This is a genomic window from Fontimonas thermophila (assembly GCF_900113085.1).
Taxonomy (GTDB): domain Bacteria; phylum Pseudomonadota; class Gammaproteobacteria; order Nevskiales; family Nevskiaceae; genus Solimonas; species Solimonas thermophila.
Genome location: NZ_FOOC01000001.1, coordinates 1 through 55,661, shown reverse-complemented (window position 1 = coordinate 55,661; position 55,661 = coordinate 1). Strand labels below are relative to the sequence as shown.

Here is a 55,661-nt window from a genome sequence, read left to right as displayed (position 1 = left end):
ACCGGGGCTGCGGTTTCTGGCCTGGGTGGCGCGCGTTCCCGCGGCGAGCCGGGCACAGCACGAGCGCGAGGCCCAGCAGCAGGGGCTGGCCGGCTACCGCATCCGTTCCGCCGCCGGTGCGCCCCTGGGTGCGGATCAGGCGTACCTGCCGTTGCGCGATCTGTGGCCTGCGGTTTCCGGAGCGGACCTGCGCGGTGTGGATCTCGGGGCGGAGCCGCAGTACCGCTCTTTGCTGGAAGCGGCCTGGGCTGCGGGACAGTTGCGCGCGAGCGCCAGGCTGGCCCTGATCGGCAAGCTCGGCGATGGCGTCGTCATCGCCGTGCCGGTCAAGGCGCCCCAGGGCGAGGGTTTTGCCGTCGGCGCGATCGTGGTCGAGCAACTCATGGCCCATCTGCTCGAGCGCTACGACCGGCACGGATTGGCGTTCAGCCTCACCGAACCCGCGGCGCCGCCGGATGCGCACCTGCTGTATGAATCGGGCAAAGCGGCGGATTCGACACTGGCGTGGTCGGGGGCACATGCCTTCGGCGGCCGTATCTGGGCCTTCCGCATCGAGGCAACGCCGGCGTATCTGCGTGCGCACCGTTCGACCGAAGCCTGGGCGACCCAGGTCGGCGTGCTGCTGTTCTCGGCGCTGCTCGGCGGATTTTTGCTGGTGCTGACCGGCAAGGCGGCGCGCGTCGAGCAGCTCGTCGCCATGCGCACCGCGCAGTTGCACGAGAAAAACCGCGCGCTCGCCGCCGAGCTCGAGATTCGGGCGCGCAACGAGCAGCGGCTGCGCCTGGCCGCCGCAGTGTTCGATCACATCGGCGAGGCGACGATGATCACCGACGCCGATGATCGCATCGTCTCGGTCAACCGGGCGTTCACCGAGATCACCGGATATCGCGAAGACGAAGTCCGCGGCCGCAATCCGCGGGCGCTGGCCTGCGGCCGCCATGATCCGGCGCTCTACGCCGACATCCGCGAGCAGCTGCGCGAGAAGGGTATCTGGCGGGGCGAGATCTGGGGCCGGCGCAAGAACGGCGAGCATTACCCGCAGTGGCTCAGCATCGCCGCCGTGCGCGACGCAGCGGGCAAGGTGACGCACCATGTCGCGGTGTTTTCCGACATTTCCGAGCGCAAGGCCGCCGAGGAGCGCATGCTGTTCCTCGCCCAGGTCGATGCGCTGACCAATCTGCCCAACCGCTACCTGCTCGCCGACCGCCTGCAGCAGGCGATCGAGCTGGCGCAGCGCAGCGGGCAGGGCTGTGCGCTGATGTTCGTCGACATCGACCGCTTCAAGAACATCAACGACTCGCTCGGACACAGTGTCGGCGATGCGCTGCTGCGCGAGATCGCCGAACGCCTGCGCCGCACGGTGCGCGCCACCGACACCGTGGCGCGTCATGGCGGCGACGAATTCGTCATCGTCATGCCGGCGATGACGCACGCCGAGGAGCTGGCGCACCTCGCCGACAGGATCCTCGTGGCCGTGGCCCAGCCGGTGGCGATCGAACAGCATGTGCTGACGCCGACGGCGAGCATCGGTATCGCCTGCTGTCCGGCGGACGGCACGGACGCCGAGAACCTGATGAAGCACGCCGATGCCGCGATGTACGCGGCCAAGAGCGCCGGCCGCAATGCCTACCGCTTCTTCACGCCGGAAATGAACACGCGCGTGCAGCAATTCCTGCGCATCGAGAACGAGCTGCGTCGCGCGCTCGCGCACGGCGAGCTCGTGCTGCATTACCAGCCGCAGTTCGACGCTTTCACCGGCGCGGTCATCGGTGTCGAGGCACTGGTGCGCTGGCGGCATCCGCAACGCGGCCTGATTCTGCCGGGCGAGTTCATCCCCGTCGCCGAGGAGAGCGGTCTGATCCAGGCCATCGGCGAGTGGGTGGTGGACGAGGCCTGCCGGCAGACCCGCGCCTGGCACGACCGCGGCCTGCGCCGTGTGCCGGTGGCGGTGAATCTCTCGGCGGCCGAGCTGCACCGCGCCGATACCGCCGGGCGGATCGCAGGCGCGCTCCAGCGCAACGGTCTTGCCGCGCGATGGCTCGAACTGGAGATCACCGAATCGGCGTTGATGCGCGACATCGGCCGCGCCCGGTTGACGCTACAGGTCTTGCACGACATGGGCGTGCAGATCGCGCTGGACGATTTTGGGACCGGATACTCGTCGCTGGCCCATCTGCGGCAGTTCTCGCTGTCCGCGCTCAAGCTCGACCGCAGCTTCGTGCGCGATCTCGAAACCGACGTCAACGATGCGGCCATCTGCCGCGCGGTCATCGCGCTCGGGCATACGCTCGGGCTGCGTGTCATTGCCGAAGGGGTCGAGACCACCGGGCAGCTCGTGTTTCTGCGCGGCAACCGCTGCAGTGCCATCCAGGGAGCGTTGTTCAGCCCGGCGCTGCCGCCCGAGCAGGTGGCCGTGCTGCTGCAGCCGGACTACGTGGCGCCGGTTGCCCCCACGCTGCCGGTGCCGCTGTTCTGAAGGGGTCTCGTTTTGCCCTGTGCTTCGTGCGCGCAGCAGGGCCCGGTGCCGGATTCTTATGTGAAGCGTTTCCCGACCAGGTGGCGCGCGCGCTGCGCCGCGCGGGCGTCGAGCACGCGGCCGCCCGGCCACTGCAACTGGTCGATGCGCAGCACCCCGCTGCCGCAGGCGACGTCGAGCGCATCGCCATCGAGCACCGTCCCCGGCGGCGTAGCCGGCGCTGGTCGGTCGAGCGCGCGGGCCAGAAGCAGGCGGATGCGCTCGCCGTCGAGCAGGCTCCAGGCGCCGGGCCAGGGATTGAACGCGCGGATGCGGCGCGCGAGCGTCACCGCATCCTGCGTCCAGTCGATGCGCGCCTCGTCCTTGCTCAGCTTGGCGGCGTAGGTCGCGCCGTGCGCCGGCTGCGGTGTTTCCGGCAGCGCGCCGCGGGCCAGACGCTCGAGCGCCGTGACGATCAGGCGCGCGCCGAGCGTGGCGAGCTGGTCGTGCAGCTCGCCCGCCGTGGTGTGCTCGCCGATCGGCACGGCTTCGCGCAGCAGGATCGGCCCGGTGTCGAGACCGGCGTCCATGCGCATGATCGTGATGCCGGTCTGGGTATCGCCGGCTTCGATCGCGCGCTGGATCGGTGCGGCGCCGCGCCAGCGCGGCAGCAGCGAGGCGTGGATGTTCAGGCAGCCGTGGCGCGGGATGTCCAGCACCGCCTGCGGCAGAATCAGGCCGTAGGCGACGACGACGATGACCTCCGGTGCGCAGGCGCGTAGCACGGCCTGCGCCTCGGCGTGCAGTTTCTCGGGCTTGAACACCGGCAGACCCAGTTCCGCGGCGCGCTGCGCGACTGGCGACGGCGTCAGCCGGCGGCCGCGGCCGGCGGGACGGTCGGGCTGCGTGAACACCCCGGCGAGGGTGTGTCCGGCCGCATGCAGCGCATCGAGCGCCGCGACGGCGAATTCCGGGGTGCCGGCAAAGACGAGCCTCACGCGGCCTGCCGTTTGCGCAGCTTCTTGAGCAGGCGCTCGCGCTTGAGGCTGGACAGCCGGTCGATGAACAGCTTGCCGTCGAGGTGATCGACTTCATGCTGCACGGCCTGGGCGAGCAGGCCCTCGGCCTCGAGTTCGAAAGGCTGGCCGTGGCGGTCGAGGGCGCGCAGTTTCAGCCGCCGGTAGCGTTCGACCTTCTCGCCGACGCCCGGCACCGACAGGCAGCCCTCCTCCATGATTTCCGGATCCGACGGCGAGAGAATCTGCGGATTGATGATGACGATCGGCTGCGGACGGGTCTTGTCCTCGCTGCAGTCCATCACCGCCAGGCGCAGCGGCACGCCGACCTGGGTCGCCGCCAGGCCGACACCCGGGGCGGCGTACATGGTTTCGAACATGTCGTCGATCAGCGTCTGCAGGCGCGCGTCGAACACCTGCACGGGCTCGGCTTTCTGCCGCAGCCGTGGATCGGGGTGATGGAGGATGGTGAGCAGCGCCATGAGTGGATCCGGGCCTGGCTTGAGAAACGACTGCCAAAGTTGACGGCAAGCAATTGAGCCGTCTAGAGTTTGGGCTCTGGCGAAATCCCTGGGGGACTATGCCCGCCATGCCCAAGTATACCGGTTTGAGGCGCTTGTACGGCGCATCTGCCCTGGGGCTGCTGTGCCTTGCGGGCTGCGCGCAGACGCCGGCGCGCACGCAATCGCCGGCGGCCGAGCCCCCGGCGCCGGTTCCGGCACCGGCGCTCCAGCCCGAGCAAGCCGCTGCGCAGCCCGTGCCGTCGGCGGTGCCGCTGCGCGAGGACGCACCGCTGCGCTATGTCGTCAAGAAAGGCGACACGCTCTGGAGTATCGCCGCGCGTTACCTGGAGGAGCCGTGGCAATGGCCGGAGATCTGGTACGTCAACGAGCAGATCGCCAATCCGCACCTGATCTTCCCCGGCGATGTGCTGACGCTGGTGTGGCGCGACGGCCGGCCGCAGCTCGTGCGCACCGAGAACGTCGAGTATCTCGCGCCGCAGATCCGCGAAATTCCGCTCGAGCAGGCGATTCCGACCATTCCGCTTGATGTCATCCGCGATTTCCTGCGCAGCCCGCGCGTGGTTTCCGAAAAGCAGGTGCGCGATGCGCCGTATGTGCTCGGCTTTGCCGATCCGCATCTGATCGAGGGCGCCGGCAGCGAGGTGTACGTCAAGAAGCTGCCGTCCAATCCGCTGTACCGCTACGACGCGGTCCGCATCGGCCAGGCCTACATCGACCCGGAGACACGCGAAGTGCTCGGCTGGGAGGCGATTCCGGTCGCCGATGTCGAGGTGCGCGCGCCAGGCTCGCCGGCGACGGCGCTGATCGTGCGCAGCTACCGTGAAACGCGCGCCGGCGATCGCCTGATCGAGCCGCAGGCGGAGAGCTTCGAGGCCCATTTCTACCCGCGGCCGGCGCCGGCCGGCCTCACCGGGCGCATCATCGCCGTGTTCGACGGGGTCTCACAGGTGGGCCAGTACCAGGTCGTCACCATAAGCCGCGGCGCGCGCGCCGGGCTGGCGCCCGGACACGTGCTCAGCGTATTCCAGACCGGGCGTGATGCGCGGGACCCCTATACCGGCCGCCGCGAAACCCTGCCGGAACGTTTCGCCGGCACGGTGATGGTGTTCAAGGTCGAGGAACGCGTCAGCTACGCGCTGGTGATGGACGCGCAGCGCGAGATCCACCGCTACGACCGCGTGCGCGGACCGGCGGCGCGTTGACCCGCCGGAACGCGCGCGTGGGGGCTTGCGGGCGCGCGCGCCTTCGGGCGAGGCTAGCGCCGTGGATGCACAGTCGCTCAGACCGTGGCTGGTCTTGTGCCGTGCGCCGGGCCTCGGCAGCGCGGCCGTCCGCCGACTCCTTGCGGCTTTCCCGGATCTGGCGCGGGCGCTCGCGGCCGGCGCACCGGCGCTGCGTGACGCTGGCTTGAGCGAGAACCAGATCGAGGCGATCGCTGCGGTCGAGCGCGCGGCCATCGACGCCGACCTGGCCTGGCTCGCCGCTCCGGGCCGGCGTGCGTTGACCCTCACCGATCCGGAATACCCGCCGCTGCTGCACGAGATCGCGCAGCCGCCGCCGCTGCTGTTCGTGCAAGGCGATGCCGACTGGCTTGCGCTGCCGCAGATCGCCATCGTCGGTGCGCGCAATGCCACGCCGCAGGGGATCGAGAACGCACAGGCTTTCGCCGCCGAGCTGGCGCGGCGCGGGCTCGTCGTGACCAGCGGGCTTGCGCTCGGCATCGACGGCGCCGCGCACCGCGGTGCGCTCGCGGCCGGTGGCGGTACGATCGCGGTCTGTGCCACCGGACTCGACCGTGTCTATCCGGCGCGCCACAAGGCATTGGCGCATGAAATCGCCGCACACGGCGCCCTGGTCTCCGAGTTTCCGCCCGGCGTCGGCGCGCTCGCCGAGCATTTCCCGCGGCGTAACCGCATCATCAGCGGCCTGGCGCTGGGTGTGCTCGTCGTTGAGGCGGCGCGCGAATCCGGATCGCTGATCACCGCGCGCTTTGCCCTGGAGCAAGGCCGCGAGGTGTTCGCGATCCCGGGTTCGATCCATAATCCGCTGGCGCGTGGCTGTCATGCCCTGATCCGGCAAGGCGCAAAGCTCGTGGAAACGGTCGACGACGTGCTCGAAGAACTCGGGCCCGTGCTGGGCAGGCGGCACGCGCCAGCGCATCGATCGGACGCGCAGGATGCACCGCCGGCGGTCGTGCAGGCCGACGTGCATCTCGCCGCCGAGGTGCTGCACGCGATCGGCGATGGTGCGCTTGCCGTGGATGAGCTGGCCGCACGCATCCAGCGGCCATTACCGGAGTTGCAGGTCGCGCTCACCCAGCTCGAGCTGGCCGGGGCGGTGGCGCCGGTGGCCGGCGGCCGCTGGCAGCGGCTGCATCGGGCGTGATCGCGACCAGCGCGGGCATGGAGATCAAGACCGACGGGAGCGACCCCATGAAAGAAACGGCACTCGACGTGCTGATGTACCTGTTCGAACACTACCAGGCGGGAGAATTCGCCGATGCCGGCAACCAGGACACACTGCACGAGGAATTGGTCGCGGCCGGTTTTCCCGACGATGCGGTGCGCCAGGCCTTCGTCTGGCTCGATGGCCTTGCCGCGCAGCGCCAGTTGCCGATCGTGTTCGGGCCCAGCGGCGCGACGCGGCTCTATACGCGCGAGGAGATGGCCAAACTCTCCGCCGAATGCCGCGGTTTTTTGCTCTATCTCGAACAGCTCGGCATCCTCGACGCCGCGCTGCGCGAGCTGGTCATCGACCGGCTGATGGCGCTCAAGGAAGAGATCGATCTGGAGCGCGTCAAGTGGGTCTGTCTGCTGGTGCTGATGAACCAGCCCGATGCCGAGGAGGCTTTCGGTCATCTCGAGGAGATGGTGTATTACGAAGGCGAGTTCAAGCACTGACCCCTTGCGCGCGCACGCGTGCGCGTGCAGTTGGCTGGACAGTCACTCCACCTTCCGCTTATAAGGCGCGCACCGCGGCCACCGTCCGGTGGTTCCTGCATGCCGAGTTACATGAGCAAAAACCTGGTCATCGTCGAGTCGCCCGCCAAGGCCAAGACGATCAAAAAATATTTGGGCAAGGATTTCGAGGTCCTGGCCTCCTATGGGCACGTGCGCGACCTTGTCCCGAAAGACGGCGCGGTCGACGTCGAAAACGGCTTCGAGATGAAGTACCAGGTCATCGACCGCAACGAAAAGCACGTCAAGGCCATCATCGCCGCGCTCAAGGACGCCGATGAGCTGTGGCTGGCCACCGACCCGGATCGCGAAGGCGAGGCGATTTCCTGGCACCTGGTCGAGCTGCTGCGCGAGCGAAACGCGCTCAAGAACAAGCCGGTCAAGCGCGTGGTGTTCTACGAAATCACGCAGCGCGAGATCCAGAATGCGATCCGGCATCCGCGCGGGATTTCCGAGGATCTGGTCAACGCGCAGCAGGCGCGGCGCGCGCTCGATTACCTCGTCGGCTTCAACCTCTCGCCGCTGCTGTGGCGCAAGGTGCAGCCCGGCCTGTCCGCCGGGCGCGTGCAGTCCCCCGCGCTGCGCCTGATCTGCGAGCGCGAGGAGGAAATCAAGGCCTTTGTGCCGCGCGAATACTGGACGATCTCGGCGCTTGCCGAAAAAGACGGACAGCGGTTCGACGCGCGGCTGGTAGAGCTACAGGGTCGCAAGGTCGAGCAGTTCTCCCTCGTCAATGCCGCCTCTGCGCTCGCCGCCAAGAGCGCGCTCGAAAAGGCCGCGGCCGGCGAGCTCGTCGTCACCGCGGTCGAGAAGAAACAGCGCCGGCGCAATCCGGCACCGCCGTTCACGACCTCGACACTGCAGCAGGAGGCCAACCGCAAGCTCGGCTTTTCGGCGAGCCGCACGATGCGCGCCGCACAGCAGCTCTACGAGGGTGTCGATCTGGGCGGCGAGACGGTGGGTCTGATCACGTACATGCGCACCGACTCGGTGAGCCTCGCGCAGGACGCCATCGCCGAGATCCGCAAGCTCATCGGCGCGCGCTTCGGTGCCGCCGCGGTGCCACCGGAACCGCGCTTTTACAAGACCAAGTCGAAGAACGCCCAGGAAGCGCACGAGGCGGTGCGTCCGACCTCGGTCGCACGTCTGCCGGAGCAGGTCGCGCCCTATCTGTCGCCGGATCAGGCCAGGCTCTACGAGCTGATCTGGAAGCGCACGATCGCCTGCCAGATGCAGCAGGCGGTGTTCGACACCGTGACCGTGGAATTGCGTGCGGGCGCCGACAATGCGTTCCGTGCCAGCGGCTCGACGCTGGTGGAACCGGGCTTCATCGCCGTCTATACCCAGGGTACCGACACGCCCAGTGGCAAGGATGAGGACGAGGACGAAAAGCGCCTGCCGCCGCTGGCGGTGGGAGAGCGCGTCCGGCTCGTCGAGCTCGTCGCCGACCAGCATTTCACCGAACCGCCGCCGCGCTATACCGAGGCGAGTCTGGTCAAGACGCTGGAGGAATACGACATCGGCCGTCCGTCCACCTATGCGAGCATCATCTCGACGCTGCTCGCGCGCGATTACGTGCGCCTCGATGGCAAGGCCTTCGTGCCCACCGATGTCGGCATGATCGTCAACAAATTCCTGACCGAGCACTTCACCCGCTACGTCGATTACGCCTTCACCGCGCATCTGGAGGACGATCTCGACGCGGTCTCGCGCGGCGAAAAGCAGTGGAAGCCGCTGCTCGCCGATTTCTGGCGCGAGTTCAAACAGCGGCTCGACGAAAAGCAGGATCTGAGCCGCGCCGACATTGCCGAGGCGCGCCTGCTCGGCACCGACCCGGCGTCGGGCAAACCGGTCTTTGCGCGGCTCGGCCGTTTCGGGCCATTCGTGCAAATCGGCAGCAAGGACGATACCGACAAGCCGCGCTTTGCCTCGCTGCGCGCCAACCAGCGCATCGACACGATCACGCTCGAGGAGGCGCTGGCACTGTTCGCGCTGCCGCGCAAACTCGGCCAGTTGCCGAGCGGCGAGGAGGTCGAGGTCAACATCGGCCGTTTCGGCCCTTATGTGCGCTACGGTTCGAATTTCGTGTCGCTGAAGAAGGATGATGATCCCTACACGATCGATCTGGCGCGGGCGATCGAACTGATCGAGCAGAAGGCCGCCGCGCTGGAAGCGGCCACGATCAAACGCTTCGGTGACAGCGGCATCCGCATCGTCAAGGGCCGCTTCGGCCCCTACATCACCGACGGCAAGCGCCGCGCGCCGATCCCCAAAGGGCGCGAGGTGGACAGTCTGACCGTGTTCGAGTGCGAAGCCTATCTCGCCGCCGCGGCGGCGCCGGCGGCGAAGAAGGCAGCGAAGAAAGCCGCGGCGAAGTCAACCGATGCGGCTGGAGATTCGGCGTCTTTGGCAAGGGGAACCCAGCCGGCGCAAGCTAAGGCCAAGGCGGGGCCGGCATCCGCGCGCAAGACCGCCGCTGCGGCGGTGAAGAAAACGGCGCAACAGGCTGCGAAAACGGCGTCGAAAAAGACTTCGAAAAAGACGACGAAGCGCGCGGCGAAGGCTGTGTCCAAGCGCGTATCGAAGCGGGTTTGAACGAGTTTGAACGCAAGTCAAACAAGGTGAGTTGAGCGATCATGGTGATTGCGCCCTGGCATTTGCGCCGCGCCCTCGATGCCCTTTCATCGGGGGGTGTCATTGCCTGTCCGACCGAGGCGGTCTGGGGTTTGTCCTGCGATCCGCTCGATCCGCGCGCGGTGCTGCGCCTGCTCGATCTCAAGCGGCGCGACTGGCGCAAGGGTTTGATCATCGTCGCCGCCGCCTTCGAGGATCTGCCGGGTTTCGTCGAGCGGCCCTCGAACGCGGCGATGAAGCGCGCGCTGGCGACCTGGCCGGGGCCGGCGACCTGGGTCTTTCCGGCATCGCCCGATGCACCGCGCTGGCTCACCGGCGAGCATGACAGCATCGCCGTGCGCGTCACCGCCCATCCTTTGCTGCGTACCCTGTGCGCGCGCTTCGGGCCGCTGGTTTCGACCAGCGCCAATCGCAGCGGCCGCCCGCCGGCGCGCTCGATCACCGAGGTGCGGTTGCAGTTCAACGGTGTGCTCGACGCCATCGTTCCGGGCGCGCTGGGCGGGCTCGCCAAGCCGACCACGATCCGCGACGTGCAGACCGGGCACATCCTGCGGCGCTAGCGCATCCGGTGCACGCAGCATTCGGGCTCCTGGTTCAAGCCACCATGAACAGTGATCTCGTCGAAGCCTATCTGCGCGAATTGCAGAACCGCCTGTGCGCGGCCTTCGAGCAGATCGATGGCGGCGGCCGGTTCCGCTGCGACGTCTGGCAGCGTGCCGAGGGCGGCGGCGGTCAGACGCGGATTCTGCGCGACGGCGGCGTCTTCGAATCGGCCGGCGTGAATTTTTCGCTCATTCATGGCGAACGTCTGCCGCCGAGCGCGACGGCACACCGGCCGGAACTCGCCGGGCGGCGGTTCCGCGCGATGGGGGTGTCGGTCGTGCTGCACCCCCGCAATCCGCATGTGCCGACCTCTCATGCCAATGTGCGCTACTTTGTCGCCGAAAAACCCGGTGAACCGTCGGTGTGGTGGTTCGGCGGCGGTTTCGATCTGACCCCGTATTACGGCTATGAGGACGACGCCCGTCATTTCCACCGGGTGGCCCAGGCGGCCTGTGCGCCGTTCGGCGCGGACGTGTATCCGCGGCTGAAGAAGTGGTGCGACGAGTACTTCTTCCTCAAGCACCGCAACGAGCCGCGCGGGATCGGCGGCCTGTTTTTCGATGACTGGACGGCCGGCGGCTTCGACGCCAGTTTCGCGCTGATGCGAAGCGTCGGCGATCACTATGCACCGGCCTATCTGCCGATCGTCGAGCGGCGCAAGGATACGCCTTACGGCGAACGCGAACGCCAGTGGCAGCTCTACCGGCGCGGGCGTTACGTGGAATTCAATCTGGTCTGGGATCGCGGCACGCTGTTCGGCCTGCAGTCCGGCGGGCGTACGGAGTCCATCCTGATGTCGCTGCCGCCGCTCGCGGCCTGGCGGTATGACCACACGCCGGAGCCGGGCACACCCGAAGCCCGGCTGCTTGAAGATTTCCTCAAGCCGCGCGACTGGGTCTAGCAAAAACCCCAAGCGCTTGCCGCCAGGCCTGTGTGCGGCGCGCGGGCATCATGCGGGCTTTTGTCGGCGGTACCGACCGCGGGGATCAGTCGCGGCGGCCAAAGCCATAGTTGAACTGAAAGCCGATGGCCTGCAGCCGATCGTTGAAGCGGTTGTAGCCCAGCTCCACGCCGCTGCCGGTCTGCGGGTTCCAGCGGTAGCCCACCCCCAGGCCGTAGGCCGAGCCGGTGCGCTTCTCACGCAGGGCATCGGCGTTGTAGTTGAGGTAGCGGTAGCCGACGCGACCCTGGGCGTAGAAGGCGCCTGGCGAACGCAGCACGACGAAGGCGCCGACGCTCTGGCCGCCGAAATCTCCGGCATCGCGCGTCGTGCAGCTTTGCCCGCCGCTGCCGCCGCTCCCGCCCCCCGGCAGGGGCAGGCCACCGCCACCGCCGCCACCGCTCGGTGGGCTGCAGGTGGTTTCGGTGACTTGTCCCGGAATCACCGTGGACGAGATGTTCAACTCGATGCCGAACCACTGGATCGTCGGGATACGAAAACCCAGCGTGGCGTCGAGGTTGATCGGAGTATCGAACTGAAGGCCGGCGGTATCGATCTTCGGATCCACCCGCGACAGCCCGACGCCGCTATAGGTCACGCCTTCCGTGCGGTCTTGCTCCCGCTCCGGCTTTTTCTCGGACTCGTCGGCCACGGCTGGTAATGACAGGGCCAACAGTACGAGAGTGAGAAAACGGTACGACATGGCTGCCCCCTCTTGAGGCCATGGAAAGATGCGCAACCGGCACACTATGCGCAAAATTCCTGAATCGCGCATGAAGCCTGGACGGCCTGCTGCGCATGCGCGCCGGCATTGCACAGCCACGTCCTGGCGTGAGAATCTCGCCATATGACCCTGACCGAGCTGCGTTATCTCGTCAATCTCGACAAAGAGCGGCACTTTGGCCGTGCCGCCGAGCGGTCTTTCGTTTCACAGCCGACGCTGTCGGTTGCGCTCAAGAAGCTCGAGGATGAGCTCGGCGTGATTCTGTTCGAGCGCAATCGCGGCGAGGCGCGGCCGACCCCGGTCGGCGAGCGGATCATCGCGCAGGCGCGGCGCGTGCTCTCGGAGGCGCGCCTGATCGAAGACATCGCGCGCGAAGGGCGCGACGAGCTGACCGGCCCGCTGCGTCTGGGGGCGATTTATACGGTCGGGCCGTATCTGCTGCCGGGTCTGGTGCCCTTGATGCGCAAATCCGCGCCGCAGATGCCGCTGGTGATCGAGGAAAACTTCACCGCCAAGCTGCTCGAGCAACTGCGCGACAACGAACTGGACGTCGCCATCGTCGCGCTGCCAGTGGATCTCCAGGGCTTATGTGCCTGGCCGCTCTACGACGAGGATTTCGTCGTACTGATACCGCACGATCATCACTGGGCGAAGGCCACGCAAATCCCGGCGCGGCAGCTCGCCGGGGAAAAGCTCTTGCTGCTCGGCCCGGGCCACTGTTTCCGCGAGCAGGTGATCGAGGCCTGTCCCAAATGCGTCGATCCCGATGGCGAGGGTCCGCGCCCCCAGACCGGCAGCAGCCTGGAGACGATCCGCCACATGGTGGTCAGCGGCCTGGGGATCACCGTGCTGCCGCGTTCGTCGGTGGAGAACCGCCCCGACGACGGCCTGCTGCTGGCCAAACCGTTCGCGCCGCCGGCGCCGCAGCGGCGCATCGCCCTGGTCTGGCGCAAGACTTTTCCGCGGCGCAAGGCCATCACCGCGTTGCGCGATGCCGTGCTCGCCTCTGGCATCAAAGGGGTGCGTCTGTTGCCCGAGGCCACGACGAGTACGGAGTGAGACTGCGCGCGCCGCACTCAACTGCACAGCATGCGCAGGCCGACGACCAGCAGCAGCAGGGCGAACGCCCGGCGCAGCACCACAGCGGGCAGGGCGTGGGCGAGGCGGGCGCCCAGCGGTGCACACAGCACGCTGGTCGCGGCGAGTGCGGCGAACGCGGAGAGGCTCACGTAACCCAGATGCGGGGCGGGCACGCCGGCGGCATCCCAGCCGACGATGACAAAGCCGGCGGCGCCGGCCCAGGCGATCGGCACGCCGCCGGCGGCCGCGGTTCCCACGGCCTGGTGCACGGGCAGGCCGCGCGCGCTCAAGTACGGCACGGTCAGCGAACCGCCGCCAATACCCACCAGCGCGGACAGCACCCCGATCGCGCCGCCAGCCGCGAACAATTCGAGTGTTCCGGCGCGCAACGTCCCCGAGGCCGTCGGCGCCTCGCGTTTGAGCGCCATCTGCGCGGCGACGAGGATGGTTCCGGTGCCGACGATGCGCTTGAGTGCCGTGCCGCTCAAGGTGTCGGCCACGATGGCGCCGGCGAGCGCGCCCAGGGCCAGCCCCGGCGCAAAGCGCAGCAGGGCGGCCCAGTGCACCCCACCGCGGCGATGATGCGCCAGTGTCGACGACAGCGAGGTCGCCGCGATCACCGCGAGCGAGGTGCCGATGGCCACTTGCATATAGACCGCTTCCGGCACGCCCTGCAGCGGCAGCACCAAGGCCAGCGCCGGAACCATGATCAAGCCGCCGCCGACGCCGAACAGACCGGCGAGCAGGCCGGCCCCGATACCGGTGAGGACGAAGATCGCAAGCTGTTCCATGACCGTGCCGCCGGGATTGTCAGGCCAGAGCCGGTGCGCGATGTCGTATGCCCAAGGCGGTCGAACCTGCCGACCTTCGTGGATGCGCCGCGCCCTGCATAATGAGCCGCGCATCCTACCCGATGGCGATGAGTCTCTGCCGATTCTTTCTGGTCGCAACCGCCGTGGCGGTTGTGCTCGCACGGCCTGCGAAGGCCGCGGATGAGGATTTGCGTGCGCAATTCCGCCTCGCCCTGGAGCAGGCCGAGCAGGGCCTTGTGCCCTCTTCTCCGGATGGCTCCGAGCTGCGCGCTTATGTCCTTTACCCCTATCTCGAAGGCGTGCGCCTGCTCGATGCCGTGCGGCGGACGCCGGGTGAGGACACCGACCGGGCGGTGATGGCGTTTCTGGATGCACAGGCGCAGCTGCCGCTCGCCGCCGAGCTGCGCGGCGCATGGCTGACGAGCCTCGCCGAGCGCCGGCAATGGGCGGTCTTCCTGCGCCATTACACCCCCGATCCGGATCTGCCCGTGTTGGCCTGTCATGCTTACCAGGCGCGCATCGACAGCGGCGATGCCACGGTTGGTGCAGAACTGCAGGCATTCTGGGAACAGGCGCCGCAGATGCCGCAAGCCTGTGCGCCGGTATTCGAATGGCTCGACGCGCAAGGTGGCATCACCCCGACGCAGGTGGTGCGGCGCGCGCGCAAGGCGCTGGCCGACGGCAATCTCGAGCTCGCGCAGTGGTTGCTGCGCAAGCTGCCGCCGGCGCAGGCGGCGCCCCTGCAGCAGTGGGTGCGGTTGCTGCGCGATCCGGCGCGCGAACTCGCCCTCCTCGCCGAGCGGCCGGATGCAGCCTTCGAATGGGACGGCGTGCTCGCCGGTTTCTCTCGTCTGGCGCGGCGCGATTCAGAACGCGCGTACGCCGTGCTGGGCGCGCTGGCCCGCGCGCGCATCGGCGCGCAGCGATATGCGCAGCTCGAACGCTGGGCCGCACTCGGACTGGCCTGGGATCACCGTGCCGAGGCGCTCGCGTTGTTCGCGCGCCTGCCTGCGGCGGTGGTCGATGCGCAGGTCCACGAATGGCGCATCCGCGCCGCCCTGTGGCACGGACGGCAGGATCTGGCATCGGCGTGGATCGCGGCGCTGCCGCCGGCGCAGGCGGCCGAGCCGCGCTGGGCCTACTGGCGCGCGCGCATGCTCGAACGCAGCGGCCATGCCGCCGCGGCGCGATCGATCTACGAAGCCCTGGCCCAGGACAATGGCTACTACGGCCTGCTCGCGGCCTGGCGCCTGCAGCGGCCGCACCGTCCGCGCGTGCGCACGTTCGTTAGCGATCCGGCCATCCAGGCCGAGCTGCTGGCACAGCCGGGCGTGCAGCGCGCGCGTGAGCTCTATTTCATCGAGCGCGATCGCTGGGCCAACGCCGAGTGGCGTGCGGCCGTGCGCGGGCTGGACGCATCGCGCCGGCTGCAGGCGGCGCACCTCGCCGCGCAGTGGGGCTGGCATGTCCAGGCGGTGGGTCTGCTCGCCGGGCTCGATGCCCTCGATATCCTCGAGCTGAGTTATCCGCCGGCCTACGAGGAGGCGATCTTCGCGCACGCCCGCCGTGCCGGCGTGCCGCCCGAGCTGGTCTATGGCGTCATGCGTCAGGAAAGCCTGTTTCATCCGCGTGCGGTGTCGCCGTCGAATGCCTACGGTTTGCTGCAACTGCTGCTGCCGACCGCGCGCGAGGTCGCGCGCCGCCACGACGAGCGGCTGCCGGATCGCGCCGATCTGCTGCGGCCGGAGATCAATATCCCCCTCGGCGTCGCCTATCTGCGCGAGATGCGGGAGCGCTTCGGCGGCCAGGTGGTGGTCGCGCTCGCCGCCTACAACGCCGGCCCGAATGCGGTACGCCGCTGGCTGCCGGCACAGCCGATGGATGCCGACGTGTGGATCGAAAACCTGCCCTACGACCAGACGCGCGGCTATGTGCAGAAAATCCTCTGGCACATGGCCGCATACCACTGGCAGCGCCACGGCGAGCCGCTGGATCTGGTCCCGCTGCTGCAACCGGTGCGAACGCCGCCATGAAGCGCTATCTCGTTGGCGGCGCCGTGCGCGACCGGCTGCTCGGCTTACCCCCTGGCGAACGCGACTGGGTCGTCGTCGGCGCGACCGCGGATGACATGCTGCGCGCCGGGTACAAACCCGTGGGCAAGGATTTTCCGGTGTTCTTGCATCCGGACACCGGCGAGGAGCACGCGCTCGCCCGCACCGAGCGCAAGTCGGGCCATGGGTACCGGGGCTTCACCGTCGATGCCAGCGCCAGCGTGACGCTCGAGGACGACCTGCGCCGCCGCGATCTGACGATCAACGCCATCGCCGAAGACGAACATGGCCGCTTGATCGACCCGTATGGCGGGCGTGCCGATCTGGAGGCGCGACTATTGCGGCACGTCTCGCCGGCGTTCGCCGAGGATCCGGTGCGCATCCTGCGCGTCGCCCGCTTCCATGCACGCCTGGCGCCGCTCGGGTTTCGCGTTGCGCCGGAGACGCTGGCATTGATGCGCGAGATGGTCACAAGCGGCGAGGTCGATCATCTCGTTCCCGAGCGGATCTGGAAGGAAATGAGCCGCGCGCTGATGCTGGAGCGCCCCAGCACGTTTTTCGCGACGCTGCGTGAGTGCGGGGCGCTTGCGCGGATCTTGCCCGAAGTCGACGCATTGTTCGGCGTGCCGCAGCGCGCGGACTATCATCCCGAGGTCGATACCGGTGTGCACACGCTGATGTGCGTGGATGCCGCCGCCCGCGCGGCGGCGCCGCTTGCGGTGCGCTACGCCGCGCTGGTGCACGATCTTGGCAAGGCGTTGACGCCGCGCAACGAATGGCCGGCGCACAAGCTGCACGACGTGCGCGGGGTCGATCTGGTCGCGCGCGTCAGCGCGCGGCTACGCGTGCCATCCGCCTGCCGTGACCTCGCCCTCGTGCATACGCGCGAGCATCTCAACGTGCACCGAGTGCAAACCCTCAAAGCCGCGACGCTGCACGATTTGCTCGAGCGGCTGGGTGGCTTTCGCCAACCGGACCGTTTCGAAGCCGTCCTGATGGCCTGTGAGACCGATGCGCGCGGCCGGCTCGGTTTCGAGCAGTGCGCGTATCCGCAGACCGATTACCTGCGCGCGGCGCTGCGCGTGGCGGCAGCGGTGACCGCACACGAAATCGTCGCCGCCGGCCATCGCGGTGCGGTCGTGGGCGAGATGCTGCGGCGCCGGCGCATCGATGCGCTCAAGCGCTGGCGCGATGCCCAGCAGGCGCAGGCGTGAAAGGATGCCCGGCGTGCGGCCGTCGCTTCGGGGTTCACAGCCACACGAGCAGACTCACGCCGAGGGCGATGCGATACCAGCCAAACGGCACGAAGCTGTGCCCGGCGACATAGCGCAGCAGCCATTTGACGGTGGCAAAGCCGACCACCGCGGCGGTGGCAAACGCTGCGATCAGCTCGTGCCAGGGTTCGGCGGCGCGCGCGGTGGCATCGCTCAGCGTCTTGTACAGCTCATAGCCGGTTGCTGCGAACATCGTCGGGATGCCGACGAGAAAGGCAAACTCCGCGGCGCGCGCGCGATGGGTCAGGCCGAGCAGCAGCGCCGCGAAAATGGCCGCCGCCGAGCGTGACGTGCCCGGAAACACGCCGGCGATCACCTGGGCTACGCCAACGCCCACGGCCACCCCCCAGCCGATCGACGTGCGCGGCGCTTGCGTCTTGAGCCAGTGCTCGACGGCGAAGATGACCACGCCGCCGACGATCAGCGCGATGGCCACTGGCGTGGCCGTCTCCGGCAACGACGCGCCCAGCTTTTTGGCGAGCAGGCCCAGCAGCGCGGTGATGCCGAAGGCCGTGCCGAGCTTGAGCAGATCGTCGCGGATCGCGGCATCATCGACCCAGCCGGTGGCGAGTCGGACCAACCGGGCACGGTAGACGAGGGTGACCGCAAGGATCGCGCCGGACTGGATCGCGATGTTGAACAAATCCGAGCGGCGGTCGAGCCAGACCTGCGCGATCAGCAGATGGCCGGTGCTCGAGATCGGCAGAAACTCGGTGAGACCCTCGATGACACCGAGCAGAATCGCTTGCAACAGGCTGTCCACGGATCGATCGATGATGCAAATGACGGGCAAGGATAAAGGAGTGGATGCATCGGTGCGCGTGGCGCTGGTCACCGGCGCGGCACGCCGGATCGGCGCGGCGATCGTGCGCACGCTGCACGCCGAGGGCTGGAACGTCGTCGTGCATGCACAGAGTTCGATCGCCGCAGCGCGCGCGCTCACCGATACGCTCAACGCCGCGCGTGCGGATTCGGCCGTGGCAGTGCGCGCCGATCTGCGCGACGCCGCGCAGATCGAGCGGCTCGCCGACGAGGCGTATGCGCGCTGGCAGCGGCTCGATGCACTGGTCAACAATGCCTCCACGTATTACCGCACGCCGTTCGGCTCGATCACTCCGGCGCAGGTCGACGATTTGCTGGCGACCAATCTGCGCGCGCCGCTGCTGCTGATCCAGGCGTGCATGACGCGTCTGGCCGACGGCGGCAGCATCGTCAACATCGTCGATACCCAGGCGCGGCGCGGTGTTCCGGGCTTTGCGCCATACATCGCCGCCAAGGCCGGGTTGTGGACGCTGACGCAGACGCTGGCGCTGGAGCTCGCGCCGCGCTTGCGCGTCAACGGTGTCGCGCCGGGACACATGATCTGGGCGGCGACGCCGACGCTCAGCGCGGCCGAACAGGCGCGCGAGCTGGCCCGCGTGCCGCTGCGCCGGCTGGGCGGTGCCGACGAGGTGGCCCGCGCGGTGCGCTGGCTGTTGTCGGCGGAGGCGGGCTATGTGACCGGCGTCGTACTGCCGGTGGACGGCGGCTTGCGGCTCACTTGAGCGGTGGGTGGCCGCGTTCGAGCGCGAGCAGCCACTTTTTGCGCCAGATCCCGCCGCCATAGCCGCCGAGCCGGCCGTCTTGATTCACGACGCGGTGGCAGGGGATGAGGATGGCGATGCGGTTCTGGCGATTGGCGTTGCCGACCGCGCGGCAGGCGCGGGGGTGGCCGACCGCCGCCGCCAACGCGGCATACGAGCAGGTTTCGCCGTAAGGAATGTCCCGCAACGCGCGCCACACCCGGCGCTGGAAATCCGACCCCGGATCGACCAGCGGCAGCGTGAAGCTGCGCCGCGTGCCCGCGAAGTACTCGGCCAGCTCGTGCGCCAGCCGCCGCAGCAGCGGGTGATCCCCCGCACCGAGCGGTGCACCGACGAGGCGGCACAGGGCGGCGAGCTGGGCATCGGCGCGGTCCGGCTCGCCGAATTCGAGTAGCACAATGCCCTCGTCGCAGGCGGCCGCGAGCAGCGGGCCGAGCGGGCTGTCCAGCCAGGCGGTGTGGATCGGTCCCGGCGCCGTGGCGCTGGCAACCGTCGCCGGGGGCTGGCCGGCGCGGCGCGCGCCGGTGGTGCGGGGACCGCCGTCCACCGCGGCCGCCTGCAGGCGTGATCCGTCGCGGGCCGATGTTGCCCGGCGCAAGGTGCCCCATGTCTCGTCCATGCCCATGTCCCCGGCGGCCAGAAAGCCGCTTTTGCGATCCAGTATCGCGCAAATCGGTGCGATGCGCCGGGGCGGAATTTCACGCGCTGTTTGCGCAGCCTGGGGTGTCCGGTGGCGATCAGGTTCCGGCGGCGAGACACAATTCGCACTGCGTTTCTCCGGATGCGCGACCCAAGGGGCCGAAACGGCGTTCCCAGAAACGCACGCGGCCGTCGGCGCGCATCGCCAGCACGGTGCTGGCACGCGTGCCATAGCGGTCGCCGCGGATGAACGGGGGGGACAGAAAGCGTTCCGTCTCCAGACCGACGCCGGTATCCGGCAAGGCCTCATCCGGAGCCGGGCGCGAATCCGCCAGGGCGGCGAACAGGGGGGTGAAATCGTCGCAGCGTTCCGCACACCAGCGCTGCAGCGCCGCGCGCAGCCGCACCAGCTTGGGCCAGGGCGTATCGAGACTGGCATTGCTGACGGCGTGGATGCCGGCGCTGAGCGCAGCCGTGCGATAGCGCGGATGGTTGGTGGCGTAATGGGCGCGGCTGCCGACGCCGACGAGCAGATTGAAGCCGGGATGGGCGGTGGCCGACGCACCCAGGCGTGCGACGTAATCCGCAGGGTCGTCCTCGCGGCTCACATAGTCGGCGACCAGCGCGCCGCGCGAGGGCGCCTTCGGATCGGGGGGTATCATGCGGCGGACATTGGTGACCACGGCCCAGCGGCGATCGCGCGCGAGCGCAAGCCAGCTGCCGCCTTTGAGCAGGTCGCGGCCGCCGAACACCGATGCGGTGCCGGGCCACCAGTCGGCGGGGGCGGCCGGACGGTCGTGGAATTCGTCGCGGTTGGCGGCGATCACCAGCGGATAACGGGGGTGCGCATCGAGGGCGACGGCGATCAGGCACATGCCGGCAGCATCCGCGCGTGCCGTCCGCCCGTCAACCCGCTACGCTGGAAGGATCATGATCGTACCGACCGGACAGGCCAGCGCCAAGCCAGAAGCGATCGATGCGCCCGACGCCTATGCGCGGGCGCGGCGCGCCGACATCCAGCGCTGGCTCGAGGCGCCGCCGGATTGGGGCACCCGCCTGCTGGCCAAACCCAGCCATGTCGCCGCGCGGCTGACGCAGCAGCTGGTTCCGGTCGGGGTGCTGCGGGCAAGCCTGCAGGCGCTCGACGGAGTCGCCGGACGGATCGCCGGTGGGCGCGACATCCTGCGCTGGGCAGGTGTCGACACGCTCGAGGCGCTCGCGCAACGCTCCCTGCGTGAGGCCGATGCGCTGGCCCGCCGCGTCGAGCGGCGCGCGATCCTGCTCGCCGGCGGCAGCGGTGCGGCGCTCGGCATCGGCGGCGCCGCCGGCATGGTCGCCGACATCCCGACGCTGCTGACGCTGGCGCTGCGCACGATCCACCGCACCGCATACTGCTATGGCGAGGATTGGGGGCAGCCTGGCGCGCAGGGTTTGTCGATCGGCGTGTTCGCGCTCGCCTCCGCCAACAGTTACGAGGAGAAACGCGCGGCCTGGGCGGCCCTGCACGAGGGTCGTCCGCTGCTCGATGCGGCCTGGCGCGACGGCGTCGAGCGCATCGCCGAGCGCGAGCTCGCCAAGGATGCGGCGCAATTCAGCCTGAACACCCTGGCCAGCCGCATCGGCGCGCATCTTGGAACCCGCAAGAGCGGCGGCGCGCTGCCGGTGATCGGCGCCGTCGTCGGCGGCGCGGTCAATGCCGGATATATCCACGACATCGCCCAGGCGGCCCAGTACACGCTGGCGGCCCGCTGCCTGCGGCGCATGGGCCTTGCGCCGGATACCGGGCGCGGCGCCTGAGCAAGCGCGGGTCCACGGCGCGGGGAATCGCGTGGGCGCGCAGCGCTCGTCCCCTCGCCGTTCGGCGCGATGAGTCGCGGCGCTGCGCTTGCCTGCCGGGCTTCATCCCGCGCGCCGCCTTTTTCGGATGTTCCCTAACAGGGACCTGTGATTGCACCCCTGCCAGTGCCCCGATAGGCTTTGCCGCAGTGCAACATGACGGTCGGGTGGAATGGACGGACAGCATCACGTGGTCATCGTCGGCGGCGGCTTCGCCGGGCTGTATGCGGCCAAGGCCCTAGGGCGCAGCGGCTGCCGGGTGACCCTGCTCGACAAGCGCAATTTCCAGTTGTTCCAGCCGCTGCTTTATCAAGTGGCAACCGGTGCGATCCCGCCCGGTGATATCGCCATCCCGCACCGCGTGGTGCTGCGCAAGTATCGCAACGTCACCTGCCTGACCTCGGCAGTTTTTGAGCTCGATCCGCAGGCCCGCGTGCTGCGCCACCAGTACGGCACGCTGCGTTACGACACGCTGATCGTCGCCACCGGCGTCAAGCATCATTACTTCGGCCGCGACAGCTGGGCGCAGTTCGCGCCGGGACTCAAGACCGTCGAGCACGCCCTCGACATCCGCCGCCGCATCTTCGATGCGTTCGAAAAGGCGGAGGCCCTGGAGGATCCGGTCGAACGGCAGCGTCTGATGAGCTTTGTCATCGTCGGTGCCGGGCCGACCGGGGTCGAACTCGCCGGCGCGATCGGCGAGCTCGCGCACAAGACCATGGTGCACGATTTCCGTCGCATCGATCCGCGCCAGGCGCGTATCTTGCTCGTCGAAGGCGCGCCGGACGTGCTGCCGGCCTACGACGTTCGTTTGCGCCGGGCGGCGCGCCGCCATCTCGAAGAACTGGGCGTGACCGTGCGCACCGGGACCAAGGTCGAGGAGCTGGGGCCGGATTTCGTGTGCATGCGCAGCGGCACGGAGGTCGAGACCGTCCAGGCGGCAACCATTCTCTGGGCTGCCGGCGTGCGCGCATCGTATTTCGGCGAGATCCTCGCCGAGCGCACCGGCGCCCTGCTCGACCGCAGTGGGCGCGTCAAGGTGCGGCCGGATTGCAGCCTGCCGGGGCATCCGGAGATCTTCGTCATCGGCGATCTGGCGTGTCTGACCGACGCGCGCGGGCGCGATGTACCGGGACTTGCGCCGGCGGCGATCCAGCAGGGCCGCTATGTCGCCGACGTGATCCGCCGCCGGCTGCGCGGCCAGGCTCCGCGCGCGCCGTTTCGCTACCGCGACCTGGGCACGATGGCGGTGATCGGCATGAACAAGGCCGTCGGCGACCTGCGCGTGGTCAAGCTCACCGGCATCGCCGCCTGGCTGATCTGGGCGTTTGTCCACATCGCCTCGCTGATCGATGCCGAGCAGCGCATGCGTGTGTTCCTGCAATGGGCCTGGAAGTACTGCACGCGCAAGGAGGGCGACCGCCTGATCACCGGTGCGCCGCCGAAGACGCGGGCGCTGCGGCAGGCGCACCATTCGCGCGCGGACGGCGGGCATCTGGACCGGGCGGCGTAACCAGCCGGCCATACGCCTGTCATAGACTGGGCATCCCGCATCTCCCAGTCCACCGCGATGACACAAGCGCCGCCCGAGCTGCCCGACCCGCTCGCGCAGGGCCTCCAGCCCGCCGAGCTGTTCCTCAACCGCGAACTGTCGCTGCTCGAATTCAACCGCCGTGTCCTCGAGCAGGCCAAGGATGAGCGCGTGCCGCTGCTCGAGCGGCTCAAGTTTCTGTGCATCTCCAGCTCCAATCTCGATGAATTCTTCGAGATCCGCGTCGCTGGCCTGCAGCAGATGGCCGAGCTCAACCCGACACAGCGGGGAGCCGATGGGCTGACGCCGGCGGAGACGCTCGCCGCGATCAGCCGGCGCGCGCACGAACTCGTTGCCGAGCAGTACCACACCTTCAACGAGATCATCGTCCCGGCACTGGAAAAGGAACGTATCCGCTTCTTGCGCCGCGCCGAGTGGACGCCCGAGCAAGACGCCTGGCTCAAGCAGTATTTTCACAACGAGCTGATGCCAGTGCTGTCGCCGATCGGGCTCGATCCGGCGCATCCGTTCCCGCGCATCCTCAACAAGTCGCTGAACTTCATCGTCCAGCTCTCCGGCAAGGACGCTTTTGGCCGCAACACCGGTTTTGCGATCGTGCAGGCGCCGCGGGCACTGCCGCGGTTGATCCAGATCCCCCAGGAGGTTGCGGGGACCGGCCCGCACGATTTCGTCTTCCTGTCGAGCGTGATCCACGCCTATGTCGACGACTTGTTTCCCGGCATGGAGGCGACCGGCAGCTACCAGTTCCGCCTGACCCGCAATTCCGACCTGCTGGTTGACGAAGAAGAGGTCAAGGATCTGATGGAAGCCGTCGAGGGCGAGCTGTCGCAGCGCCAGTGGGGCGACATCGTGCGGCTCGAGGTTGCCCACAACTGTCCGGAACCGCTGTGGCAGTACCTGATGGACGTCGCCCAGCTCACCCCCGCGGATGTCTATCAGGTCAACGGCCCGGTCAATCTGCACCGCCTGATGGCGATCCCGGACATGGTCGATCGCCCCGATCTCAAATATCCGCCGTTTACGCCGCGCGTGCCCAAGGCGTTTGCCGCGGGCGACATCTTTGCGGCGATCCGCGAGCGCGACCAGCTGCTGCACCATCCGTATGAATCGTTCATGCCGGTCGTCGATTTTCTGCGCGCCGCCGCCCGCGATCCCAAGGTGCTGGCGATCAAGCAGACGCTGTATCGCACCGGCGACAAGTCGGCGGTGGCCGAGGCGCTGATCGAGGCGGCGCGCAACGGCAAGGAGGTCACCGTCGTCGTCGAATTGCGCGCGCGTTTCGACGAAGAGGCCAACATCGATCTCGCCGAGCAGCTACAGGAGGTCGGCGCGCACGTGGTGTATGGGGTGGTCGGCTACAAGACCCACGCGAAGATGTGTCTGGTCGTGCGCCGCGAGGAGGGTGCTCCGGGCGGGACGTCCACGCTGCGGCACTACGCCCATCTGGGCACCGGCAACTATCACCCGCGCACCGCGCGTCTTTATACCGATTACAGTCTGTTCACTGCGGATCCCCAGATCTGCAAGGACGTGCATGCGGTGTTCCTGCAGCTCACCAGCCTGGGCAAGGTGACCAAGCTGCACCGGCTGCTGCAGTCGCCGTTCACGCTGGCCAAGCAGTTGCACGCCAAAATCGAGCGGGAGATCGCGCACGCATCCGCCGGCAGGCCGGCGCGCATCATCGCCAAGATGAACGCCCTGGTGGATCCGGAGATGATCCAGGCCTTGTACCGGGCCTCGTGCGCCGGGGTGAAGATCGACCTGATCGTCCGCGGCATGTGTTCGCTGCGCCCCGGGGTTCCGGGGTTGTCGGAAAACATCCAGGTGCGCTCGATCGTCGGGCGCTTTCTCGAACACCACCGTGCGTACTATTTCGCCAATGGTGGCGACGGCGAGCTGTATCTCGCCAGCGCCGACTGGATGGAGCGCAACCTGTTCCGCCGCGTCGAGGTCGCGTTCCCGATCCTCGATAAAAAACTGCGCGAGCGCATCCTCGATCACCTGCACGCCTATCTCGCCGATACCGCGCAAAGCTGGATCCTGCAGCCCGACGGCGCTTATCGACGCGCGCAGGCTGATGACACCAAGCCGGTGCAGCTGCGGTTCATGGAAGAACCCTGACGGGATGCTCAGGTAGCCAGTTTTAAGCGCAGCTGCGCGGCGGCGAGATATTCGACCTCGCGTTCCAGATCCGCCTGGGTCAGCGGGTGGCGCTCGAGCCAGCGCTTCTGCGTGAACGAAAGCTCATAGCCACGCCGGTTCGGATTGACGCGCACCGGCGGTTTGAGATCGGGCGTGCGCGAGCGGTGCAGCAGATAGGCCAGGCGCAGCACCATCGCCATGCGCTTGAGCGGCTCCACCCAGGCCGTCGGCACCTCGTCGAGGACTTCGAGCGCGAAACGGCCGCGATGCAGGCGCACCAGCGCCGCCAGCAGTTTCTGGTCGGTTTGTGAGAAGCCCTGCAGATCGCTGTGCTGGAGGATGTATTGGCTGTGCTTGTGGTAACCGTTGTGGGTGATGGCGAGTCCCACTTCGTGCAGGCGCGCAGCCCAGTCGAGGAGTTGGCGGGCGTTGCGCGTGTCCAGCCCCCAGGTTTTGCCGACCTGATCGAGGATGCGCAGCGCCGTGCGCGACAGCTCCGCGGCGTGGCGCTGGTCCACGCCATAGCGGCGCGCCATCGCCTGTACCGCTTCGTCGCGCACGTCGTGGTTGGACAGACGACCCAGGAGGTCATAGACCAGACCTTCGCGCAGCGCGCGGTCGGAGGTCTCCAGCGTCTTTAATGCGAGCGAATCGAAAATGCCCGCGAGCACGGCGAGCCCGCCGACAAACACCGGCCGGCGGTCTTCCCGCAACCCGGCGAAGTCGATTTGATCGATGTGCTCGCGCGTGAGTACCAGATCCACCACCTTTTCCAGCGCCTCGCGGGTGATGTGCTGATCGCTCCAGCCGTTGGCCAGGATCACGCGCCAGATCCCGCGGATGGTGCCGGATGAGCCGATGGCCACGTCCCAGCCGGCGCGCCGGTAGCGGCGCTCCAGGAATTCCAGTTCCACGCGTGCCGCTAGCCGCGCGCGCTTGAAGCGGGCGGCGGTGATCACGCCGTCTTCGAAGAAACGCTGGGTGTGGACGACGCAGCCCAGCGACACCGACTCCATCAGGCGCGGCGTCTCGTGGCGGCCGATGATCAGCTCGGTGCTGCCGCCACCGATGTCGACGACCAGCCGGCGCGGCCGCGCCCGGCCCATTCCGTGCGTCACCCCGCCATAGACCAGGCGCGCCTCTTCGAGGCCGGAAATGACTTCGATTGGATGGCCCAGCGCGGCTTCGGCCTGGACATGGAAGTCGCTGCTGCGGCGCAGCTTGCGCATCGTATTGGTGCCGACCGCACGCACGCACTCGGGCGGAATGCCGCGCAGGCGCTGGCCGAAGCGCTGCAGACAGGCCAGCGCGCGCTGTGCGACGTCCGGCTGCAGGCGTCGGTCGGGGCCGACGCCGGCAGCCAGGCGCACCGGTTCGCGCAGCCGGTCGATGACCTGGATCTCACGCCCATCGGTGCGCGCGACGAGCAGATGAAAACTGTTCGAGCCGAGATCGACGGCAGCGATTTCCCGCGCGCTTCCCTCGACCGACTGGATCGGGGTGCTCATGCGTTCGATTGTCCCATGGTAGGTGTGATCATCGCGGGGACGGGTGAGCGGCGAGCGGATGTGTGGTCAGGTGTCGGCGAGGGCGGCAGGGTAACAGCTCGGCCGTTGCGTCCACTATCCGGGGCGGGGCGCGTTGACCGGCGCGGGCATTTCCCCGAACATATCGCGCCTTGTTCAGGGCCCATCCGCTTTTCCCGGGAGTTTTCGTCATGAAGCATGCGCGTTGGGGCGCCATTGCCCTTGCCGCAGCGTTCGCTGCCCCTGCGGTGTTTGCGCAGGGCGATGCCGAGGCCGGCCGCGTCAAGGCCAGCACCTGTATGGGATGCCATGGCATTCCCAAGTACACCAACGCGTATCCAACCTACCGCGTTCCCAAGCTCGGCGGCCAGTCGGCCGCCTACCTCGAAGCAGCGATCAAGGCCTACCGCAGCGGGGAGCGCCCGCACGGCACCATGCATGCGCAGGCGGCCAGCCTGTCCGACCAGGACATCGCCGACATCGCCGCCTTCCTGTCCACGGCTCCCGCACACTGACACTGAAAGGTTCACCATGAAGCGCATCATTTTCGTTGCCGCGCTTGCCAGTCTGCCGCTTGTGGCCGGCGCGCAGACGCCGGTGCCCGAGAAGGCCGCCACATGCGTCGCCTGCCATGGCGAAGGCGGCGCCAAGCCAATCGCGCCGAACTATCCGGTGCTCGCCGGGCAATACGCGAGCTATCTCGAACAGGCGCTCAAAGATTACCGTGCGGGCGTACGCAAGAACGCGGTCATGGCACCGCAGGCCGCCGCTCTGACCGACGCCGAAATCCGCGCGCTCGCGCAGTACTTCGAGCGTCAGCCGGGACCGTTGTATACCCCCAGCATCAAGACGGGTGCTGGAGCGGCCCGGTAAATCCGGCTCTGATCCGGCGCCGGAACGGGCAGGAGGAAAGGCACGGGCGCTCCCGTGCCTTTTCGTTTGTGCGCACCTTGTGCAGGCGTGCCCGTTATACTCGGCCGACACCCGGTGCGACGGGGATCGCAAACGAAGGAGCGGAGCAACACATGAACAAGCATGGCCTTGGGGTTGGAAGCGCGATGGGGATTCTCGCCGGCATGGTGTTCGCCGCACCGCTGACGGCAACAGCGGCGAACCTGGATTCGATCGACGCCTATTACGTCGCGGACTCGACGCTGGAGCTCAAAAGCGGCGGTGCATCGGCCGAATCGGAGGAGGGCGACGGCTTTGGCGTCAAGCTCACCCTGATGCTCGGCGAACATGTCTTTCTCTCCGGTCTGTACCAATCCACCGATGTCGAAGACATCGGTGGGGCCGGCAGCGGGGTTCGCGGCAGCACCGATGACACGCGTATCGGCCTCGGTTACAACACCAGCCTGCCGATTTATGCGTTCGTCGAGTACATCAATTACGACGTCGAGGTCAATGGCGGATCGCTGGGCAGTGCATCGAACTCCGAAACCGGCTTTGGGGCACACGTCGGTGCGCGCTTTGATCTCGCAACGTATTTCACGCTCGACGCGCGCGCGGGTTACCTCGACATCGGCGATGCCGACGGCTTCGAATATCTTGCCGGTATTGGCCTTGATCTTGACCGCAACTTCGGCTTGTTCGCCGATTACCGCGTCGTCGAGCTTGATGGTGACAACGATGCCGAGCAGAACACGCAGGATGTGCGTGCCGGATTCCGCTTCCGTTTCTGAAGCATCCAATCGAATGGGGAGATCCTGATGGATAAGAAAACCAAAATCAGCCGCGTATGCGGCTTGCTGCTCACGGCCACGCCGCTGGTGGCTTTCGCGACGCCGGGGTATCTGGATTTCTACTACAGCCCGACGCCCGAGCTCGAATTCGATGACGGGTCTGATCGCCTCGAATTCGAGGGCGATGGCTATGGTTTGCGTGGCGCTGCGCCTGTCGCCGATGCGGTGCTGCTGACCGCGGAGTACCAGAAGCTCAATTACGACGAAGCCTCAGTGGCCGGGCTCGGCTCTGGAGATGTCGATATCGACGACGAGCGCTGGCGCCTCGGCATCGGGCTGCAGGCGCCCGAGCAGGCCGGGTTCCAGTGGGGGCTGTATGGCGAGTATCTCGACGTGACGCTGGAGGGCGGGGGCGAATCGTTCGACGCGGACGGCTTTGCCGTGCATGTGCGCGGCACGCTTTACGCCAGCGCGGCGACGAGCGTCTACGGCCAGATCGGCTATGTGAAGCTCGAGGACGACGAGGGCGGCGACGCCGACGGTCCGGAATATCTGGTCGGTGGCGTGTTTTCGCTGACGCCGCAGCTCGGCGTCTTCGTCGATTACCGCCTAACCGATCTCGAAGACGACGACGGTGGCACGATCAAGAGCGACGAACTGCGCACCGGTCTGCGCCTGCACTTCGGCCGCTGAGGGTCTCGCCCGGCCGGTGCGGCACGACGCGGCGGCCGGCGGCCGGCCGTACAGACGAAAAACCCCGCTGCAGGCGGGGTTTTTCGTGCGCGGTCTGTGCGCGTGGACGACTGCCCCGCGCATGGAGGCTCGTTCACTCTTCGAGGAAGCTGCGCAGGTAATTGGCGCGGCTCGGGTGGCGCAGCTTGCGCAGCGCCTTGGCCTCGATCTGGCGGATGCGCTCGCGGGTGACGTCGAACTGCTTGCCGACCTCTTCCAGCGTATGGTCGGTGGTCATGTCGATGCCAAAGCGCATGCGCAGCACCTTGGCCTCGCGCGGGGTCAGGCTGGCGAGGATCTGGTGCGTCGCTTCTGCCAGCGACTGCGCGGTGGCGGCCTCCAGCGGCGATACCGCGTTGGTGTCCTCGATGAAATCGCCCAGATGTGAATCCTCGTCGTCGCCGATCGGGGTTTCCATCGAGATCGGTTCCTTGGCGATCTTGAGCACCTTGCGGATCTTGTCCTCAGGCATATCCATTTTTTTCGCCAGCTCCTCGGGCGTGGGCTCACGGCCCATCTCCTGCAGCATCTGGCGGCTGATCCGGTTGAGTTTGTTGATCGTCTCGATCATGTGCACGGGGATACGGATCGTGCGCGCCTGATCGGCGATCGAGCGCGTGATCGCCTGACGGATCCACCAGGTGGCATAGGTCGAGAACTTGTAGCCGCGGCGGTATTCGAACTTGTCGACCGCCTTCATCAGGCCGATGTTGCCCTCCTGGATCAGGTCGAGGAACTGCAGGCCGCGGTTGGTGTATTTCTTCGCGATCGAGATCACCAGGCGCAGGTTGGCCTCGACCATCTCCTTCTTGGCGCGCCGCGCCTTGGCCTCGCCGACGTTGACGCGGCGGTTGATGTCCTTGATTTCCTCGAGCGTGATCAGGTTGTCGCCTTCCATCTTCCGCAGGATGGCCTGCAGCGCAAAGATTTCCTCCTTGCGGGCGTTGAGTTCGGAGGAATACTTGCGCTTGGCGCGGATCAGCTTGTGGACCCATTCCTCGGATGTCGCGCCATTGGACTCGCGGTAAACCTTGAGGAACTCCTCGCGGCTCATGCCGGCATCGACGACGCAGATGCGCATGATCTTGCGTTCGGTCTGACGGATCAGCTCGATTTTCTCGCGCAGGTTGCGGGTGATCTCGTCGACGATCTTCGGCGAGAGCTTGAAGGTCATGATGTGCTGCGCGACGGCCTCCCGCCTGGCCTGTGTCTTCGGGTGCGCGCTGCCGAGTTTGAGCAGCGCATCCCAGGCCTTGTCATAGAGTTTTTGCAGGGTCGCGAACTTCTCCGCCGCGACGGCCGGGTCGGGGCCGGTATCGACGGCCTCCTCCTCCTCGCCCTCGATGGATTCCTCGTCGTCACTGTCTTCGTCGATCTCCTCGGCAGCGGCCATCGGTACCGCCGGCGGGATTTCCTCGGGCGCGTTGGGATCGAAAAAGCCGGTGACGATGTCGCCCAGACGCCGCTTGCCCTGCTTGTAGGCCTCGAAGGCCTCGAGCAGGATCGCCACCGTCTCGGGATATTGCGCCATCGCGAACATGGCTTCGTTCAAGCCTTCCTCGATGCGCTTGGCGATGCGGATCTCGCCTTCGCGGTCGAGCAGCTCCACCGCACCCATCTCACGCATGTACATGCGCACCGGGTCGGTGGTGCGGCCGAACTGGTCGTCGAGCGCGGCGATCGCGGCGGCGGCCTCTTCGGCGGCTTCTTCCTCTTCCTCGTTGGTCGCGACAACGGCGGGTTCGGAGAACAGCTGCTGATCCTCTTCCGGGGCTTCCTCGTGGACCGGGATGCCCATCGCCTGGATCATGCTGATGATGTCTTCGATCTGCTCGGTATCGACGATCTCGGGCAGATGGTCGGCGACCTCGGCATAGGTCAGGTAACCCTTCTCCTTGCCGAGCGCGATGAGGACCTTGATCTGGGATTGCTTCTGGGCCTGCTTGTCCATTGCGGAGGCCCGTTCGGCTTTCTCAGTGTTGCTCGTGTTTGCCATGCCAAAGCTCGTGTGCGGCGCTTGAGGGGTAGCGCAGAACTGGTCATTATACCGCCACTTTCAAGTATCCGGCGGGCGCGTCCGCATCTGCCGGGTCATCGCCTCGATTTCCCGGGTTTCGGCCTCGGTGAGGGTGCGGATGCGCGCCTGCGCCAGCAGCGCCTCGACGCGGGCTTTTAGCGCGCGCTGGCAGAGCCGGTGCAAGCCGTCGCGGAATTCGGCCTCGAGTGCGGTGTCGTCCAGCGGCGGCAGCGGATCGGCGAGCAGGCGGCCGATCGCGCGGCCCCTGGCCGTGTCGGTCCAGGCCGCGAGCAGTTGCGCGGCCGTGGCGCCCGGATGGGCCTGAAAGAAATCGATGGCGGCGACCAGCACGTCGGTGCCCGGCACGTTGGCCTGTGCCAGCAGCTCGACGTGTTCGGCGCGTTCGGCGAGCGCGGGGCGTTCGAGCAGGAGCTGCATCAGGCGCCTGACCGGGCGGGCGGCGGCGCTGCCGCGTTCGGCGGCAGCCGGTGGGGCGTTGCCCCGCGCAGGGGGATCGGAACGGCGCAACGCCTGCTCGACATCGGTGCGGTCCATGCGCGCGAGGTGCGCCAGCTCGTCGAGCAGCAGCGTGCGCAGTGATCCTGCGGGGAGCTTGTCCAGATGCGGCCGCGCCAGGGCGAGTAGCCGCGCCCGTCCTTCGAGCGTGCCCAGGTCCACCTGGCGCACCAGCTCGCCGAGCAGGAACTGCGACAGCGGCTGCGCTGCGCGCATGCGGGCGCGGAAAGCCTCGGCACCGATTGTCTGCACCAGCGTGTCCGGGTCGTGGCCCTCCGGCAGGAACATGAACGCGCACTCGCGGCCGTCATGGAGTTCGGGCAGGGTTTGTTCGAGTGCGCGCCAGGCGGCGGCACGACCGGCGCGGTCGCCGTCGAAGCAGAACACCACGCGGTTCGCCGTCTTGAAGATCAACTGCAGATGGTCGCGCGTCGTCGCCGTGCCCAGGGTGGCCACCGCCTCGTGGATGCCGTGCTGGGCGAGCATGACCACGTCCATGTAGCCCTCGACGACGACCAGCTGCGCCAGCGGTCCGGTGCTCGCCTGGCGGGCTTCGTACAGACCATAGAGCGTGCGTCCCTTGTGGAACAGGGGGGTTTCGGGGGTATTCAGGTATTTGGCTGGATCGTTGCCCAGGGTACGGCCGCCGAAACCGGTCACCCGCCCGCGCGTATCCCGGATCGGGAACATGATGCGGTGGCGGAAGCGGTCGTAACAACCGCCGCCCTCCCTGGGCACCAGCAGGCCGGCCTCGATCGCATGCCGCGTGTCTTTGAGGAATTCGGTCAGCGCGTCCCAGCGGTCGGGGGCGTAGCCGATCCCGTAGCGCTTGGCGGTTTCGCCGCTGACCCCGCGTTTTTTCAGATAGTCGATGGCTACGGGAGTCTGACGCAGGCGGTCGCGGAAGAAACGCTCTGCGGCGGCCAGCGCATCGAGCGGTCCGTCCATCAGCACGCGCGCAGGCGCGCCGCCCTCGCGCGGCACTTCCAGGCCGGCGCGCCGGGCCAGTTCCTCGACCGCTTCGACGAAGGACAGGCGGTCGTAGGCCATCAGGAAGCCGATCGCATTGCCGTTCTTGCCGGAGCTGAAGTCGAAAAACATCTGCTTCTGCGGCGAGACGAAGAACGAGGGCGTTTTTTCGTTGGTGAACGGCGACAGACCCCGGTATTCCTTGCCCGCGCGCTTGAGCTCGATGCGCTCGCCGATCAACTCAACGATATCGGTGCGTGCGAGCAGATCGTGGATGAAGGCCTCGGGAATACGCGACATGGGCGATCAATTTACCCGCGACGGCGCCATCCAGGTGCGACGGTGTCGCTCGGCCTGCCGCTTGCCCGGCCGTCCGTGACCAGAGGTTCGCGGGATGAATGTCTGTCGGCCATTCACCCGAGCTTAGCCTTGATTAATCCGGCCAGCTTGGCCATGTCGGTGCGGCCCTGGACCTTGGGCTTGATCCAGGCCATGACCTTGCCGATGTCCTTGCCGCTGCTGGCCGCGGTCTCGGCGATGGCCTGGTCGATCAGTGCGGCGAGCTCGGTGTCGCTGAGTTGCTGCGGCAGGTAGGCCATCAGCACGGCAATTTCCGCGGCTTCGCGGTCGGCGAGATCGGCACGGCCGCCGCTGCGGAACTGCGCCTGTGCGTCACGGCGCTGCTTGACCATTTTTTCGACGACGGACTGGACCACGGCATCGGTGAGCGCGGTGGACTCGACGACTTCGCGCTGCTTGAGTTCGGCGGCGAGCATGCGCAGCACCGACAGACGCGCTTTGTCGCCAGCGCGCATCGCGGCTTTGACGTCTTCGGCGATACGGGTCTTGAGATCGGACATCGAAAGACTCCTGAAACGCAAAACGCGGCCTTTCGGGCCGCGTTCGCAAACTCGTGTGCACCGGCGCCGGAAGGCGCGGCCCGCAGGTTCAGAACAGGCGCACGCGCTGGTTGGCCTCCCGCAGCATCTTCTTGGCCTGGCGCTTGATCGCCGCCGCGCGCTTGCGCTTGCGCTCCTGGCTCGGCTTTTCGAAGTACTCGTGCTTGCGCAGATCGGTGAGAACACCGGCTTTTTCGCAAGCGCGCTTGAAGCGGCGGAGCGCGACATCGAAGGGCTCGTTTTCACGAACACGGACGGAAGGCATAAGGACTTACTCGCTTTGTGCGGATTCGGGGCGCCAGCCCACAAAAAGGGCCGCGATTCTAGCCAAAAGCCGGCGCAGCGTGCAATCCGCCCCGATCCGGTCATTACAATACACGCATGTCTGTCTCCCCGCGTGCACCCAAGGTCCGGCCAGGGCCGATTCTCGGTATCGAAACGTCCTGCGACGAAACCGCCGCCGCGGTGTACGACGGTGCGCGCGGCTTGCTCGCACATACCCTGTACAGTCAGGTGCGGCTGCATGCCCAGTATGGCGGTGTGGTGCCAGAGCTGGCCTCGCGCGATCACGTGCGGCGGATCAACGGCTTGATCCGGCTGGCGCTGCAGCAGGCCGGGGTCGAGCCGGCGCAGCTGGGCGGCGTGGCTTACACCGCCGGACCCGGCCTGATCGGCGCGCTGATGGTCGGCGCCGCGGTCGCATCCGGCCTGGCGAGCGCGCTTGACGTGCCGCTGATTCCGGTGCATCACATGGAAGCGCATTTGCTGGCGCCGATGCTGGAGACGCCGGCACCGGCGTTCCCGTTTCTCGCGTTGCTGGTGTCGGGCGGCCATACCCAGCTCGTCGCCGTGCATGGCCACGGGGTGTATGCGCTGCTCGGCGAGAGTCTCGACGATGCCGTCGGCGAGGCCTTCGACAAAACCGCCAAGCTGCTCGGCTTGCCCTATCCCGGAGGGCCGCATCTGGCGAAGCTGGCCGAGCACGGGCGCGACGGGCGCTTTCGTTTCCCGCGGCCGATGACCGACCGGCCCGGCTTCGAATTCAGCTTCAGCGGGCTTAAGACCGCCGTCTTGAGCGCGCTGCCGGTGCAGCCCAGCGATCAGGACAAGGCCGATCTCGCCCATGCTTTCCAGGAGGCGGTGACCGATACGCTGGTGCTCAAGGTGGGCCGCGCGCTGGAGAGCACCGGACTCAGGCGTGTCATCGTCGCGGGCGGCGTCGGGGCCAACCAGCGCCTGCGCGAGAAGCTCGCGGCCTATGCCGAGCGGCACGGGGTGCAGGTGTATTTTCCGCGCCTGGCGTTTTGCACCGACAACGCGGCGATGGTCGCCTACACCGGTTGGGTGCGCCGCGCCGATGGCGTGGCTCCCGGCGGGAGCCTGTTCGCGACGCCGCGCTGGCCGCTGGACCAACTGCGGCCGCCGCGCGCGGCATGAGCAGAGGCGCGCATGGACAAGATCTTCATCCGCGGCCTCACGCTCGAGGCGGTCATCGGCGTGCACGCCTGGGAGCGGCGGCTCAAGCGCCCATTGGTCTTCGATCTGGAGCTGGGCGTGGACGCCCGCGCGGCGGCCAGCAGCGATCGCGTGCGCGATGCCGTCGATTACACGGCGGTCAGCGCGCATCTGCGCCGTTTGCTCGACGAGCAGCAGCCGGCCTTGCTGGAGACGCTGGCCGAGCGTATCGCGCGCGCCCTGTTCGCCGAGTTTGCGATCCAGACGCTGCGGCTTGCGATCGACAAACCCGGTGCGGTCGAGGGCGCAAAGCAGGTTGGCGTGGTGATCGAGCGCCGGCGCGAGGATTACGCCGCGTGCGGCCGCTGAGGCCGCGGCCGGTGCGCACGCCGAATCACGCGCCGAATCAGCGCACGGGCGGCAAGGCGTGCTGCGCGGCGATCAGGGCGTTGGCGAACGTGGCCAGATCGTCATAGACGGCGACCCCGCGCAGCTCGGTGCGGTGTTCGGTTTCGGTGCGCCGGCCGTTGCCGGTGCGCACCAGCACTGGCCGTGCCTGGGCGGCGCGCGCCGCCTGGATGTCGCGCCAGGAGTCGCCGACCACCGGAACCAGGTCGAGGCTGGCATTGAGCCGGCGCGCGAGGTCGAGCAGCATTCCCGGTCCGGGCTTGCGCCTGGGCGTCGGCGCATCGGGCGGATCCGGGGCAAAAGCGATGCCGTCGATGCGGCCGCCGAGTTCCGCGAGCTGCTTTTGCATGCGGTCGTTGATCGCGCAAAAGGCATCGTAGTCGAACAGGCCGCGGCCCAGACCGGACTGGTTGGTGGCGACGAAAACACGAAATCCGGCCTGGCAGAGCTTGGCGATCGCTTCCAGGCTGCCCGCGATCGGGCGCCACTCGGCCACCGACTTGATGTGGTTGGGCGAGTCCTCGTTGATCACGCCATCGCGGTCGAGGATCACGATTTTCATGGCAGCACCGTCGCGTGGCGCAGTGTTCAGCCGGGCAGGCAGGACAGGTCGGCGACCGAGCGGCACAGCCGGTCGAGCTGGGCGAGCAGCGCCAGACGGTTGGCACGCAGCACAGCGTCTTCGACATTGACCATCACCTGTTCGAAGAAGCGGTCCACCGGTTCGCGCAGCGCGGCGAGGTTCACCAGCTGCGCACGATAGTCCGCGGTCTGGGCGTTACGCGCATCCAGGGTTTTCATCGCCTCGAACAGGGCGTGTTCGGCGGCATGCTCAAAGCGTGCCGGATCGACCGTGTCGGGGGCCGTGCCGGCCTGCCGCAGGATGTTGCGGATGCGCTTGTTCGCGGCGGCGAGATCGGGCGCGGCGGGCTCGGCGACGAAGGCGTGCACCGCATACAGGCGGCGCAGGAAATCGAGCGGTCTTGGGATGCCGAGGGCGCGCACGGCCGCGAAGGTCTCGGCCGCGATCTCACGGCCCTCGACGCGCTGGCCGACCACATGGGCGCGCAGGCGGTCGAAGATGAAATCCTCGAGCTCGCGCAGCATCGCCGCATCGCGCGCACCGGCCGGTTGCAGTTCCAGCGCGGTGTGCAGCAGTGCGCGCAGATCAAGCGGCAGTTCCGCTTCCAGGCAGATGCGCAGCACCCCCAGCGCGGCGCGGCGCAGCGCGAACGGATCCTTGCTGGCGCTGGGTTTCTGGCCGACCGCGAAAATGCCAGCGAGGGTGTCGAGCTTGTCGGCGAGGGCGAGGATGCGGCCCTGCATCGTCGCCGGGATCGGCGTGCCTTGCTGGGTCGGCTGGTAGTGCTCGCGGATGGCCTGTGCCACCGCATCCGGCTCGCCGGACGCGCGTGCGTAGTGCCCGCCCATGATGCCCTGCAACTCGGGGAACTCGTACACCATGCGCGTGACCAGGTCGTTCTTGCATAGTGCAGCGGCGCGTTCGGCATACGCTGCGTCCACGCCCAGCGCCTGCGCGATCGTGACGGCGAGGCGGCGCAGACGCCCGACCTTATCGGCCATCGTGCCCAGCGCCTGGTGGAAGGTCACGGTCGCCAGCTTTGCGCCATACGCTTCGAGCGGCTGCTTTAAGTCCTGCTGCCAGAAGAACAGCGCATCGGTCAGGCGTGGGCGGATGACGCGCTCGTTGCCGGCGATGACCTGGGCAACATCGCGCGACTCGATGTTGCACACGGTGATGAACGCGTTGGTCAGTTGGGTCTGCGCGGCGTCGCGGAAGACGGTGAAGTAGCGCTGGTTGGTCTCGACGGTCGCGACGACGACCTCGGGCGGCAGTGCGAGGAAGCGGTCCTCGAAATGCCCGATGACCGCGACCGGCCATTCGACCAGCGCCGTCACCTCGTCGAGCAACGCGTCGGTGATGCGCACGTGACCCGCTAGCTTGCGCGCCTCGGTTTCGATCTGGCGGCGCACCTCGGCCTTGCGCGTGGCCGGATCGGCGAGCACCCGGGCCGTGCGCAGCGCGGTTTCGTAATCCGCCGGGCTGGCGAGCGCGATCGGCGCCGGTGCGTGGAAGCGGTGGCCATAGGTGATCCGGTCGGCGGTGAGGCCGAAGCGCACGAGCGGCACGACCTCGTCCCCGAACAGACACAGCAGCCACTGCACCGGGCGCACGAAAGTCTCGTCGCCATCGCCCCAGCGCATGCGCTTGGCCACGTGCTCGTCCATTCGCTTGAGCGCGGCTTCGAAGACCTCCGGCAACAAGGCCGTGGTCGGGCGGCCGGGCGTGGACTGGCGGAAGTACAGCTTGCCGTCCTTTTGCCCCAGCGCGGTAAACGCAACGCCACAGGCGCGCGCAAAACCCAGCCCTGCCGGCGTCGGCTGGCCATCCTTGACGGCCGCCGCCAGGGCCGGACCCAGGCGCTCGACGGTCTGGTCCGGTTGCTGCTCGCAGACCGCGGAGAGCACCACGGCGAGCCGACGCGGGGTCGCGTAGCGGCGCGCTGCGCCGAAGGCGATGCCGCGTTGGCGCAGACCCTTGGTCAGGCCTTCGTGCAGGGCCTCGGCCAGCGGGATGACGTAGCGGGCGGGCAGGTCTTCGGTGCCCAGTTCGAGCAAGAGGTCACGGGCCATGATCAGGCTGGATCAGACAAGGCAAAGATGCCAAAAAGAGGCGGGATTGTCCGGGATCGGCGGGCATTTGGCCAATGCCGAAAAATAATTTATAGCTATTATAATAAAAACAACAATCAATTTTACTAATTTTTCGACGTGGCGCAGGATGTCGGCGTCAATCTGGAGACACGTCATGTCGCCCGCTTTGCCGCCCACAGTCCGCCGCATCTGCGCCGCCGCCGTTCTGGCCATGGCCTTGGCCCAGCTCGCCCAGTGGCCGGTGTGAGCCGGAAGCCCGCCCACGTCCCCAGCCCCCACGTTCCCAGCCCAGGAGATCCATCATGTCCACGTCTTCCGAGACCGCTGCACGCTGCCCCGTCGTCCACGGCAGCGCGACCACATCCGCGCAAACCCACTCGGTGTTTTGGCCCAAAGCGCTGAATCTCGACATCCTGCACCAGCACGACCGCAAGACCAATCCGCTGGGCGAGGATTTCGACTACCGCGAGGAGGTCAGGAAGCTCGACGTCGCCGCGCTCAAGCGCGATCTGACCGCGCTGATGACCGACAGCCAGCCCTGGTGGCCGGCGGACTGGGGGCATTACGGCGGTTTGATGATCCGCATGGCCTGGCACGCGGCCGGCACCTACCGCATCGCCGACGGCCGCGGCGGCGCAGGCACCGGTAACCAGCGCTTCGCGCCGCTGAATTCCTGGCCGGACAACGCCAATCTCGACAAGGCCCGCCGCCTGCTGTGGCCGATCAAGAAGAAATACGGCAACAGGATCAGTTGGGCGGATCTGATCGTGCTCGCCGGCAACGTGGCCTACGAGTCGATGGGCCTGAAGACCTTTGGCTTCAGCTTTGGCCGCGAGGACATCTGGCATCCCGAGAAGGACATCAACTGGGGCTCGGAGAAGGAGTGGCTCGGCAAGAACCGCTATGCCAACCCCGACGACGAGACCTCGCTCGAAAATCCCCTGGCCGCCGTGCAGATGGGGCTGATCTATGTCAATCCGGAAGGTGTGGACGGTAAGCCCGACCCCTTAAAGACGGCGCAAGCCGTGCGCGTCACGTTTGCGCGCATGGGGATGAACGACGAGGAAACCGTCGCGCTGACCGCCGGTGGGCACACCGTCGGCAAGGCGCATGGCAACGGCGATCCCAAACAGCTCGGTCCGGAGCCGGAAGGCGCGGCGATCGAAAACCAGGGCCTGGGCTGGCTCAACAAGACCGGCCGTGACACCGTCACCAGCGGGATCGAAGGCGCCTGGACGACCCATCCGACGCGCTGGGACAACGGCTACTTCCACCTGCTGTTGAATTACGACTGGGAACTCAAGAAGAGCCCGGCCGGTGCCTGGCAGTGGGAGCCCATCAACATCCGGGAAGAGGACATGCCGGTGGATGCGCATGACCCATCCATGCGCCGCAATCCGATCATGACCGACGCCGACATGGCGCTGAAGATGGACCCGGCCTACCGCAAGATCGCCGAGCGCTTTTACAAAGACCCGGCCTATTTCAGCGCAACCTTCGCCCGCGCCTGGTTCAAGCTCACGCACCGCGACCTGGGGCCCAAGACGCGCTACATCGGCCCCGAGGTGCCCAAGGAAGATCTGATCTGGCAGGACCCGGTGCCGGCTGGCCGCACCGACTACGACGTCGGCGCAGTCAAGGCCAGGATCGCCGCCAGCGGACTGTCCGTCGGCGAGCTGGTCGCCACCGCCTGGGACAGTGCGCGCACCTTCCGCGGTTCGGATTTCCGTGGCGGCGCCAATGGCGCGCGCATTCGCCTCTCGCCGCAGAAGGACTGGGAAGCCAATGAACCGGCGCGTCTGGCCAAGGTGCTCGCGGTGCTGGAGCCGATCGCCCAGACGAGCGGCGCGAGCCTTGCAGACGTCATCGTGCTCGCCGGCAACGTCGGCATCGAGCAGGCGATCAGGGCTGCCGGCTTCGACGTGCCGGTCCCGTTCGCGCCGGGGCGCGGCGATGCGACCCAGGAATGGACCGACGTCGAATCCTTCCAGTGGCTGGAACCGCTCGCAGACGGTTTTCGCAACTACGTGAAGAAGGGCATCGGCGGATCGCCGGAGGAGCTGTTGCTCGACCGCGCGCAACTGCTCGGCCTGACCGCGCCGGAGATGACCGTGCTCATCGGCGGGATGCGCGTGCTCGGCACCAACCACGGCGGCACGCAGCACGGCGTGTTCACCGACCGCATCGGCGTGCTGACCAACGACTTTTTCGTCAATCTGACGGACATGGCCTACACCTGGGTGCCGACCGGCCGCAACGGTTATGAGATTCGCGAGCGCAAATCCGGCCGGGTGAGATGGACGGCCACGCGCGTGGATCTCGTCTTCGGTTCCAACTCGATCCTGCGCGCCTATGCCGAGGTCTATGCCCAGGATGACAACCGCGAGAAATTCGTCCGCGACTTTGTCGCCGCCTGGACCAAGGTGATGAACGCGGATCGGTTCGATCTGCGCTGAGCCCGGCCGCACGGCAAGGGCATGCGCAAGGCCGCCGGTCTGACCGGCGGCTTTGCGCTGTTTGCGCCGGTCAGGCCGGTGCCTCGGCGCTGCGTTGGAGGCACGCCGCGGACGCAAGCTGCGTGCGTGTTGCGTGAGCGACCGCGACCATCGTGCGCAGCGCCGCCGCCACCTCGGGCCAGTTACGCGTTTTCAGTCCACAGTCCGGATTGACCCACAGCCGTTCGCCCGGAAACACCGCGAGCGCCCGATCCAGCAGGCGCTGCATTTCGGCCTGCGCAGGGACGCGCGGCGAGTGGATGTCATAAAGGCCGGGGCCGATGTCGTTCGGATAGCGGAATTCGGCAAAGGCATCGAGCAGCTTCATGTGCGAGCGTGCGGTTTCGATCGTGATGACGTCGGCATCGAGATCGGCGATCGCCGGCAGGATGTCGGCGAATTCCGAGTAGCACATGTGGGTGTGGATCTGCGTGTCGTCGCGCACGCCGCTTGCGGCGATGCGAAACGCGCGCACGGCCCAGCCGAGGTAATCGGGCCAGTCGGCTTTTTGAAGCGGCAGCCCCTCGCGCAGCGCCGGCTCGTCGATCTGGATGACGGCGATGCCGGCGGTTTCGAGATCCAGCACTTCGTCGCGCAGCGCAAGCGCGAGCTGCAAGGCGACGTCACGGCGCGGCAGGTCGTCGCGCACGAAGCTCCACATCAGCATCGTCAGCGGGCCGGTGAGCATGCCCTTGACCGGCTTGGCGGTCAGGCTTTGCGCATAGCGCGTCCATTCCACCGTCATCGGCGCGGGGCGGAAGACGTCGCCGTGGATGAGGGGCGGCTTCACGCAGCGCGAGCCATAGCTCTGCACCCAGCCATGCTCGGTGACGGCAAAACCGGCGAGCTGCTCGCCGAAATACTCGACCATGTCATTGCGCTCGGCTTCCCCGTGCACGAGCACGTCGAGCCCGAGCGCCTCTTGCTGCGCGATGGCGTGGCGGATCTCGGCTCGCATCGCCGCGTCGTAGGCAGCCTGGTCGATGCGCCCGGCCTTGAATGCGGCGCGCGCGGCGCGGATTTCCGGCGTTTGCGGGAACGAACCGATGGTCGTCGTCGGCAGCAGCGGCAACTGCAGGCGCGTCTGCTGCGCGGCGCGGCGCTGCGGAAACGGCGACGCCCGGCGTTCCTGGGCGGCGGTCAGCGTGCGCATGTGTGCGCGCACGGGCTCGATACAGGTACTCGGCGCCGAGCGCCGCTCTTCGAGCGCGATCGCTGCATCGTGCAGCGCCCGCCAGACCGCACTTTCGCCCTCGTCGAGCGCGCGCTTGAGCAGCGCCAGTTCCTCGAGCTTTTGCTGCGCAAAGGCGATCCAGCGCCGGATGCGCGGATCGAGCCGCGTCTCCTGCGATAGATCGTGCGGAACGTGCAGCAGCGAGCAGGACGCGGCGAGCCACAGCCGCTCACCGAGCGCGCGATGCGCCCCATGCAGGCGACCGAGCGTTGCGGCAAGATCCGTGCGCCAGATGTTGCGGCCGTCGATGACGCCGGCCGACAGCACGCGCTCGTCCGGCCAGCCGTCCAGGAAGGCATCGAGCTGCGCCGGAGCACGCACCAGATCCAGGTGCAACCCGGCGATCGGCAGGGATTTGAGCCGCGCAGCGTGTTCGGCCACCGAGCCGAAATAGGTTGCGAGCAGCAGACGCGGCCCCGCCGCGGAGAGCTCGCGATAGGCGGTTTCGAGCGCACGTACCCACGGCTCCGGCAGATCGAGGGCGAGGATCGGCTCGTCGAGCTGCACCCATTCGATGCCGAGGTTTTTGAGTTCGGCGAGCAGGGCCCAGTACACATTGAGCAGCAGGCTCAAGGACGACAGCTTGTCGAAGCCTGCGTCGGCGTGCGCGAGCCACAGCCAGGTCAGTGGGCCGGTGAGGGCGACCTTGACGCGATGACCCAGCGCGAGCGCTTCGCGCACCTCCGGCAGCAGCCAGTCGCGGTTCAAGGCAAAACGCGTATCGGCGCCGATCTCCGGCACGAGATAGTGATAGTTGGTGTCGAACCATTTTTTCAGCGCCAGCGCCGGTTGATCGGCGGTTCCACGCGCCATCGCGAAGTATTCGGCGAGCCCGACCGGGCCATCGAATCCGAAACGCAGCGGTGCGGCGCCGACCAGCGCGGTGACGGTGTGCACGTGGTCGTAGAACGCAAAGTCCCCGACGGTGACGAAGTCGAGCCCCGCATCGCGCTGCTGCTGCCAGTGCCGCGCGCGCAGTTGGCGGGCCACCTCGTGCAGGCCGTCTGCGTCGAGCGCGCCCTTCCAGTGTGCTTCCAGCGCGAACTTCAGCTCGCGCTGCGCGCCGATGCGGGGAAAACCCAGGATGTGTGCGGTGGTCATGTCCTGCGTGTGTCGATTGATCGCGAGCGGTGATGATCGACCCCGCACGGATATGATTCAACTTCACGTTGGTTTAGTTCATCATGAATCGTATTCATCATGATGAGGATGCCCGATGGCGCGCTCCGTGCTCGAGATCCGTCACCTGCAGACCCTGGTCGCGCTCGCCGACAGCGGGTCGCTCGCCAAGGCCGCCGAGCGCGTGTTCGTCACGCAATCGGCGCTGTCGCACCAGATCAAGCTGCTGGAGGCGCACTACGGCGCGCCGCTGTTCGAGCGCAAGACCAAACCTTTGCGCCTGACGCAGATCGGCAGCCGCCTGGTCGCGCTCGCCCGCGAGGTGCTCGCGCGCATCGACGAGACCGAGCGCGACATCGCCCAGCGCGTCGCCGGTGCGCACGGCGAGCTGCGCATCGTCGTCGAATGCCATACCTGTTACGACTGGCTGATGCCGGCGATGGACGCGATGCGTGCGCACTGGCCGCAGGTCGAACTGGATCTGGTCGGCGGTTTTCGCGCCGATCCACTGGCGTTGATCGAGCAGGGGCGCGCGGACTTTGCCGTGATTCACGGCAAGCCGCCGCGGCGGCCGGGCATCGTCACCGTGCCGCTGTTCACCTACGAGACGCTCGCCATCCTCGCGCCCGATCATCCGCTCGCGCGCAAACCGTATCTGACCCCGGGGGATTTCGCAGACCAGGTCTTGATCAGCTATCCGGTGGACGATGCGATGATCGACGTCATCCGCTATTTCCTTGCGCCGCGCGGTATCCGCCCGAAGCGGCGCAACGCCGAGCTGACCGTCGCCATCCTGCAGCTCGTCGCCAGCCGCCGCGGCATCGCTGCGCTGCCGGACTGGAGCGTCAAGCCGTATCTGGAACGCGGCTATGTCGTCGGCAAGCCGCTGGGGGCGCGCGGCTTGCACTGCGCGCTATCCGCAGCAGTGCCGCAGAGTCTGGCCGACAAACCTTACCTCAAGGATTTCATCGCCAAGGTGCGCGAGAGCGTGCGCTGAAAATGCGGCGACGGGGATCCAATCCGATATGAATCAGATGCCATGAATCAGATGCCGCTTTACGCGCGCGGTGGCCGGGCGGTTGATCAGGCGGCGCGGCGGCGCGGCGCACACATTGGAAACCCCATCGCTGCGCGCGCCTGGTAATACGCCTCGGCGCAGGCCCGCGCCAGCGCCCGCACGCGCAGGATGTAGGCCTGGCGTTCGGTCACCGAGATCGCGCCGCGGGCGTCGAGCAGGTTGAAGGCGTGGGAGGCCTGGATCGTGCGCTCGTAGGCTGGCAGGGGCAGCGGCGGATCGAGCGCGAGCAGGCGCTGGCATTCGGCCTCGGCGGCTGCAAAGCGCGCGAACAGCGCGTCCGTGTCGGCGTGTTCGAAGTTATAGGCGGATTGCTCGACTTCGTTCTGGTGATAGACGTCGCCGTAGGTGACGACGCGCCCGCTCCGCGCGTCTTGGGTCCACACCAGGTCGAACACGCTTTCTTTTTTCTGGATGTACATCGCCAGCCGTTCGAGGCCGTAAGTAATCTCCCCGGACACGGGTTTGCACTCGAGTCCGCCCACCTGCTGGAAGTAGGTGAACTGGGTGACTTCCATGCCGTTCAGCCACACTTCCCAGCCCAGGCCCCAGGCGCCCAGCGTGGGGGATTCCCAGTTGTCCTCGACGAAGCGGATGTCGTGGGTCAAGGGGTCGAAGCCGAGCAGCTCGAGCGAGTCCAGATAGAGCTGCTGGAGGTTGGGCGGGCTTGGTTTCATCAGCACCTGGAACTGGTAGTAGTGCTGCAGGCGGTTGGGATTCTCGCCGTAGCGGCCGTCGGTCGGCCGGCGTGAAGGCTGGACGTACGCCGTGTTCCAGGGCTCGGGGCCGATCGCGCGCAGGAACGTGGACCAGTGAAACGTCCCGGCGCCCATTTCCATGTCCATCGGCTGGACGATCACGCAGCCGTGGTCGGCCCAGAAGCTTTGCAGCGTGAAGATCAAGTCCTGGAACGAGAGAGGATTGGGGGACGTCATGGCGATCGGGCCCGGCGCAGGGGTGGCGAGTATAGCAATGCGCATTCGCTGTTCCCGGGCGCGTAACGGACACGGCATGACCAGCGGCAGCCGGATTGCCGCCATTCGGCTAGGATAGCCGCCCCACCCGCGTATGCCAGCCGATGGCACGGATCGTGCTTCATTTTGGCGCACGCGATGCGGGGTGGCCCGCAGCGAACCCATCACACCGTCCCTCAGGAGAGACCCATGTCGGGTAATGATGTACTCAAGATGATCAAAGAGAAGGAGGTCAAGTTCGTCGACTTCCGCTTCTGCGATACCCGCGGCAAGGAACAGCACGTCACGGTTCCGGCGCACGCGGTCGACGAAGACGTTCTCACCACCGGCAAGATGTTCGACGGTTCGTCGATCGCCGGCTGGAAGGGGATCAACGAGTCCGACATGATCCTGATGCCGGATCCTGCTACCGCGTATATCGATCCGTTCTTCGAGGACAGCACGCTGGTTCTGACCTGCGATGTCATCGAGCCGTCCACGGGCGAGGGCTATTCGCGCGATCCGCGCTCGCTCGCCAAGCGTGCCGAGGCCTATCTCAAGTCCACCGGCATTGCCGATCAGGCGTTTTTCGGCCCCGAGAACGAGTTTTTCGTGTTCGACTCGGTGCGCTGGGAAGCCAGCATGAAGGGGTGTTTCGTCGAGATCGACGCCGAGAACGCGGCGTGGAACTCGGGTCGTGCCTATGAGCATGGCAACACGGGGCATCGCCCGGCCGTCAAGGGCGGGTATTTTCCGGTCCCGCCGGTCGATGCGCTGCAGGACGTGCGTTCGGCGATGTGTACGACGCTGGAAGCCATCGGCATGCCGGTGGAAGTCCACCATCACGAGGTCGCCACCGCCGGCCAGTGCGAGATCGGCGTGAAATTCGGCAATCTCGTCAAGAAGGCCGACGAGGTCCTCAAGCTCAAGTACGTGGTCCAGAACGTCGCCCATCAGTACGGCAAGACCGCGACCTTCATGCCCAAGCCGATCGTCGGTGACAACGGCAGCGGCATGCACGTGCACCAGTCGCTGTCCAAGGACGGCAAGAACCTGTTCTCCGGCGACAAATATGGCGGGCTGTCCGAGCTTGCGCTGTATTACATCGGCGGCATCCTCAAGCACGCCAAGGCGCTCAACGCCTTCACCAATGCGAGCACGAACAGCTACAAGCGCCTGGTGCCGGGGTTCGAGGCGCCGGTCATGCTCGCGTACTCGGCGCGCAACCGCTCGGCGTCGATCCGCATTCCGTACGTCGCCAACCCCAAGGCGCGCCGCATCGAAGTGCGCTTCCCGGACTCCACCGCCAACCCGTATTTCGCGTTCGCGGCGATGATGATGGCCGGCCTTGATGGCATCCAGAACAAGATCCATCCGGGCGATCCGTCGGACAAGGACCTCTACCACCTGCCGCCAGAGGAGGACAAGAAGATCCCCCGTGTCTGCCACAGCCTGGACATGGCGCTCGAGCACCTCGACAAGGACCGCGAGTTCCTCAAGGCCGGCGGCGTGTTCACCGACGATCTGATCGATGCCTACATCGAGCTGAAGATGCAGGAGGTCACGCGTTTCCGCATGACCACGCATCCGGTCGAGTTCGACATGTACTACTCGCTCTGAGAAGCGCAAGGTCCAGGAGAAACCCCGCCGCCGGCGGGGTTTCTTTTTTGGCGTTCTTGGCCGCCGCTGGCCTTGGCGCAGTATCCTGTCGGCCATGTCGCGCTGGTTGTTGCCGTTGCTGGGCCTGCTGCTTGCCGCCGCCGCGGGCGCAGGCGAGGTGTATCGGGTCGTCGAACCGGATGGCAGCGTGCGCTATACCGACCGGCCGCCGCATCCGCATGCCCAGCCGCTGCAGCTCGGGATTGCGTCCGGGACCACGCCAGCGGGGGCGCGCAAGCGCTTTTACTCGGTCGAGGCCCTGCGCAGTGCGGCCCGCTTTGCGGTGAGCATCGAGGCGCCGACGCCGGGTCAGGTGCTGCGCCCCGGCATCGACCGCGCCGTCGCGGCGGCGAGCGTGATGCCCGGCCTGGTCAGCGGGTTCGGGCTGATGTATTTCCTCGACGGTCGCGCCTTGACCGACCGGCCGGTCGATGCGCTGAGCCTGCTGCTGCCTGCGCTCGCGCCCGGGGAGTATCGCATCAGCGCGGCCGTGTACGACGCCCAGGGGCGCGAGGTCGCACGTTCGGCCGAGACCCCGTTCAGCGTCGCGCCCGCACCGCGATAGCGCGAACGCACCGAAAAGAAGCGCACCAATCTGGTGCATCAAGGCCCGGATGGGCTAGCCTAGGCGTCGCTGGTTTTGGCCTGCATCTTGCGTCGGCGAGTCCATGAAATCGCTTTCCAGGAGTCGCGTGACCGCCGAGGACGTTCTCGACGGGTTGACCACCGCCGTGCTCGTCGTCGATGAAGCGCTGCGCGTGATGGCACTGAATGCGGCCTGCGAGGGCATGTTCGGGATTTCCCGTCGGCTCGCGCTGGGCATGCCGCTGCTCGATGCGATTCCGCAGTTCAAATGCTACGAATCGCGGCTGCGCAGCGCCTTGCAGACCGCGACCGGGTTCATCGAGCGCGAGACCGAGCTGCGCCGCAACGGCGATCCGGGCGTGACCGTGGACTGGACCGTCACGCCGTTTCTCGCTGCGGGCAAGAAGCCGGGGCTGTTGATGGAACTGCTGGCCGTGGAGCGGCATCTGCGCATTTCCCGCGACGAGCAGTTGCTGGCCCATTTCGATGCCAGCCGCGAGCTGATCCGCGGGCTCGCGCACGAGATCAAGAACCCGCTCGGCGGCATCCGCGGGGCAGCGCAGTTGCTCGAGCGCGAATATCCGGATGCCGGGCATCGCGAATACACGCGCGTGATCATCCGCGAGGCCGATCGGCTGCAAAACCTCGTCGATCGGCTGCTCGGACCCAACCGGCTGCCACAGAAAGCGCCGCTCAACATCCACGAAGTCATCGAACACGTGCGCCAGCTCGTGCAGGCCGAGGCGCCGGACGGTGTCACCGTGCTGCGCGATTACGATCCGAGCATCCCGGAGTTGCTCGCCGACCGCGAGCAGTTGATCCAGGCCATCCTCAACCTGCTGCGCAACGCCCTGCAGGCGGTCGATGGCGAGGGCACGATCGTGCTGCGCACGCGCACACGCCGGCAGTTCACGATCGGCGCGCTGCGCCACAGGCTCGTCGTCCAGATCGACATCGAGGACGACGGTCCCGGGATTCCACCGACGATGATCGAGAAGATCTTTTACCCAATGGTGACCACCCGCGCGCAAGGCACCGGTCTTGGCCTGCCGATTGCACAGTATCTCGTGCACAGTCACGGTGGGCTGATCGAGTGCCGCAGCCGGCCGGGCTGCACTGTGTTCACCGTGTATCTGCCGCTGGTCACACCGCAGGAAATGGCATGAGCGCGCTCAACGTCTGGGTCGTGGACGACGACGAATCGATCCGCTGGGTGCTAGAAAAATCGCTCGCGCGGCAGGGGATGAGCGTGACCAGCTTCCCGGGTGCGGCCGAGCTGTTCGATGCCCTCGCCGAGGATGCGCCGGATGTGCTGATCAGCGACATCCGCATGCCGGGCATCGATGGACTTGCGCTGATGCAGCGCGTGCACGCCGCCCGGCCAGGATTACCGGTCATCATCATGACCGCCCATTCCGACCTCGATGCCGCGGTGGCCTCGTACAAGGGCGGCGCCTTCGAATATCTGCCCAAGCCGTTCGACGTCGATGGTGTCGCCGAGCTGGTGCGCCGCGCAGCCCAGAAGCGTGAGAGCGTCGATCTGCCGCCGCCGCCGCAGACGGCGGCGATGATTGGCGAAGCGCCGGCGATGCAGGACGTGTTCCGCGCCATCGGCCGGCTGTCGCAGTCGCACATCACCGTGCTGATCACCGGCGAATCCGGCACCGGCAAGGAGCTGGTGGCCCGCGCGCTGCACATGAACAGCCCGCGCGCCAACCGTCCGTTCATCGCGATCAACACGGCGGCGATCCCCAAGGATCTGCTGGAGAGCGAGTTCTTCGGTCACGAGCGCGGCGCGTTCACCGGCGCCGCGGTGCAACGCAAGGGCCGCTTCGAACAGGCCGACGGCGGCACGCTGTTCCTCGACGAGATCGGCGACATGCCGGCCGATCTGCAGACGCGTCTTTTGCGAGTGCTGTCGACCGGCGAGTTCTACCGCGTCGGCGGTGTCGCGCCGATCAAAGTCGATGTGCGCGTGATCGCGGCCACGCACCAGGATCTCGAACAGCTCGTGCGTGAAAACCGCTTCCGCGAGGATCTCTACCACCGCCTCAACGTCATCCGCATTCGCATTCCGCCGCTGCGCGAGCGGCCCGAGGACATCCCGCAGCTCGCCCGGCACTTTCTCGCCCGCGCCGCCGAGGAATTGCGCACCGAACCCAAGCGCCTGCTGCCCGAAGTCGTGCAGCGGCTCGAGCGCTTCCCGTGGCCCGGCAACGTGCGCCAACTCGAAAACCTCTGTCGCTGGCTCACGGTGATGGCACCGGGCCGTGATGTGCATCCGCAAGACTTGCCGCCGGAATTCCATGACGCCGGTTCTCAGCCCGCCGCGGCGCTACCGCCGGAGGAACCGCTGCGGATGCCCGTTGCGCCGCTATCCGAGCCCCGCACCGGTGCCCCGGCCTGGCATGAGCAGTTGCGGCGCTGGGCCGATGCCGAACTCGCCGCTGGGCGCAGCGGCCTGCTCGACGCCGCCGTGCCGTTGTTCGAACGCACTCTGATCGAGGCTGCGCTCGCCGCGACCCGCGGCCAGCGCCAGGAAGCCGCCCGGCGCCTGGGCTGGGGCCGCAATACGCTGACGCGAAAGATCAAGGAACTACGGATGGGCGACGAGGAATAGGTCGTTCATCCACCCGGGGCGCGCCCGCGCACCTGCAGGGTCGGGGGCTCATGACACATCACGAGCGATGTTGGGGGCTGAGGCACAAGATCCGGGCAGGGACGATGGGCGATGCGGGCTAGGCATCGGGGCGCCCGGTGCCGGTCATGCGCGGCGGCTCGGTTTCGTGCGCTTTCTGCGCAATGGCCTCCCTGCGGCGGAAGTAGAGCACCTTCTCGACGAGGGCGACGCGCTCGCCGCGCGCATCCGTCACCTCGACGACGTAGGTCGGCGTGTAGCGGGCGCCGTCAGCCGTCTGTTGACGTACGGTGGCGTCATCCTCCGGCGAGAGCGAGAAGGTGGCACGCACCGTGCCCTTGCCGGGGCGCTCGAAGTGGATGGTCGCGGCCTTGTCCCAGATCACGTAGTCCTTGCCCAGCCGGGCGACGAACATGAGCGCGTAGAACGGGTCGCACATCGCATACAGGCTGCCGCCGAAGTGCGTGCCGAACGCATTGCGGTTGCGGCGGGTTTCGCGCAGTTCGACGACCACGTGGCCGAAGTCCGGCGTGACCTCGACCACGCGGATGCCGGCGCCTTTGAAGGGCCCCCAATGATTGAGAATGAGCTTGAACAGCCAGGGTTTCTTGAAGAATTGGTCGCGCAGGTTCACGGCAGGGACTCCTTGCAGACGGTGTTGGGATTCTCGAACGCGGCGAGGGCCGCAGCCCATGACCGCTGAGGTCATGGTGGCGTCGCGCCTCGTGCTGCGCGGTCGCCCCGGTCGCCGGCCAGTGCCCGCAGTAGCGCCGCGCTGGGCTCGTCGGCCGGGAAGAAGCTTTCCACGCGCAGGTCGTCGGCGGTCACGTCCTGCGGTGTGCCAAAGGTGGTCATCATCGTGAACAGGCGCAGGTCCCAGCCGCTGATGCGGTAATGCACCGGCAGCACCGGCAAACGGCTGGCGTCGAGGTCGATCTGGCGCAGCTTCACGGGCAGGTCGGGGTAGCGCAGCACCTCGTCGAGCACGTCCTGCACCTGCGGATGTTCCAGCGCCTCGCGCGCGGTGCGGGCGAGCATCGGCGGCACGATCTCGTCGGGATTGGCGATCAGCGGCCGCAGGCCCTGCGGGTGCAAGCTGAGCTTGAGGATGTTGCGCGGACCCTCGCCGCAGACCGCACGCCAGCGCGCCTCGGCATCGCCGGCAACGCCCAGCAGGCGATCCATCGCGGCATTGGCCAGGACCAGGTTCCACGCGCGATCGACGACGATGGCCGGATACGGCTCGTGGTGACGCAGCAGCAGATCGAGCGCGGCGTTGACCGGCTGCATTCGGCGGCTTCGAGCCGCCGCTGCGGGTAGACCCCGGCGTAACCGGCGCTCTGCAGCAGGCGGTTGCGCTCGCGCAGCGGCAGATCGAGCGCCATCGCGAGCTGCACCACCATCTCGCGGCTCGGCCGCGCGCGGCCGGATTCGAGAAAACTCAGATGGCGCTGTGAGACGTCGGCGTGCAGCGCCAGATCGAGCTGGGAGAGCCGGCGCGCGCGGCGGTAGTCGCGCAGCATGCGGCCGAAGGGGGCTTCGTCGGAATGGGTCTGCATGCCGGCGATTCTGACAGACCCCTCGCGCGAATCGATTACCTGCCGCGTAATTGTCGGCGCTGCGCGCTCCGGGCACTTTGGTCGCGCCTCGCATCCAGGGGTCCACCCACGGAGATCGTCATGCATCGCACCATCGCCCTCGTCGTCCTTGGCCTGATCACGCTGGACTTCGCCTCACTGAGCGTCTATGCGCTCATGGACGTCGGCTACCTCGGCCTGTTCGAGTATCAGCTTGCGAGCACCGCGGGCTGGCAGGTGCTCGCGGACCTGGTCATCGTCTGCCTGCTGGCCATGGCGTGGATGATCGCCGACGCCCGTCGCAGCGGCCGCACCGTGTGGCCGTATCTGCTGCTGACCGTGTTCGGCGGTTCTTTCGGTCCGTTGCTGTATCTGCTCGTGGGCCTGCTCGGCAGCCGTCCGGCCGCGCGTCCGGTTCTCACCTGAGGGCGCTGCTTGCGCGCGCCGCGCGTCACTGTGCTGGTGGGCTCAGTGCTTGACGCCGAAAAACTCCTTCAGCGCCGCGTCGTCCAGCACGGCCTCGGCCAACAGCTTCTTGAGCCGGATGTTCTCGGATTCCAGTTCGGGCAGCCGCTTGGCGTCGCGGGCCTATATGCCTCCAGACTTGGCTCGCTACTTGTCGAGCAAGGCGAACTGAAACGCTCTCGGCGACACAGGTTTGCCACGCTCAACCCGCGTCGGCCTGCTTGATGAACGGAGTGAGTTGTTCGTCTGAGCATCTGCTTTCGCACATTGCGCTTCTTCTGGTTGCGCGGACTCCTTGCTATCGCCGTGGTGCCGGCGGGTGAGTTTCTCCATCGGCGGGTCGGAGAGCGCAGTCCCCGGCTGCAGGACATGAATGGGCAGCATGGTCGATCGCGCATACGGCGGCCGGCCCGGACGGCCCAGCTTCGGGTCAAGCGGTGCGATCAAGGCACCCGCGCCTGCCACGGCACATCTGTTCCTTTCTGGTCAAAAACACCTCGCGATGTGTTGGCTTGCGCGGGCCCTGGGCTTTGGCGTTACCGAACCACATTCGCATGGACCGTCATCCCGAGCGTGTTGTGTGATCGTCGCCGACAGTGGGGCGTTGTTCCGATCTTGACAAGCCCATTTCGGAGTGCCGGCCCCGCGGCTTGCGAGAAGTGGCGCTCCCACCCCCGAGCTAAACGGCACCGGCATAGGTCGGCAACAAAAAGTTGTGGTGAACTTTTTCACGCTTTGGGGCCGTCATCTGCCGTTCCCCCCTTTGACCCTTGGGGGGGGGGGGGGGGGGCGATAGAGTGCTGTCGCTGCCACGATCGGCGATCGGCAGTGAACAATAGGGAGGGATGATGATGTTGCATCGAGTTTCACGAGTGCGGTCCGCGGGCATGGGGATGTCAGCCCTCATCGTGGGCACCGGCGGCTTCGTGACGGGTGACCAGTTCTTCTCGTGGTTCGGGCGTGCCGGGAGTGGAGGCAGGAGTCTGCCGGAGGTCCGGTATGTGTTCGGCTTCAGTAGCGGCCACCCGCCGGTGGCTTGTCTGAACCCGTAACAAAGCTTGAGATTGTGGGCGGGCTCGTGCCCGCCCACGTAATGGGAGGCGAACGGATGACTTCATTCCGACGATTCACCGCGGCCGTGTGTGCCGTTGCGGTCGGCTTACAGGGGGCAACCCCGCTCGCCTGGGCGCAGGAGACCATCGCTCCGATGGTGGGCATCCATGGGTCATGGGGCGGCCAGCAGCCGGTTGCGCTGCGGCTCGGTGTGGGCCTGCAGATCAGCGATGCGCCCCCCGGCCGAATCCAGGCGTTGCAGACAGTGCCGATCGGCGCGGACTCATATTCGGCTTATGTCCCGATAGGATCCCTGCCGCTGATGGGCGCGGCCGATCCTGCGAGCGCCATCGACACCGACGAGATACTGGCCGCCGATCAGAAAGGCTCCGATCAGAAAAGCTCAGGGAAGGGCGCTGTCATCGGTGTGGCTCTGGTGCTGGGCGGGTTGGCAGCGATCGCGCTCATCGGTGAGAGGGCCCTCAAGAAGAGTTTGGATAGTGGCAGTGGCAGCGGCTAAGGTTCCAGGCGAGGGCTTTGTGATGGAGCGGAGGCTGCGTTTACCTGACGTATCGGCCTGGCGACAACGCCGGGCTGCCGACGCCCGGGAGAGGCAGCGCAATAGGCGGATACGCGCGCCTGTGCTTTGCGCGGCTATGCTTCTCGCTCTGGGCGAAGGCGCGCTTGCGCAACCGCCCGATGATCTGTCGTTCGGCTTTGCGCTGGCCGTGGACTGGGGTGGAGCGCGATCGGAACTGCGCCTGAGCGGGTGGCATCGAGTCCCCATTGATAACGACGGCGCCCCCCAGATGATGCACTTGCCGATCCTGCGCTGGCGTAGCGATTTGCAGGCACCGGCGCTCGCATCGGAGGCGGACTCCGGGGCACCCGGGACTGGGCGCGCTAAGGACGCAGACGATGAGGATTCGGGTTATTCGGCCTGGCTGTATGCCGGTCTGGTCGTTTCAGGCCTCGCGGTGGTGGCCGCAGTCGCACTCGCGAACGGGCGCGATCACAGTGATGAAGCCGGAGAGTTTGCGCGCGACCAGATACTCGAGAACTACCAGCCCTGTCAGCCGATCCCGCGGATCTGCCTGCCCTAATTGCAGGGTGCCGTGATGTATCCAGGACGGTCGGGGCGCCGTGACGCGAGACAATGCGCCGCAGCGGCCGCACCGTGTGGCCGTATCTGCTGCTGACCGTGTTCGGCGGTTCTTTCGGTCCGTTGCTGTATCTGCTCGTGGGCCTGCTCGGCAGCCGTCCGGCCGCGCGTCCGGTTCTCACCTGAGGGCGCTGCTTGCGCGCGCCGCGCGTCACTGTGCCGGTGGGCTCAGTGCTTGACGCCGAAAAACTCCTTCAGCGCCGCGTCGTCCAGCACGGCCTCGGCCAACAGCTTCTTGAGCCGGATGTTCTCGGATTCCAGTTCGGGCAGCCGCTTGGCGTCGCGGGCCTATATGCCTCCAGACTTGGCTCGCTACTTGTCGAGCAAGGCGAACTGAAACGCTCTCGGCGACACAGGTTTGCCACGCTCAACCCGCGTCGGCCTGCTTGATGAACCGAATGAGTTGTTCGTCTGAGCATCTGCTTTCGCACATTGCTCAGACTCTGGTTGGAGAAATCCACCGCTACTGAGCGGCGACACCGCGCGGGAGGGGCTTGCGGTCTGCCTTCAGATCTGGTCCAACGGACTGATCACCCCTCGCCCGCCACGGTTGAGCACATGGGTGTAAATCATCGTCGTGCTCACGTCGCTATGGCCGAGCAGTTCCTGCACGGTGCGGATGTCATAACCGCTTTCCAGCAGGTGCGTGGTAAAAGAATGCCGCAACACGTGCGGCGAGCAGGGTTTGACGATCCCTGCTCTCGACGCCGCGAGCTTGACGGCTTTTTGCACCGTCTCCGGCAGGATGTGATGCCGGCGCACCACGCCGGAGCGCGGATCAAGGCTGCGCGTCGGCGAGGGAAAAACATACTGCCAGCCCCAGGTTTTGCCCGCCTTTGGATATTTCACCGCCAGCGCCTCCGGCAGCCACACCTCGCCAAAGCCGTCCGCCAGATCCTGATCGTGCAACTGCTTGGCCCGCGCCAGTTGATCCTGCAAGGGCGCAACCAGATTCTCCGGCAGCATCGTGACGCGATCCTTGGCGCCCTTGCCATCCCGCACCACGATCTCGCGCCGCTCGAACTCCACATCCTTCACCCGCAGTCGCAGCCCCTCCATCAACCGCATGCCGGTGCCGTAGAGCAGACTCACGACCAACCCCATCGTGCCGGAGAGTTCATTCAGCAGCAGACGCACCTCGCGCGGCGTCAGCACCACCGGCAAGCGTTTGCTCACCTTGGCCTGCACCACCTCGGAGAGCCAAGGCAACTCCACACCCAGCACCTGCTTATAAAGAAACAGGATCGCCGCTCTAGCCTGATTCTGTGTGGAAGCCGAAACCTTGCGCTCCGTGGCCAGGTACGACAAAAACGCCGCGACCTCTGCCGCACCCAAATCTTTGGGATGGCGCTTGCCGTGAAACAGAATGTAGCGCCGCGCCCAATCCAAATACGCCTGCTCGGTGCGGTAACTGTAATGATGCACGCGCAGCGCCTCACGCATGCGGGCCAGCAACTTCAGCGGTCGGGCTGTCTTTTGATGCTCCATCGGCCTCATCTTGGGCAGCCTAATTGAGAGCGGCAAGGCCACTCCGCTGACATATAAAGTCACTGCGCCACGCACGCCTTGATTTGGCTGAACGCCAGGCGCATGCTCTGGGTGGTCTAATTGTAGTTACGACGTCCCCCCGCCTTTGAGTAGCACGGCGATCTGGAGTCCAATCCCCAACGACAAGGAGATTGGACGTGAAGAAGCGTTTTACCGAAGAGCAGATCATCGGCTTCCTGCGTGAGGCGGAGGCCGGCCTGCCGGTCAAGGACCTGTGCCGCCGGCACGGCTTCAGCGAAGCCTCGTACTACCTGTGGCGCAGCAAGTTCGGCGGCATGAGCGTGCCGGAGGCCAAGCGGCTCAAGGAGCTGGAGGCGGAGAACACCCGGCTGAAGAAGCTGCTGGCCGAACAGATGTTCGAGAACGACGTGATCAAGGACGCCCTGCGAAAAAAGT

Annotated in this window: 51 protein-coding genes and 3 pseudogenes (1 of these 54 running past the window's edge); 31 read left to right on the top strand and 23 right to left on the bottom strand. The window is 67.1% G+C overall.

The features are described from left to right. Positions 1-2,476: the 3' portion of an EAL domain-containing protein gene (locus tag BMZ48_RS00260; protein ID WP_091529806.1), read on the top strand. It extends 917 nt beyond the left edge of the window; only the last 2,476 of its 3,393 coding nucleotides appear in the window; its start codon lies beyond the left edge, outside the window; its stop codon occupies positions 2,474-2,476. A 56-nt stretch (positions 2,477-2,532) separates the two neighbouring features. On the opposite strand, the gene fmt is transcribed toward BMZ48_RS00260, so the two are convergent. Together fmt and def are read right to left on the bottom strand one after the other, a co-directional pair. After that, positions 2,533-3,453: a methionyl-tRNA formyltransferase gene (fmt, locus tag BMZ48_RS00255; RefSeq protein WP_091529801.1), complete on the bottom strand. Its 921-nt coding sequence runs from the start codon at positions 3,451-3,453 to the stop codon at positions 2,533-2,535. Further along, positions 3,450-3,953: a peptide deformylase gene (def, locus tag BMZ48_RS00250; protein ID WP_091529797.1), complete on the bottom strand. Its 504-nt coding sequence runs from the start codon at positions 3,951-3,953 to the stop codon at positions 3,450-3,452. Before def ends, fmt begins: the two co-directional genes overlap by 4 nt. A 107-nt stretch (positions 3,954-4,060) precedes the next feature. Between def and BMZ48_RS00245 the strand changes: the two genes are divergently transcribed. The 6 genes from BMZ48_RS00245 (at position 4,061) to hemF (ending at position 11,090) form a co-directional block, all read left to right on the top strand. Next, the gene (locus BMZ48_RS00245) at positions 4,061-5,197 is read left to right on the top strand and encodes a LysM peptidoglycan-binding domain-containing protein (RefSeq protein WP_091530660.1); all 1,137 of its coding nucleotides are present in this window, start codon (positions 4,061-4,063) and stop codon (positions 5,195-5,197) included. 61 nt (positions 5,198-5,258) lie between these two features. Then, positions 5,259-6,380 carry a DNA-processing protein DprA gene (gene dprA, locus BMZ48_RS00240; RefSeq protein ID WP_091529794.1) on the top strand — a complete coding sequence of 374 codons (1,122 nt, stop codon included), beginning with the start codon at positions 5,259-5,261 and terminating at the stop codon, positions 6,378-6,380. Between the two features lie 47 nt (positions 6,381-6,427). Continuing rightward, positions 6,428-6,895 (top strand): Smg family protein, encoded by a 468-nt coding sequence (locus BMZ48_RS00235; RefSeq protein WP_091530656.1) that lies wholly within the window; start codon positions 6,428-6,430, stop codon positions 6,893-6,895. 111 nt (positions 6,896-7,006) lie between these two features. Further along, a complete protein-coding gene (locus tag BMZ48_RS00230; RefSeq protein WP_091529790.1) occupies positions 7,007-9,547 on the top strand; it encodes a DNA topoisomerase I in 2,541 nt (846 codons plus the stop codon). A 41-nt stretch (positions 9,548-9,588) separates the two neighbouring features. Further along, positions 9,589-10,146: an L-threonylcarbamoyladenylate synthase type 1 TsaC gene (tsaC, locus tag BMZ48_RS00225; protein ID WP_091529787.1), complete on the top strand. Its 558-nt coding sequence runs from the start codon at positions 9,589-9,591 to the stop codon at positions 10,144-10,146. Positions 10,147-10,190: 44 nt separating this feature from the next. Next, a complete protein-coding gene (gene hemF / locus BMZ48_RS00220; RefSeq protein ID WP_091529783.1) occupies positions 10,191-11,090 on the top strand; it encodes an oxygen-dependent coproporphyrinogen oxidase in 900 nt (299 codons plus the stop codon). A gap of 85 nt (positions 11,091-11,175) precedes the next feature. Here hemF and BMZ48_RS00215 read toward each other — a convergent pair whose 3' ends face one another. Continuing rightward, positions 11,176-11,832, bottom strand: coding sequence for an outer membrane beta-barrel protein (locus BMZ48_RS00215; protein WP_091529780.1), 657 nt, complete (start codon positions 11,830-11,832; stop codon positions 11,176-11,178). 144 nt (positions 11,833-11,976) lie between these two features. Here BMZ48_RS00215 and BMZ48_RS00210 point away from each other — a divergent pair, with 144 nt between their 5' ends. After that, entirely contained in the window at positions 11,977-12,912 is a 936-nt protein-coding gene (locus BMZ48_RS00210) for a hydrogen peroxide-inducible genes activator (RefSeq protein ID WP_091529776.1), read from the top strand. Between the two features lie 17 nt (positions 12,913-12,929). Here the strand turns inward: BMZ48_RS00210 and BMZ48_RS00205 are convergent, their stop codons facing one another. Then, on the bottom strand, positions 12,930-13,724 hold the full coding sequence (locus BMZ48_RS00205; protein WP_091529773.1) for a sulfite exporter TauE/SafE family protein: 795 nt from the start codon (positions 13,722-13,724) through the stop codon (positions 12,930-12,932). A 128-nt stretch (positions 13,725-13,852) separates the two neighbouring features. On the opposite strand from BMZ48_RS00205, the gene BMZ48_RS00200 reads away from it, so the two are divergent. Continuing rightward, the gene (locus BMZ48_RS00200; protein WP_159431023.1) at positions 13,853-15,778 is read left to right on the top strand and encodes a lytic transglycosylase domain-containing protein; all 1,926 of its coding nucleotides are present in this window, start codon (positions 13,853-13,855) and stop codon (positions 15,776-15,778) included. Further along, on the top strand, positions 15,775-17,010 hold the full coding sequence (locus BMZ48_RS00195; RefSeq protein WP_091529768.1) for a multifunctional CCA addition/repair protein: 1,236 nt from the start codon (positions 15,775-15,777) through the stop codon (positions 17,008-17,010). Before BMZ48_RS00200 ends, BMZ48_RS00195 begins: the two co-directional genes overlap by 4 nt. A gap of 34 nt (positions 17,011-17,044) precedes the next feature. Here the strand turns inward: BMZ48_RS00195 and BMZ48_RS00190 are convergent, their stop codons facing one another. Further along, on the bottom strand, positions 17,045-17,833 hold the full coding sequence (locus BMZ48_RS00190) for an undecaprenyl-diphosphate phosphatase (protein ID WP_091529765.1): 789 nt from the start codon (positions 17,831-17,833) through the stop codon (positions 17,045-17,047). A 19-nt stretch (positions 17,834-17,852) separates the two neighbouring features. Between BMZ48_RS00190 and BMZ48_RS00185 the strand changes: the two genes are divergently transcribed. Further along, complete coding sequence (locus BMZ48_RS00185; protein ID WP_091530652.1) at positions 17,853-18,614, top strand: pteridine reductase; 762 nt, start codon at positions 17,853-17,855, stop codon at positions 18,612-18,614. Here the strand turns inward: BMZ48_RS00185 and BMZ48_RS13265 are convergent. Both BMZ48_RS13265 and BMZ48_RS00175 read right to left on the bottom strand, forming a co-directional pair. After that, positions 18,607-19,272, bottom strand: a complete 666-nt coding sequence (locus tag BMZ48_RS13265) for a methylated-DNA--[protein]-cysteine S-methyltransferase (RefSeq protein WP_091530647.1) — start codon at positions 19,270-19,272, stop codon at positions 18,607-18,609. The two genes, BMZ48_RS00185 and BMZ48_RS13265, sit on opposite strands and share 8 nt — an antisense overlap. A 118-nt stretch (positions 19,273-19,390) precedes the next feature. After that, positions 19,391-20,167 (bottom strand): NRDE family protein, encoded by a 777-nt coding sequence (locus BMZ48_RS00175; protein WP_091529762.1) that lies wholly within the window; start codon positions 20,165-20,167, stop codon positions 19,391-19,393. Positions 20,168-20,222: 55 nt separating this feature from the next. Here BMZ48_RS00175 and BMZ48_RS00170 point away from each other — a divergent pair, with 55 nt between their 5' ends. The 3 genes from BMZ48_RS00170 (at position 20,223) to ppk1 (ending at position 24,801) form a co-directional block, all read left to right on the top strand. Next, on the top strand, positions 20,223-21,089 hold the full coding sequence (locus BMZ48_RS00170; protein WP_159431022.1) for an EcsC family protein: 867 nt from the start codon (positions 20,223-20,225) through the stop codon (positions 21,087-21,089). 211 nt (positions 21,090-21,300) lie between these two features. Beyond that, positions 21,301-22,641, top strand: coding sequence for an NAD(P)/FAD-dependent oxidoreductase (locus tag BMZ48_RS00165; RefSeq protein ID WP_091529755.1), 1,341 nt, complete (start codon positions 21,301-21,303; stop codon positions 22,639-22,641). Positions 22,642-22,698: 57 nt separating this feature from the next. Next, positions 22,699-24,801, top strand: a complete 2,103-nt coding sequence (ppk1, locus tag BMZ48_RS00160) for a polyphosphate kinase 1 (RefSeq protein WP_091529752.1) — start codon at positions 22,699-22,701, stop codon at positions 24,799-24,801. Positions 24,802-24,809: 8 nt separating this feature from the next. Here the strand turns inward: ppk1 and BMZ48_RS00155 are convergent, their stop codons facing one another. Then, positions 24,810-26,330, bottom strand: coding sequence for a Ppx/GppA phosphatase family protein (locus BMZ48_RS00155; RefSeq protein WP_091529748.1), 1,521 nt, complete (start codon positions 26,328-26,330; stop codon positions 24,810-24,812). 209 nt (positions 26,331-26,539) lie between these two features. On the opposite strand from BMZ48_RS00155, the gene BMZ48_RS00150 reads away from it, so the two are divergent. The 4 genes from BMZ48_RS00150 to BMZ48_RS00135 all read left to right on the top strand — a co-directional run bounded on the left by BMZ48_RS00150 (position 26,540) and on the right by BMZ48_RS00135 (position 28,723). Next, positions 26,540-26,863 carry a c-type cytochrome gene (locus BMZ48_RS00150; protein ID WP_091529746.1) on the top strand — a complete coding sequence of 108 codons (324 nt, stop codon included), beginning with the start codon at positions 26,540-26,542 and terminating at the stop codon, positions 26,861-26,863. 16 nt (positions 26,864-26,879) lie between these two features. Further along, a complete protein-coding gene (locus BMZ48_RS00145) occupies positions 26,880-27,221 on the top strand; it encodes a c-type cytochrome (protein WP_091529742.1) in 342 nt (113 codons plus the stop codon). Positions 27,222-27,373: 152 nt separating this feature from the next. Then, entirely contained in the window at positions 27,374-28,030 is a 657-nt protein-coding gene (locus tag BMZ48_RS00140; protein ID WP_091529738.1) for an outer membrane beta-barrel protein, read from the top strand. 27 nt (positions 28,031-28,057) lie between these two features. Beyond that, the gene (locus BMZ48_RS00135; RefSeq protein WP_091529734.1) at positions 28,058-28,723 is read left to right on the top strand and encodes a hypothetical protein; all 666 of its coding nucleotides are present in this window, start codon (positions 28,058-28,060) and stop codon (positions 28,721-28,723) included. A gap of 133 nt (positions 28,724-28,856) precedes the next feature. On the opposite strand, the gene rpoD is transcribed toward BMZ48_RS00135, so the two are convergent. The 4 genes from rpoD to rpsU form a co-directional block, all read right to left on the bottom strand. Next, the gene (gene rpoD, locus BMZ48_RS00130; protein ID WP_091529732.1) at positions 28,857-30,758 is read right to left on the bottom strand and encodes an RNA polymerase sigma factor RpoD; all 1,902 of its coding nucleotides are present in this window, start codon (positions 30,756-30,758) and stop codon (positions 28,857-28,859) included. A 60-nt stretch (positions 30,759-30,818) separates the two neighbouring features. Then, positions 30,819-32,564, bottom strand: coding sequence for a DNA primase (dnaG, locus tag BMZ48_RS00125; RefSeq protein ID WP_091529730.1), 1,746 nt, complete (start codon positions 32,562-32,564; stop codon positions 30,819-30,821). 113 nt (positions 32,565-32,677) lie between these two features. Continuing rightward, positions 32,678-33,124, bottom strand: a complete 447-nt coding sequence (locus BMZ48_RS00120) for a GatB/YqeY domain-containing protein (protein ID WP_091529726.1) — start codon at positions 33,122-33,124, stop codon at positions 32,678-32,680. Positions 33,125-33,212: 88 nt separating this feature from the next. Beyond that, positions 33,213-33,428, bottom strand: coding sequence for a 30S ribosomal protein S21 (rpsU, locus tag BMZ48_RS00115; RefSeq protein ID WP_091529723.1), 216 nt, complete (start codon positions 33,426-33,428; stop codon positions 33,213-33,215). A 116-nt stretch (positions 33,429-33,544) separates the two neighbouring features. On the opposite strand from rpsU, the gene tsaD reads away from it, so the two are divergent. Both tsaD and folB read left to right on the top strand, forming a co-directional pair. Further along, positions 33,545-34,600: a tRNA (adenosine(37)-N6)-threonylcarbamoyltransferase complex transferase subunit TsaD gene (gene tsaD / locus BMZ48_RS00110; protein ID WP_091529719.1), complete on the top strand. Its 1,056-nt coding sequence runs from the start codon at positions 33,545-33,547 to the stop codon at positions 34,598-34,600. Positions 34,601-34,612: 12 nt separating this feature from the next. After that, positions 34,613-34,987 (top strand): dihydroneopterin aldolase, encoded by a 375-nt coding sequence (gene folB, locus BMZ48_RS00105; protein ID WP_091529715.1) that lies wholly within the window; start codon positions 34,613-34,615, stop codon positions 34,985-34,987. A gap of 37 nt (positions 34,988-35,024) precedes the next feature. Here the strand turns inward: folB and gmhB are convergent, their stop codons facing one another. The 3 genes from gmhB to BMZ48_RS00090 are packed head-to-tail and all read right to left on the bottom strand — an operon-like array spanning position 35,025 to position 37,915. After that, on the bottom strand, positions 35,025-35,588 hold the full coding sequence (gene gmhB / locus BMZ48_RS00100) for a D-glycero-beta-D-manno-heptose 1,7-bisphosphate 7-phosphatase (protein ID WP_091529711.1): 564 nt from the start codon (positions 35,586-35,588) through the stop codon (positions 35,025-35,027). A gap of 26 nt (positions 35,589-35,614) precedes the next feature. Beyond that, complete coding sequence (gene glyS, locus BMZ48_RS00095) at positions 35,615-37,681, bottom strand: glycine--tRNA ligase subunit beta (protein ID WP_091529708.1); 2,067 nt, start codon at positions 37,679-37,681, stop codon at positions 35,615-35,617. Positions 37,682-37,693: 12 nt separating this feature from the next. Next, positions 37,694-37,915 (bottom strand): hypothetical protein, encoded by a 222-nt coding sequence (locus BMZ48_RS00090; RefSeq protein WP_143383577.1) that lies wholly within the window; start codon positions 37,913-37,915, stop codon positions 37,694-37,696. Between the two features lie 89 nt (positions 37,916-38,004). Between BMZ48_RS00090 and katG the strand changes: the two genes are divergently transcribed. Beyond that, positions 38,005-40,158 (top strand): catalase/peroxidase HPI, encoded by a 2,154-nt coding sequence (katG, locus tag BMZ48_RS00085; RefSeq protein WP_091529702.1) that lies wholly within the window; start codon positions 38,005-38,007, stop codon positions 40,156-40,158. Between the two features lie 70 nt (positions 40,159-40,228). Here katG and metE read toward each other — a convergent pair whose 3' ends face one another. Beyond that, complete coding sequence (gene metE / locus BMZ48_RS00080) at positions 40,229-42,532, bottom strand: 5-methyltetrahydropteroyltriglutamate--homocysteine S-methyltransferase (protein WP_091529699.1); 2,304 nt, start codon at positions 42,530-42,532, stop codon at positions 40,229-40,231. 115 nt (positions 42,533-42,647) lie between these two features. On the opposite strand from metE, the gene BMZ48_RS00075 reads away from it, so the two are divergent. Beyond that, positions 42,648-43,547: a LysR family transcriptional regulator gene (locus tag BMZ48_RS00075; protein WP_091529695.1), complete on the top strand. Its 900-nt coding sequence runs from the start codon at positions 42,648-42,650 to the stop codon at positions 43,545-43,547. An 86-nt stretch (positions 43,548-43,633) separates the two neighbouring features. Here BMZ48_RS00075 and glyQ read toward each other — a convergent pair whose 3' ends face one another. Beyond that, entirely contained in the window at positions 43,634-44,560 is a 927-nt protein-coding gene (gene glyQ, locus BMZ48_RS00070; RefSeq protein ID WP_091529692.1) for a glycine--tRNA ligase subunit alpha, read from the bottom strand. A 228-nt stretch (positions 44,561-44,788) separates the two neighbouring features. Between glyQ and glnA the strand changes: the two genes are divergently transcribed. From glnA to ntrC, 4 genes are all read left to right on the top strand, one after another. Next, positions 44,789-46,198 (top strand): glutamate--ammonia ligase, encoded by a 1,410-nt coding sequence (glnA, locus tag BMZ48_RS00065; protein ID WP_091529688.1) that lies wholly within the window; start codon positions 44,789-44,791, stop codon positions 46,196-46,198. Between the two features lie 94 nt (positions 46,199-46,292). Further along, positions 46,293-46,802 carry a DUF4124 domain-containing protein gene (locus BMZ48_RS00060; protein WP_091529685.1) on the top strand — a complete coding sequence of 170 codons (510 nt, stop codon included), beginning with the start codon at positions 46,293-46,295 and terminating at the stop codon, positions 46,800-46,802. Between the two features lie 103 nt (positions 46,803-46,905). Next, positions 46,906-47,988 carry a nitrogen regulation protein NR(II) gene (gene glnL / locus BMZ48_RS00055; RefSeq protein WP_091529683.1) on the top strand — a complete coding sequence of 361 codons (1,083 nt, stop codon included), beginning with the start codon at positions 46,906-46,908 and terminating at the stop codon, positions 47,986-47,988. Then, the gene (gene ntrC, locus BMZ48_RS00050) at positions 47,985-49,442 is read left to right on the top strand and encodes a nitrogen regulation protein NR(I) (protein ID WP_091529680.1); all 1,458 of its coding nucleotides are present in this window, start codon (positions 47,985-47,987) and stop codon (positions 49,440-49,442) included. Before glnL ends, ntrC begins: the two co-directional genes overlap by 4 nt. A 118-nt stretch (positions 49,443-49,560) precedes the next feature. Here the strand turns inward: ntrC and BMZ48_RS00045 are convergent, their stop codons facing one another. The 3 genes and pseudogenes from BMZ48_RS00045 to BMZ48_RS13340 form a co-directional block, all read right to left on the bottom strand. Continuing rightward, on the bottom strand, positions 49,561-50,094 hold the full coding sequence (locus tag BMZ48_RS00045) for a DUF4442 domain-containing protein (protein ID WP_234981443.1): 534 nt from the start codon (positions 50,092-50,094) through the stop codon (positions 49,561-49,563). 71 nt (positions 50,095-50,165) lie between these two features. Continuing rightward, on the bottom strand, positions 50,166-50,750 hold the full coding sequence (locus BMZ48_RS00040) for an MmyB family transcriptional regulator (RefSeq protein WP_200769460.1): 585 nt from the start codon (positions 50,748-50,750) through the stop codon (positions 50,166-50,168). Positions 50,751-50,818: 68 nt separating this feature from the next. Beyond that, positions 50,819-50,983, bottom strand: a pseudogene (locus BMZ48_RS13340) (helix-turn-helix transcriptional regulator); the annotation flags it as partial. A 156-nt stretch (positions 50,984-51,139) separates the two neighbouring features. Between BMZ48_RS13340 and BMZ48_RS00035 the strand changes: the two are divergent. After that, positions 51,140-51,463 carry a DUF2834 domain-containing protein gene (locus BMZ48_RS00035; RefSeq protein WP_091529671.1) on the top strand — a complete coding sequence of 108 codons (324 nt, stop codon included), beginning with the start codon at positions 51,140-51,142 and terminating at the stop codon, positions 51,461-51,463. A 48-nt stretch (positions 51,464-51,511) separates the two neighbouring features. Here the strand turns inward: BMZ48_RS00035 and BMZ48_RS13115 are convergent. After that, positions 51,512-51,770, bottom strand: a pseudogene (locus tag BMZ48_RS13115) (transposase); the annotation flags it as partial. Between the two features lie 840 nt (positions 51,771-52,610). Here BMZ48_RS13115 and BMZ48_RS00030 point away from each other — a divergent pair. The 3 genes from BMZ48_RS00030 to BMZ48_RS13260 all read left to right on the top strand — a co-directional run bounded on the left by BMZ48_RS00030 (position 52,611) and on the right by BMZ48_RS13260 (position 53,843). Then, positions 52,611-53,075 carry a hypothetical protein gene (locus tag BMZ48_RS00030; protein WP_143383576.1) on the top strand — a complete coding sequence of 155 codons (465 nt, stop codon included), beginning with the start codon at positions 52,611-52,613 and terminating at the stop codon, positions 53,073-53,075. A gap of 136 nt (positions 53,076-53,211) precedes the next feature. Continuing rightward, entirely contained in the window at positions 53,212-53,658 is a 447-nt protein-coding gene (locus tag BMZ48_RS00025; protein WP_091529664.1) for a hypothetical protein, read from the top strand. 53 nt (positions 53,659-53,711) lie between these two features. After that, entirely contained in the window at positions 53,712-53,843 is a 132-nt protein-coding gene (locus BMZ48_RS13260; RefSeq protein ID WP_268762354.1) for a hypothetical protein, read from the top strand. Between the two features lie 48 nt (positions 53,844-53,891). Here the strand turns inward: BMZ48_RS13260 and BMZ48_RS13105 are convergent. Continuing rightward, positions 53,892-54,150, bottom strand: a pseudogene (locus tag BMZ48_RS13105) (transposase); the annotation flags it as partial. 74 nt (positions 54,151-54,224) lie between these two features. Then, on the bottom strand, positions 54,225-55,205 hold the full coding sequence (locus tag BMZ48_RS00015) for an integron integrase (protein WP_091529660.1): 981 nt from the start codon (positions 55,203-55,205) through the stop codon (positions 54,225-54,227). A 197-nt stretch (positions 55,206-55,402) separates the two neighbouring features. Here BMZ48_RS00015 and BMZ48_RS00005 point away from each other — a divergent pair. Further along, a partial coding sequence (locus BMZ48_RS00005) for a transposase (protein ID WP_143383574.1) occupies positions 55,403-55,661 on the top strand: 259 nt, incomplete at its 3' end.

What these genes read in the sequence shown, in the direction of transcription:
- def (WP_091529797.1), bottom strand. Translation starts at nt 3,953, where the DNA reads ATGGCGCTGCTCACCATCCTCCATCACCCCGATCCACGGCTGCGGCAG.
- BMZ48_RS00245 (WP_091530660.1), top strand. Translation starts at nt 4,061, where the DNA reads ATGCCCAAGTATACCGGTTTGAGGCGCTTGTACGGCGCATCTGCCCTG.
- BMZ48_RS00235 (WP_091530656.1), top strand. Translation starts at nt 6,428, where the DNA reads ATGAAAGAAACGGCACTCGACGTGCTGATGTACCTGTTCGAACACTAC.
- BMZ48_RS00230 (WP_091529790.1), top strand. Translation starts at nt 7,007, where the DNA reads ATGAGCAAAAACCTGGTCATCGTCGAGTCGCCCGCCAAGGCCAAGACG.
- tsaC (WP_091529787.1), top strand. Translation starts at nt 9,589, where the DNA reads ATGGTGATTGCGCCCTGGCATTTGCGCCGCGCCCTCGATGCCCTTTCA.
- hemF (WP_091529783.1), top strand. Translation starts at nt 10,191, where the DNA reads ATGAACAGTGATCTCGTCGAAGCCTATCTGCGCGAATTGCAGAACCGC.
- BMZ48_RS00215 (WP_091529780.1), bottom strand. Translation starts at nt 11,832, where the DNA reads ATGTCGTACCGTTTTCTCACTCTCGTACTGTTGGCCCTGTCATTACCA.
- BMZ48_RS00210 (WP_091529776.1), top strand. Translation starts at nt 11,977, where the DNA reads ATGACCCTGACCGAGCTGCGTTATCTCGTCAATCTCGACAAAGAGCGG.
- BMZ48_RS00205 (WP_091529773.1), bottom strand. Translation starts at nt 13,724, where the DNA reads ATGGAACAGCTTGCGATCTTCGTCCTCACCGGTATCGGGGCCGGCCTG.
- BMZ48_RS00200 (WP_159431023.1), top strand. Translation starts at nt 13,853, where the DNA reads ATGAGTCTCTGCCGATTCTTTCTGGTCGCAACCGCCGTGGCGGTTGTG.
- BMZ48_RS00195 (WP_091529768.1), top strand. Translation starts at nt 15,775, where the DNA reads ATGAAGCGCTATCTCGTTGGCGGCGCCGTGCGCGACCGGCTGCTCGGC.
- BMZ48_RS00185 (WP_091530652.1), top strand. Translation starts at nt 17,853, where the DNA reads ATGACGGGCAAGGATAAAGGAGTGGATGCATCGGTGCGCGTGGCGCTG.
- BMZ48_RS13265 (WP_091530647.1), bottom strand. Translation starts at nt 19,272, where the DNA reads ATGGACGAGACATGGGGCACCTTGCGCCGGGCAACATCGGCCCGCGAC.
- BMZ48_RS00175 (WP_091529762.1), bottom strand. Translation starts at nt 20,167, where the DNA reads ATGTGCCTGATCGCCGTCGCCCTCGATGCGCACCCCCGTTATCCGCTG.
- BMZ48_RS00170 (WP_159431022.1), top strand. Translation starts at nt 20,223, where the DNA reads ATGATCGTACCGACCGGACAGGCCAGCGCCAAGCCAGAAGCGATCGAT.
- BMZ48_RS00165 (WP_091529755.1), top strand. Translation starts at nt 21,301, where the DNA reads ATGGACGGACAGCATCACGTGGTCATCGTCGGCGGCGGCTTCGCCGGG.
- ppk1 (WP_091529752.1), top strand. Translation starts at nt 22,699, where the DNA reads ATGACACAAGCGCCGCCCGAGCTGCCCGACCCGCTCGCGCAGGGCCTC.
- BMZ48_RS00155 (WP_091529748.1), bottom strand. Translation starts at nt 26,330, where the DNA reads ATGAGCACCCCGATCCAGTCGGTCGAGGGAAGCGCGCGGGAAATCGCT.
- BMZ48_RS00150 (WP_091529746.1), top strand. Translation starts at nt 26,540, where the DNA reads ATGAAGCATGCGCGTTGGGGCGCCATTGCCCTTGCCGCAGCGTTCGCT.
- BMZ48_RS00145 (WP_091529742.1), top strand. Translation starts at nt 26,880, where the DNA reads ATGAAGCGCATCATTTTCGTTGCCGCGCTTGCCAGTCTGCCGCTTGTG.
- BMZ48_RS00140 (WP_091529738.1), top strand. Translation starts at nt 27,374, where the DNA reads ATGAACAAGCATGGCCTTGGGGTTGGAAGCGCGATGGGGATTCTCGCC.
- BMZ48_RS00135 (WP_091529734.1), top strand. Translation starts at nt 28,058, where the DNA reads ATGGATAAGAAAACCAAAATCAGCCGCGTATGCGGCTTGCTGCTCACG.
- rpoD (WP_091529732.1), bottom strand. Translation starts at nt 30,758, where the DNA reads ATGGCAAACACGAGCAACACTGAGAAAGCCGAACGGGCCTCCGCAATG.
- dnaG (WP_091529730.1), bottom strand. Translation starts at nt 32,564, where the DNA reads ATGTCGCGTATTCCCGAGGCCTTCATCCACGATCTGCTCGCACGCACC.
- BMZ48_RS00120 (WP_091529726.1), bottom strand. Translation starts at nt 33,124, where the DNA reads ATGTCCGATCTCAAGACCCGTATCGCCGAAGACGTCAAAGCCGCGATG.
- rpsU (WP_091529723.1), bottom strand. Translation starts at nt 33,428, where the DNA reads ATGCCTTCCGTCCGTGTTCGTGAAAACGAGCCCTTCGATGTCGCGCTC.
- tsaD (WP_091529719.1), top strand. Translation starts at nt 33,545, where the DNA reads ATGTCTGTCTCCCCGCGTGCACCCAAGGTCCGGCCAGGGCCGATTCTC.
- folB (WP_091529715.1), top strand. Translation starts at nt 34,613, where the DNA reads ATGGACAAGATCTTCATCCGCGGCCTCACGCTCGAGGCGGTCATCGGC.
- gmhB (WP_091529711.1), bottom strand. Translation starts at nt 35,588, where the DNA reads ATGAAAATCGTGATCCTCGACCGCGATGGCGTGATCAACGAGGACTCG.
- glyS (WP_091529708.1), bottom strand. Translation starts at nt 37,681, where the DNA reads ATGGCCCGTGACCTCTTGCTCGAACTGGGCACCGAAGACCTGCCCGCC.
- BMZ48_RS00090 (WP_143383577.1), bottom strand. Translation starts at nt 37,915, where the DNA reads ATGGCCAGAACGGCGGCGGCGCAGATGCGGCGGACTGTGGGCGGCAAA.
- katG (WP_091529702.1), top strand. Translation starts at nt 38,005, where the DNA reads ATGTCCACGTCTTCCGAGACCGCTGCACGCTGCCCCGTCGTCCACGGC.
- metE (WP_091529699.1), bottom strand. Translation starts at nt 42,532, where the DNA reads ATGACCACCGCACACATCCTGGGTTTTCCCCGCATCGGCGCGCAGCGC.
- BMZ48_RS00075 (WP_091529695.1), top strand. Translation starts at nt 42,648, where the DNA reads ATGGCGCGCTCCGTGCTCGAGATCCGTCACCTGCAGACCCTGGTCGCG.
- glyQ (WP_091529692.1), bottom strand. Translation starts at nt 44,560, where the DNA reads ATGACGTCCCCCAATCCTCTCTCGTTCCAGGACTTGATCTTCACGCTG.
- glnA (WP_091529688.1), top strand. Translation starts at nt 44,789, where the DNA reads ATGTCGGGTAATGATGTACTCAAGATGATCAAAGAGAAGGAGGTCAAG.
- BMZ48_RS00060 (WP_091529685.1), top strand. Translation starts at nt 46,293, where the DNA reads ATGTCGCGCTGGTTGTTGCCGTTGCTGGGCCTGCTGCTTGCCGCCGCC.
- glnL (WP_091529683.1), top strand. Translation starts at nt 46,906, where the DNA reads ATGAAATCGCTTTCCAGGAGTCGCGTGACCGCCGAGGACGTTCTCGAC.
- ntrC (WP_091529680.1), top strand. Translation starts at nt 47,985, where the DNA reads ATGAGCGCGCTCAACGTCTGGGTCGTGGACGACGACGAATCGATCCGC.
- BMZ48_RS00040 (WP_200769460.1), bottom strand. Translation starts at nt 50,750, where the DNA reads ATGCAGCCGGTCAACGCCGCGCTCGATCTGCTGCTGCGTCACCACGAG.
- BMZ48_RS00035 (WP_091529671.1), top strand. Translation starts at nt 51,140, where the DNA reads ATGCATCGCACCATCGCCCTCGTCGTCCTTGGCCTGATCACGCTGGAC.
- BMZ48_RS00030 (WP_143383576.1), top strand. Translation starts at nt 52,611, where the DNA reads ATGACTTCATTCCGACGATTCACCGCGGCCGTGTGTGCCGTTGCGGTC.
- BMZ48_RS00025 (WP_091529664.1), top strand. Translation starts at nt 53,212, where the DNA reads ATGCTTCTCGCTCTGGGCGAAGGCGCGCTTGCGCAACCGCCCGATGAT.
- BMZ48_RS13260 (WP_268762354.1), top strand. Translation starts at nt 53,712, where the DNA reads ATGCGCCGCAGCGGCCGCACCGTGTGGCCGTATCTGCTGCTGACCGTG.
- BMZ48_RS00015 (WP_091529660.1), bottom strand. Translation starts at nt 55,205, where the DNA reads ATGGAGCATCAAAAGACAGCCCGACCGCTGAAGTTGCTGGCCCGCATG.